51 protein-coding genes and 4 pseudogenes (1 of these 55 running past the window's edge) are annotated in these 57077 nt (G+C 62.0%); 22 read left to right on the top strand and 33 right to left on the bottom strand.

The genetic code is table 11. The features are described from left to right. Positions 1-15 precede the first annotated feature (15 nt). From AB7535_RS09285 to AB7535_RS09250, 8 genes are all read right to left on the bottom strand, one after another. Positions 16-492 (bottom strand): DUF992 domain-containing protein, encoded by a 477-nt coding sequence (locus AB7535_RS09285; protein ID WP_085402258.1) that lies wholly within the window; start codon positions 490-492, stop codon positions 16-18. Positions 493-519: 27 nt separating this feature from the next. Further along, the gene (locus AB7535_RS09280; protein WP_165123304.1) at positions 520-1236 is read right to left on the bottom strand and encodes an outer membrane protein; all 717 of its coding nucleotides are present in this window, start codon (positions 1234-1236) and stop codon (positions 520-522) included. Between the two features lie 80 nt (positions 1237-1316). Further along, positions 1317-2060: an outer membrane protein gene (locus AB7535_RS09275; RefSeq protein WP_439037286.1), complete on the bottom strand. Its 744-nt coding sequence runs from the start codon at positions 2058-2060 to the stop codon at positions 1317-1319. A gap of 357 nt (positions 2061-2417) precedes the next feature. Further along, complete coding sequence (locus AB7535_RS09270) at positions 2418-3776, bottom strand: helix-turn-helix domain-containing protein (RefSeq protein ID WP_441279789.1); 1359 nt, start codon at positions 3774-3776, stop codon at positions 2418-2420. Positions 3777-3895: 119 nt separating this feature from the next. Continuing rightward, entirely contained in the window at positions 3896-5326 is a 1431-nt protein-coding gene (locus tag AB7535_RS09265) for a DUF1254 domain-containing protein (RefSeq protein WP_439037374.1), read from the bottom strand. 227 nt (positions 5327-5553) lie between these two features. Continuing rightward, complete coding sequence (locus AB7535_RS09260; protein WP_439037284.1) at positions 5554-6237, bottom strand: hypothetical protein; 684 nt, start codon at positions 6235-6237, stop codon at positions 5554-5556. A gap of 257 nt (positions 6238-6494) precedes the next feature. Beyond that, entirely contained in the window at positions 6495-7604 is a 1110-nt protein-coding gene (locus tag AB7535_RS09255; protein ID WP_439037283.1) for an HlyD family secretion protein, read from the bottom strand. Positions 7605-7647: 43 nt separating this feature from the next. Then, complete coding sequence (locus tag AB7535_RS09250; protein ID WP_439037282.1) at positions 7648-8139, bottom strand: helix-turn-helix domain-containing protein; 492 nt, start codon at positions 8137-8139, stop codon at positions 7648-7650. A 297-nt stretch (positions 8140-8436) separates the two neighbouring features. Between AB7535_RS09250 and AB7535_RS09245 the strand changes: the two genes are divergently transcribed. The 4 genes and pseudogenes from AB7535_RS09245 to AB7535_RS09230 all read left to right on the top strand — a co-directional run. Beyond that, positions 8437-9435, top strand: a complete 999-nt coding sequence (locus AB7535_RS09245) for a helix-turn-helix domain-containing protein (protein ID WP_439037281.1) — start codon at positions 8437-8439, stop codon at positions 9433-9435. Between the two features lie 306 nt (positions 9436-9741). Beyond that, positions 9742-10203, top strand: a complete 462-nt coding sequence (locus tag AB7535_RS09240; RefSeq protein ID WP_439037280.1) for a hypothetical protein — start codon at positions 9742-9744, stop codon at positions 10201-10203. Between the two features lie 108 nt (positions 10204-10311). After that, a pseudogene (locus AB7535_RS09235) lies at positions 10312-10470 on the top strand (ornithine cyclodeaminase family protein); the annotation flags it as partial. 23 nt (positions 10471-10493) lie between these two features. Continuing rightward, positions 10494-10601: pseudogene (locus tag AB7535_RS09230) on the top strand (alpha/beta hydrolase); the annotation flags it as partial. Between the two features lie 574 nt (positions 10602-11175). On the opposite strand, the gene corA reads toward AB7535_RS09230, so the two are convergent. From corA to AB7535_RS09190, 8 genes are all read right to left on the bottom strand, one after another. Continuing rightward, on the bottom strand, positions 11176-12141 hold the full coding sequence (gene corA / locus AB7535_RS09225; protein ID WP_085404139.1) for a magnesium/cobalt transporter CorA: 966 nt from the start codon (positions 12139-12141) through the stop codon (positions 11176-11178). Positions 12142-12243: 102 nt separating this feature from the next. Next, positions 12244-13104 (bottom strand): DUF4118 domain-containing protein, encoded by an 861-nt coding sequence (locus AB7535_RS09220; protein WP_244623267.1) that lies wholly within the window; start codon positions 13102-13104, stop codon positions 12244-12246. A gap of 805 nt (positions 13105-13909) precedes the next feature. After that, the gene (locus AB7535_RS09215) at positions 13910-14167 is read right to left on the bottom strand and encodes a hypothetical protein (protein WP_085404141.1); all 258 of its coding nucleotides are present in this window, start codon (positions 14165-14167) and stop codon (positions 13910-13912) included. Between the two features lie 26 nt (positions 14168-14193). Beyond that, a complete protein-coding gene (locus AB7535_RS09210; protein WP_094184388.1) occupies positions 14194-15528 on the bottom strand; it encodes a TolC family outer membrane protein in 1335 nt (444 codons plus the stop codon). A gap of 83 nt (positions 15529-15611) precedes the next feature. Then, the gene (locus tag AB7535_RS09205; protein ID WP_085404143.1) at positions 15612-18770 is read right to left on the bottom strand and encodes an efflux RND transporter permease subunit; all 3159 of its coding nucleotides are present in this window, start codon (positions 18768-18770) and stop codon (positions 15612-15614) included. Positions 18771-18790: 20 nt separating this feature from the next. Beyond that, complete coding sequence (locus tag AB7535_RS09200; RefSeq protein WP_085404144.1) at positions 18791-20020, bottom strand: efflux RND transporter periplasmic adaptor subunit; 1230 nt, start codon at positions 20018-20020, stop codon at positions 18791-18793. Between the two features lie 518 nt (positions 20021-20538). Beyond that, positions 20539-21264, bottom strand: a complete 726-nt coding sequence (locus tag AB7535_RS09195; protein WP_071915194.1) for an outer membrane protein — start codon at positions 21262-21264, stop codon at positions 20539-20541. Positions 21265-21329: 65 nt separating this feature from the next. Further along, positions 21330-22952 carry an outer membrane beta-barrel protein gene (locus tag AB7535_RS09190; RefSeq protein ID WP_085404209.1) on the bottom strand — a complete coding sequence of 541 codons (1623 nt, stop codon included), beginning with the start codon at positions 22950-22952 and terminating at the stop codon, positions 21330-21332. Between the two features lie 442 nt (positions 22953-23394). On the opposite strand from AB7535_RS09190, the gene AB7535_RS09185 reads away from it, so the two are divergent. The 8 genes from AB7535_RS09185 (at position 23395) to AB7535_RS09150 (ending at position 29195) form a co-directional block, all read left to right on the top strand. Next, positions 23395-23970, top strand: a complete 576-nt coding sequence (locus tag AB7535_RS09185; RefSeq protein ID WP_085404145.1) for a hypothetical protein — start codon at positions 23395-23397, stop codon at positions 23968-23970. A 437-nt stretch (positions 23971-24407) separates the two neighbouring features. Further along, positions 24408-26009, top strand: coding sequence for a sensor histidine kinase (locus AB7535_RS09180; RefSeq protein ID WP_439037279.1), 1602 nt, complete (start codon positions 24408-24410; stop codon positions 26007-26009). Further along, on the top strand, positions 26002-26727 hold the full coding sequence (locus AB7535_RS09175) for a response regulator (protein WP_085404147.1): 726 nt from the start codon (positions 26002-26004) through the stop codon (positions 26725-26727). Before AB7535_RS09180 ends, AB7535_RS09175 begins: the two co-directional genes overlap by 8 nt. After that, entirely contained in the window at positions 26727-26954 is a 228-nt protein-coding gene (locus AB7535_RS09170) for a hypothetical protein (RefSeq protein ID WP_144030837.1), read from the top strand. Before AB7535_RS09175 ends, AB7535_RS09170 begins: the two co-directional genes overlap by 1 nt. A gap of 135 nt (positions 26955-27089) precedes the next feature. After that, the gene (locus AB7535_RS09165; RefSeq protein ID WP_256376419.1) at positions 27090-27212 is read left to right on the top strand and encodes a hypothetical protein; all 123 of its coding nucleotides are present in this window, start codon (positions 27090-27092) and stop codon (positions 27210-27212) included. Positions 27213-27504: 292 nt separating this feature from the next. Further along, positions 27505-28269, top strand: coding sequence for an outer membrane protein (locus AB7535_RS09160; protein ID WP_161495917.1), 765 nt, complete (start codon positions 27505-27507; stop codon positions 28267-28269). A gap of 129 nt (positions 28270-28398) precedes the next feature. Continuing rightward, on the top strand, positions 28399-28599 hold the full coding sequence (locus AB7535_RS09155; RefSeq protein WP_085404149.1) for a hypothetical protein: 201 nt from the start codon (positions 28399-28401) through the stop codon (positions 28597-28599). A 155-nt stretch (positions 28600-28754) separates the two neighbouring features. Then, a complete protein-coding gene (locus AB7535_RS09150) occupies positions 28755-29195 on the top strand; it encodes a hypothetical protein (protein WP_081369286.1) in 441 nt (146 codons plus the stop codon). A 252-nt stretch (positions 29196-29447) separates the two neighbouring features. Here the strand turns inward: AB7535_RS09150 and AB7535_RS09145 are convergent. From AB7535_RS09145 to AB7535_RS09115, 7 genes and pseudogenes are all read right to left on the bottom strand, one after another. Beyond that, positions 29448-29597, bottom strand: a pseudogene (locus AB7535_RS09145) (DUF3088 family protein); the annotation flags it as partial. A gap of 28 nt (positions 29598-29625) precedes the next feature. Next, positions 29626-29945: pseudogene (locus AB7535_RS09140) on the bottom strand (4Fe-4S binding protein). After that, positions 29942-31570 (bottom strand): FAD-dependent oxidoreductase, encoded by a 1629-nt coding sequence (locus AB7535_RS09135; RefSeq protein WP_135215576.1) that lies wholly within the window; start codon positions 31568-31570, stop codon positions 29942-29944. Before AB7535_RS09135 ends, AB7535_RS09140 begins: the two are co-directional and overlap by 4 nt. A 24-nt stretch (positions 31571-31594) precedes the next feature. Next, positions 31595-32377 (bottom strand): MetQ/NlpA family ABC transporter substrate-binding protein, encoded by a 783-nt coding sequence (locus tag AB7535_RS09130; RefSeq protein WP_085404151.1) that lies wholly within the window; start codon positions 32375-32377, stop codon positions 31595-31597. Between the two features lie 41 nt (positions 32378-32418). Beyond that, positions 32419-32664 carry a hypothetical protein gene (locus AB7535_RS09125; RefSeq protein WP_085404152.1) on the bottom strand — a complete coding sequence of 82 codons (246 nt, stop codon included), beginning with the start codon at positions 32662-32664 and terminating at the stop codon, positions 32419-32421. 29 nt (positions 32665-32693) lie between these two features. Further along, entirely contained in the window at positions 32694-33491 is a 798-nt protein-coding gene (locus AB7535_RS09120) for a MetQ/NlpA family ABC transporter substrate-binding protein (protein WP_085404210.1), read from the bottom strand. Positions 33492-33526: 35 nt separating this feature from the next. Beyond that, positions 33527-34846: an O-acetylhomoserine aminocarboxypropyltransferase/cysteine synthase family protein gene (locus AB7535_RS09115; protein ID WP_439037278.1), complete on the bottom strand. Its 1320-nt coding sequence runs from the start codon at positions 34844-34846 to the stop codon at positions 33527-33529. Positions 34847-35096: 250 nt separating this feature from the next. Between AB7535_RS09115 and AB7535_RS09110 the strand changes: the two genes are divergently transcribed. Beyond that, entirely contained in the window at positions 35097-36503 is a 1407-nt protein-coding gene (locus tag AB7535_RS09110) for an LLM class flavin-dependent oxidoreductase (RefSeq protein ID WP_085404154.1), read from the top strand. Between the two features lie 12 nt (positions 36504-36515). On the opposite strand, the gene AB7535_RS09105 is transcribed toward AB7535_RS09110, so the two are convergent. Next, complete coding sequence (locus AB7535_RS09105) at positions 36516-37370, bottom strand: LysR family transcriptional regulator (RefSeq protein WP_085404155.1); 855 nt, start codon at positions 37368-37370, stop codon at positions 36516-36518. 130 nt (positions 37371-37500) lie between these two features. Here AB7535_RS09105 and AB7535_RS09100 point away from each other — a divergent pair, with 130 nt between their 5' ends. Further along, entirely contained in the window at positions 37501-39174 is a 1674-nt protein-coding gene (locus tag AB7535_RS09100; protein WP_201266246.1) for an MFS transporter, read from the top strand. 159 nt (positions 39175-39333) lie between these two features. Next, a complete protein-coding gene (locus AB7535_RS09095; protein WP_193560906.1) occupies positions 39334-40299 on the top strand; it encodes an aliphatic sulfonate ABC transporter substrate-binding protein in 966 nt (321 codons plus the stop codon). 8 nt (positions 40300-40307) lie between these two features. Here AB7535_RS09095 and nikE read toward each other — a convergent pair whose 3' ends face one another. The 4 genes from nikE to AB7535_RS09075 are packed head-to-tail and all read right to left on the bottom strand — an operon-like array spanning position 40308 to position 45453. After that, entirely contained in the window at positions 40308-42017 is a 1710-nt protein-coding gene (nikE, locus tag AB7535_RS09090; RefSeq protein WP_439037277.1) for a nickel ABC transporter ATP-binding protein NikE, read from the bottom strand. Beyond that, positions 42014-42925 (bottom strand): ABC transporter permease, encoded by a 912-nt coding sequence (locus AB7535_RS09085; RefSeq protein WP_094184389.1) that lies wholly within the window; start codon positions 42923-42925, stop codon positions 42014-42016. The genes nikE and AB7535_RS09085 overlap by 4 nt, the downstream gene beginning before the upstream one ends. Further along, positions 42922-43839, bottom strand: coding sequence for an ABC transporter permease (locus AB7535_RS09080; RefSeq protein WP_094184390.1), 918 nt, complete (start codon positions 43837-43839; stop codon positions 42922-42924). The genes AB7535_RS09085 and AB7535_RS09080 overlap by 4 nt, the downstream gene beginning before the upstream one ends. Before the next feature lie 3 nt (positions 43840-43842). Beyond that, the gene (locus AB7535_RS09075; RefSeq protein WP_193560907.1) at positions 43843-45453 is read right to left on the bottom strand and encodes an ABC transporter substrate-binding protein; all 1611 of its coding nucleotides are present in this window, start codon (positions 45451-45453) and stop codon (positions 43843-43845) included. 322 nt (positions 45454-45775) lie between these two features. Between AB7535_RS09075 and AB7535_RS09070 the strand changes: the two genes are divergently transcribed. Continuing rightward, on the top strand, positions 45776-47116 hold the full coding sequence (locus tag AB7535_RS09070; RefSeq protein ID WP_085404158.1) for an LLM class flavin-dependent oxidoreductase: 1341 nt from the start codon (positions 45776-45778) through the stop codon (positions 47114-47116). Positions 47117-47129: 13 nt separating this feature from the next. Here AB7535_RS09070 and AB7535_RS09065 read toward each other — a convergent pair whose 3' ends face one another. Then, positions 47130-48221, bottom strand: coding sequence for an LLM class flavin-dependent oxidoreductase (locus AB7535_RS09065; RefSeq protein WP_085404159.1), 1092 nt, complete (start codon positions 48219-48221; stop codon positions 47130-47132). Between the two features lie 297 nt (positions 48222-48518). On the opposite strand from AB7535_RS09065, the gene AB7535_RS09060 reads away from it, so the two are divergent. Genes AB7535_RS09060 through epsC form a run of 6 tightly spaced genes read left to right on the top strand, consistent with a single transcriptional unit; the run spans position 48519 to position 53845 of the window. Continuing rightward, entirely contained in the window at positions 48519-49316 is a 798-nt protein-coding gene (locus AB7535_RS09060) for an ABC transporter permease subunit (protein ID WP_085404212.1), read from the top strand. Continuing rightward, positions 49313-50041, top strand: coding sequence for an ABC transporter ATP-binding protein (locus AB7535_RS09055; RefSeq protein WP_085404160.1), 729 nt, complete (start codon positions 49313-49315; stop codon positions 50039-50041). The genes AB7535_RS09060 and AB7535_RS09055 overlap by 4 nt, the downstream gene beginning before the upstream one ends. A gap of 18 nt (positions 50042-50059) precedes the next feature. Next, positions 50060-51064, top strand: coding sequence for an NrtA/SsuA/CpmA family ABC transporter substrate-binding protein (locus tag AB7535_RS09050; protein ID WP_085404161.1), 1005 nt, complete (start codon positions 50060-50062; stop codon positions 51062-51064). Positions 51065-51088: 24 nt separating this feature from the next. Then, the gene (locus AB7535_RS09045; RefSeq protein ID WP_085404162.1) at positions 51089-52321 is read left to right on the top strand and encodes an acyl-CoA dehydrogenase family protein; all 1233 of its coding nucleotides are present in this window, start codon (positions 51089-51091) and stop codon (positions 52319-52321) included. Positions 52322-52365: 44 nt separating this feature from the next. After that, positions 52366-52938: a flavin reductase family protein gene (locus AB7535_RS09040; RefSeq protein WP_085404163.1), complete on the top strand. Its 573-nt coding sequence runs from the start codon at positions 52366-52368 to the stop codon at positions 52936-52938. Beyond that, entirely contained in the window at positions 52928-53845 is a 918-nt protein-coding gene (gene epsC, locus AB7535_RS09035; RefSeq protein WP_085404164.1) for a serine O-acetyltransferase EpsC, read from the top strand. Before AB7535_RS09040 ends, epsC begins: the two co-directional genes overlap by 11 nt. Here the strand turns inward: epsC and AB7535_RS09030 are convergent. The 4 genes in view from AB7535_RS09030 to AB7535_RS09015 are tightly spaced (at most 22 nt apart) and all read right to left on the bottom strand, a layout consistent with a single transcriptional unit that may run on beyond the window. Next, on the bottom strand, positions 53842-54708 hold the full coding sequence (locus AB7535_RS09030; protein ID WP_085404165.1) for an ABC transporter permease: 867 nt from the start codon (positions 54706-54708) through the stop codon (positions 53842-53844). The genes epsC and AB7535_RS09030 overlap by 4 nt on opposite strands. Then, positions 54701-55558, bottom strand: a complete 858-nt coding sequence (locus AB7535_RS09025) for an ABC transporter ATP-binding protein (protein WP_085404166.1) — start codon at positions 55556-55558, stop codon at positions 54701-54703. The genes AB7535_RS09030 and AB7535_RS09025 overlap by 8 nt, the downstream gene beginning before the upstream one ends. Then, a complete protein-coding gene (locus AB7535_RS09020; RefSeq protein WP_193560908.1) occupies positions 55555-56613 on the bottom strand; it encodes an ABC transporter substrate-binding protein in 1059 nt (352 codons plus the stop codon). Before AB7535_RS09020 ends, AB7535_RS09025 begins: the two co-directional genes overlap by 4 nt. Before the next feature lie 22 nt (positions 56614-56635). Continuing rightward, positions 56636-57077, bottom strand: the 3' portion of a protein-coding gene (locus AB7535_RS09015; protein ID WP_085404214.1) for a TauD/TfdA dioxygenase family protein. The gene runs 485 nt beyond the window's last position; 442 of the gene's 927 nt are visible here — the last part of the coding sequence; its start codon lies beyond the right edge, outside the window — the gene reads right to left on this strand; its stop codon occupies positions 56636-56638.

Genomic DNA, 57077 nt, shown 5'->3' with positions numbered 1-57077 from the left:
GCAGGCGCGCTTTGCTCAAGGAACCGATCGCAGTTGAAGCGCTGACAGACCAAGTGTGACATCCAGCGCGACCGAGCCCTCGACCGACACCGGTTGCAGTGCGAAGCTTCTGTTGGATCCGCCGACCAGAACGTTTGCCCCAACACCAACGCCCAACGCCACATCACCGCTTGCACCAACATAGGTGCCAGCCAGAGCGCCGGCAGGAACGCCGGCGCTGGGCGCCAGAACGCCCCAAGCCAAAGCGCCGCCACCGATTATCCCAATATCAATTCCCACAGTGTTGAGGGCGCCCTCGTAAAGTTGTGGGGGACCGGGCATGGATGGCACGAAGCGGCACTCCATCGACTGGTGTCCGACGATAATGAAGCCAATGCTCGGGTTAAGCTTACAGCTAAGCATACCCGTCTGGGTCCATGTTGGCGTCTGGGCCGAAGCAGGACCGGCAAGTGCAACCAACGTTGCACAAAGAGCCAATGCCTTAGGACTCATAATAACGCCCTCCCCGCATCTTCCATTTCAAAATCGATAATTGATGCCGCCGCGGAAGGTGTTGAGCTTGTCCGTGCTTGCGCCCGTGCCGACCACCTGCGTGAAAAGATATTCACCCTTCAAGGACCAGTTAGGTGTGAAGCCATATTCGATGCCCAGGCCTGCAACGATGCCAGGGCGCCAGGCGGAGGCCGCGCAATTCGGGAGCACACCAAGCGTACCGCAAGGCAAGCCCGCAATTGAGGTGCCATTGGCGCTCGATTTCACAAATGCCGCACCGCCGGTTACGTAGAGCAGCGAGTTATTCAAAGCGACGCCAACGCGTGCTCTTGCCGTTCCAATGGCGCTGACCTTGGACGCGATATCGAGCGCAATACCCTGCCCAATGCCAGCAATAGCCGGATTTGAGATGCCGTTGCCCTTGATGTTCGCCCAATCAAGATCACCCTCGAGGCCGATCACCACATACCCCTGCTGGATCTGGGCGCCCATGGTGCCGCCGAGCATCCCGCCACTGATATTGAAGCTTGTACGGTCGAACCTGTTAGAGACAAGCGTCAGCGGATCTTGCGAGCCCCAGCCGTAACCTCCGTTCACGCCGACATAGAGGCCGGTCCAGTTATAGACCTGGGCCACCACGGGCGCGCTCTTATAGGCCTGCACAGGAAGGTCTGCCGCAAAGGCGCTGGTAGAACTGACTGCAGCAAATGCTGCTCCAATAATAAACTTCTTCATGTCGTTCATCACGAAAACTCCGCTCCAAAAGGACCAAGAGGCCGACGAGGGCCGGCTGCCAAGCCGGCCTTTGCGTTAGCCAGCAAAGATCAGTATGCCGCAACGACGGGTCCACCGAATTTGTAGTTCACGCGCACTGTGATCAGATCCACATCTTGGCTGATCTGATTGACCACAGCAGCAGCGCCTGCCGGTACCGAGAAGGAATTGTTGGCATTCCCCATGATCAAGCGATCGTATTCAATGGCTGCCGACCAGTTCGGCGTGAAGCCGTATTCGAACCCAACGCCGATGGCGCCGCCCCAACGGGTTGAGGTCGCATAGTTCAGGCCAACGCCTCCAAACGTGGTCGCTTGAAGAAGGTTGTTGTTCGTCACCGCCGCGCCGCCTTTCAAGTACAGCAACGCTGCGTTCCAGGCGTAGCCAACCTGGCCGGTGAAAAGGCCCAAGCTAGTAACCTTGGAAGAATCGGTAAGAAGCGGATTAACAACACTCACGTGTGAACTGCGCATGCTTGCCCAGTCGCCCTGGCCTTCCAGACCGAACACAAACTGACCAGCCTGCCAACGGTAACCGACCTGTCCACCGATGACGCCTCCCGACTGACTGTGGCAACCGTCGGGAATGACCGCGCCACCTGCCGGTACGACGCTCCAGCAATTACGGCTCGTTCCATATCCGCCGTTACCGCCGATGTAGAAGCCGGTCCAGTCGTAGACTGCAGCCATCAAGGGGGCTTTGACCGGGGCGTAAGTTCGCTGCGGCAGGTCGGCAGCGAACGCAGGGGCTGCGAATGCAGCGAACGCAGCAGCCGCGAGTACGATCTTTTTCATTTTTGAATCCTTTGGAAACACATCAGCCGCAAGTTCGAGGGCCTGTACCGAAAATATTTGGGTCAACTACCGGTCGCTATGTAAAATCGGACAACCGAAGAAAGAAGTTGGCCCGTTGCAAATTCGGTACACTGCAGTGCGACGCTTCCGTTTCGGCAGCATCAACCGACCTCAAGGCCAGTCTTGAAGCCAAATGCTTCGTCGGAAACCGGTCACTGAACAAGGCGGCCTACCACGTGTCGAATGCCATTTCGCAGGCGGTTGCGTCCGCGCTTCTTTTAGGCGCGCTCGGAGGCGCGAATTGCACTTAGTGAATTTGCGCGCTGCGGCCGATGACGCCGGCTCAAGCGCATCGCGTCATCCCGCTCTTTGTACCCGCGACCTCGCCACCGTCTCTGATGGGCGCTCGCCAAAAAGGGCCTTGTATTCCGAGGCAAAACGACCGAATTCAGTAACGCCGTGTTCGCTCATGATGTTTGTGACTTTACTTGACGGCACACATTTTCCGCGGAGTGCACGGCGGACCATGTTGAGTTGACGTAGCTTAAGATAGCTTGCCGGCCCGACGCCCAGCTGCTGCCGGAACGTCCTCAACAGTGTCCGGCTTGTTACGTCAGCAGCGAGGGCCAGGTCAGCAACCTGAAGCCCTCCCCATTTCTGACCACGGGCATACTTCAAAGCTTTTGCCACGGTGTCGCTGGGCAATCGGGACTTTTCTGTTGGGGGACGCATTTCGCTATCCAAATCCGCAATTGCGGTGATCAATGCATTTAAACTGGCGACACCAAATCCATGGAGCGTCGACGTTTGCTTCTCGCGCATAAGCACGGCGGTGCTCGCGGCTGCCGCAGTCAAACATTCGAACAATTGTTCCGGGGGCGAAATGACGCGCTTTTCCTTCTCGAGCCATGCGAGACGTTTTCTGCCGGTCTTAATAGACAATGTTTCAAACAACCCAACACGCATCGAAATCGACATCCAACGATGGATGCCGCACGACGCGAACGTAAAATCGCTCCCAGGCGGAAGCACCACAAAGTCCCGAGGCTGAAGGACTTGACCGTCAAAAATCAGACGATCGGCAATTTGCTCGCCCTGGAAAATAAAGCTCAAAGTATCCGGATGCGAAACGCCGTGCAAAATCTTGGAGCCTCCCTCCACGCCAAATTGCAAGACGATCGAACCCAATTTGCAATGACCAACCGACCAAGGGGCTTGACTGGGACCAGTCAGCAGGAAATCCACCGTCGCCCCAATAACCATGTCAGAATATTGGTCAAAGCTAAGGCTGAGCAATGGTACGTCGCTAACAGCCGCCAACGGAAAACTCCTCCCACTCGGCTTTCTATCGGCTCGCGGTGTCATCTTGATACCAAGCATCGCGCGCATATCCTTGAACACGACAGCAATCGCTTCGACGACCGGCTTGCTGGGTTTGGCCTTGCAGTACGGTATGACCTCGTGCTCCGCTTCTTTCGCTCTCCTGACGTTGAGACGATGCATACGGGCGAGACCGTCGTACCAACCACTTGGGAACATATCCGCGTCTTCCTGCCAGGTGCCCGCAAGTTGAGCGCAGGTCAGCGCCTGAATGTCGACATGTCCTTCGCTATCTACGCAGGCGCTCAGGTTGGTCTGAGCGCGCGCCGATTGTATTGCCGCCAGGCGGAGTATTGCAGCGAGAGGATCAGTGCTCTGTGTGCAATTGCTCAACATTTTCCGATTGCTGCTTTGGAACCTGTGAGTCACGCTCGAACTCGCGCCCGCCAAAAAAGGCCGGCACGAGTTCGCGCGCTCAAGTCATTTTCCGCGCAGCATGATTGGTCCAAGTGCCGTCAAGTCCGCTTGATGCCAGGCGGCTGCCACGTCCCTTTGCCGACCGGAAGAATCGAAGGCGCTTCTGTTTTCGGCCAGTAGAGCCGCATCGCCGTATAAATCGGGCCGTTCGGCGCCGGCAGCCAGTTCGATTCCTTGTCCGCACCCGGCGACTTGTGCTGGATGTAAAGCGTCAGCGACCCGTCGGCGTTCTTCTTCAAGGTCGGCAGCATCGGCGAATTGATCAGATAGCGGTCGATCGGATTTTCGATCAGCAACTGGGTCTTGCCATCGTACATTGTCACCGACCAGAAGGCGTTGACCGGCGGCAATTGACCGGCCGGGAAAGTCAGCGTGTAGTTATGCTGGCTGCCGTCGAGCGGCCAGTCTTCCGAATCGAATTTTCCGAGCGGATAGGTCGCTTCCACCGCATCGTTTCCATAGATGCCCGCCTTGGCGCCTGCGGCGCGTTTCAGCCAGTCGCGATTGAAGAATGCGGCGTCGCCAAAGAGGGAGCTGAGCCGCCATCCGTCGACCGACACGCCGGCCTTGTCGATGGCCTCGTCGATTTTTCGTTCTCCTTGCTTCATTCCAATGAGAATCTCGGCTTTGTGCTCAAGCGGGAGATCCCTGAAGCTGAAGGTCTTTCCGCTCCCGACACCGATGCGCGCGAGCTTCGCCCGGATATCTTTCTCGTTCTCGAGCGCCGGCGCGAACTGCAAGCAGAAATCGAGATACTCGAAGAAGTTCGTCTTCACGAGTTCCTTGTCGATCTTCGGAAAACTCACGGCCGGCGAAGCGGGCGGCGCCGGCTGCTTCAGATAGGCGGAAAGCGGCTGCGCCTTGTAACCGGCTTGCACCTTCGTCACGTTGTCGATGTCGCCCGGATCAAGAAGCTGGGTGCGGTACAGGGCGAGCGAGAACAGCGTGCCCGACTGGAACACCTTCTTGATTCCGGCGGGAGTTGTCCCCTTCCACTCCGGTCCGACGACCATGTAGTCGCCAGCATCGCTTCCAGTGGCGCGGCTGCCGACATAACCGTAATTGAAGGTATTGCCGTCGATAAGCTGGACAGAGTAGTAGCGCTTTGGATCCACCGCCGGGACCGAAAGCACCATCGGCTCCGCCCTCAGGTCCATCCACACAACCGAATAGGGCGTGTCGCTGTTCGGTGAAATGACGGCGGTATCTTTATAAGTAAAGACGTGGGATTCGTTCTTGATCTGATTGAACGGCGCCTTGAACTGTCCCGAGTTGCGGTCGATGGCGTATTCGTACATGATGCCGTAGTTCATCACGATCGGCAGGCCGTAGATGAATCCGGCTTCGGCGATGTCCTTGGCCTCGATAATGCCAGGGTAGCTCTGTGCCATCACGCCGCTTGGCCTCGCAATCGCGGCGCCGGCGGCGATCACCGCGGTGGAGCGAAGTAAATCTCGCTTCGTCAACATTTGCCGTACTCCATTAATTGTTCGATTGAGTTGTCGAATCGATCTGCATTCGGACATCAGAACATCCATTGCAGTTTATTGGTTGATATGCCGACCGACATATCGACCACCGCCTCCGCGCTTGCGAACGGCGCGACTGCGACCAACCTGCAAGCTTACCACATACTCATGATCGCGACGCCCGGCCTGCTCTTGCCATAACGTCGTTCGGACTGTCGCGCGGCTCCCTAGTAGCAAGGCGGATAGGGGTAATAGCCACAGCGCGGCGGCGCATAATAATAAGGATAGGCAGCCACAGCAGCCGCTCCGGCAGCCGCGGCCCCGGCAACAGCAGCGCCGCGATAGTAAGCGCCGCGCCAGGCCGTTCTGCGGGCGACACCAGCAAACGACAGCGGCGTCAGCGGCCGGCCAATGATGTCGATGAAGATCGATGCCGGTCCATCGGCTCCTGCCAGATCACCTTCGAGCACATCGACGTCGAAAGTCAGCTTGTCGCCTTCGAGCTTCGGCGACTTCAGCACAACCACCGCGTCGAAGACAGCCGATCCGTCCTTCTTGAATCCGGACACCGTAGCGTTCGGCGGATCCTTTGCGAAATTGTCACTGCCGCTGCCCCAATCCTCGACGATCCGCGTCGTCAGATCATGCCCGGCAGACCGCACAGGGCGATCCGCAAATACGATGGCATTCGGAGAAACTCCGGCGAGGACGAGCTTTCCGTCCTTCAGGCTGGCGCCCTTGGAGTTGAGAACAAACAACGACGGAACGACTTCCGGCTTCGACTGTCCGATGGATTTCTCCAACGGCATGTGCGGCTTCGGCTCGGCTGCCGATTGAGCGGAAAGGATCGTCGGCACACACACCATGCCGGCAGCGGCAATGGCGAGAAGAGCGGCACGCAGTATTGTCATTGGTTCACCTTTCTATATCCTGTCCGCACGGCGGCAGGCCGAAGTCGTGCCCTCAAACGGGGCACCTCGGCTGCCAGATCCCTGTGTCCCGTGTCATGCTCTCCGCCCCAACTCAGACCATCGTTGCTGGCATCCGGTGAGCACCGGGAGGTGGTTTTCCCGCCGCTATTTCGCGGCAACCGGGGACGATATCTTGCCATTTCACGCCAATGGCTGCGGCCTTCGCTAATTCTTGCTGCCGGATCGCTATCGAATTCTTACAGATAAGCCGCATAGGACTGGACCCAGAGCACGATACGGGCGATGAGCCCGATGGGACCCGCATTTTCGGCGAACACCGTTGCCGTGCCCGACGTACCGAGGCGCAAGATGGAGCGGTCGGCATTCGCTGGAAGCGAAACCACCGCGGGATAGGCGCTCGTACCGCCGATTGATCCGACACGAGCGAGCGTCCCTGATACCGCAATCTGCCCCTGCCCGACGCCCTCCGGAATCTCCGTGATCGTGGCCTCGTAGATGCGTCCGGGGTCATTGTCGAAAACGAGTCTCACCCGCGCGCCGGGCTTAATGGTGCGAAAGCCATTCTGCGAAAACACACCGACAATGGAAATGTCGGACTCTACGACAAAGGACATCGCCGCACGCGCCTGCAGGGCGCGCGCACCGACCGCGAGTGCCAGGACGCTGGCGTAGCCGTCCGAGGGCGCCTTGACCGTCGTCTGCTCAAGCTCCCATTTTGCGTCATCGAGTTGCGCATGAGTCTGCGCCACGGTGGTGTTGACACCGCCGATCGACGATTCGAACGAGGCCTTCGCGCTCCGCTGACGCGCCTTTGCGGACTGCAACTGGGCAATCGCAATATCGAGTTGCTCGCGCGTATCCTGTTCACGAAACGAGGTAGCGGCTCCGCTGTTCGTCAGGGAGGCGATATCGTTCAACCTCTTTTCATGAAAGGCGACCTGCTTTTCAAGACCCGCCACGTCGGCATTGGCCTGATCGTAATTCGCCTTCAGCACCTCGGCCTGATGCTGAGCGGCGATTAGTGCAGCTTCGAGCTGACGGACCTTGTATCGAAACGGCGTCGGGTCAATTTCGAACAAGACCGCGTCGGCCTTTACCGGCACGTTTGGTTTGACGGGGATTGCAATCACCTCACCACTGACGTTGGGCGTCACTTCCACGACGCGTGATACGACCACGACGCGCCCGTTGGGGGTGAGATAATTCAGCATCGCCATGAAGACGGCGAGAATGGCAATGCCTGCAAGGGCAGCGACGGTTCCAGACGACCAAGTCAGTCGTATCAGCTTGAACTTTGAAAATGCCAGCCAGATCAGGATAAGGTAGCTGACGAGAATGATGAACATCGTTTGTCCTGTCGCAGCGGTGGCAGGCTGACGCTAACGTTCTTCAGTCAGTGCCGTTAGAACGCTTTTTCCCTCGTCTAGGGCGCGCGACGTTACTCCGGCTTGGCAAGGAAGATGTCTTGCCATTTCGCGCCAATCGCGACGGATTCTGCTGATTGCCCGCATGCGGCTCCTTTCCGAGTCGGGACTTGCCATTTCTTTGAACAGCTCGCTGCCGCCGATAGATGACAGGCTGTATCTTTGTCAAACGCATGAAGACACGGCTGAAGCTGCTCGTTCCCGCATAGCCGAGGCGCAAGGCGATGTCCGATATACGCTCGTTGGATTCTAGAAGCAGGTAGCAGGCTGTATCGAGGCGCACTTCCGCAACCATGTCACTGTAGCTGGTGCCCATTCCGGCGAGATGACGCTGCAACGAGCGCGGGCTCAACCCCAGCTGGAGTGCTGTGTGTAGAAGGGCTGCGTCACCGTGACACAGTGAGGCAGCAATCGCTGCCCGCACCGAGTATCGGGAAGGTATTTGAACTGGCTTCATGGGACCGAAGACATCTGGTGAAGAGCAGCGCCGTGACGCCTCGTCTAGCCTTCTTCTTGCTGGAGCATGAGTGGGGAATCGTGAGCGGTCTTGCCATAAGCCGCCAAGCCGAAACCGAACAGCGCGCCTGCTCCCAGCGGGTCAACCCTGACCCTCCCCCCTTCCGCCTCCAAATGCATCGGGCAACATTTTGCAATACGCGCCAACCGAGAGCTGTTAGGCTTTCGACAGTTCAGCCAAGCCGCATCTCGAAACGGGAGAGGCCGCCGAAACTCAAATTCTGCACGAGACAGAAAAATGACCATTCCTTTGACCCGTTGCCAATTCATTATTCCTTTTGCTGCCATTTGTGATGCGATTGGTGCTCCAACGGAGGCGTTGCTGACCAAGTTTCGCCTTCCGGCTTCTTTAGAGGAAAAGCCTGAGCACTATATTCCAATCCTGCTGGCCATACGTTTCGCGGAAGCCGCACAGCGGTCGCAAGGCATCACAGACATTGGATTTCAAGCTGCTCGCCAACTGCATTTCGGCCACCTGAGCAAGAAGATACGCGCCATCATCCGCTTCTCCCCGACGCTGTTCATTGCCTTGCAGCAATTGTGCAAATGGGCGTCGATTGAAGACACGACCGTGAGTGTGTGGCTGGAGCGCGACGACAATCACGTGAGAATTTGCAGCAAGCTCGCGGACACGTCTGGGGTGCCGCATCTTGAGCATTCGCAGTGGCTTCAGAACGTTTATGTGATGCATATCGTAAGGCATTTTTCCGGCCCCCACTGGGTTCCGGCGACGATGGCCTTCGAGGCCCGCTATGAACCGAGCCTTGAGACTCGGTCGTTCTGGCAAAATACCCGCTTTATGTCGGATCAGAATTCCTCGTGGATCGATATTCCCGTATCATTCCTGGATCTCCCCAATCTCGCAGTCGAGACGCCGGCGCCTTCGCATAGCGACGACCTTGGGCCGTCCGGCCACGAAATCGTCTCAGCAGTTAAATTGATGCTGCCATCCTACCTAGACGATAGAATTCCAACTATCGCAGAAATCGCAGAGATGGCTGGCATCAGCATCAGAAGCTTTCAGCGCAAACTTTCAAGCGCGGGTGTTTCATATTCTGATCTCCTTGACGGGGCCCGCTTTGAAAACGCCGCTAAACTTCTTCGCGACACCGATGCCAAGATTATCGATGTTGCATTTTCCTCGGGCTACTCCGACCCCGCGCACTTCACTCGCGCTTTCCGACGATTTTCCGGAATTACACCGAGAGAGTTTCGCGGCAAATGGAAGCCGCAATAAGTGTCGGTCTCGTGATATGAGCTTCTAACGCGAAGCTCGGCTTTCGATTGGCGTATATTGGTAATTTTCGGCAGCATATGTCCGCTGCTGAGCGTGGGCCTCGGTTTGTCGCCGCATGCAGAACCGAAAATTTTACAGTTGCGAACCGACGGCTTGGTGGACGGCCACCGGCAATATCAAGTGGGGCTCAACGTTCCCGTAAGACCTCGAGTGGTGGGACCATTTGGTCGCGTCGATGGAGGTCAACCCACTTCGACGGGCGCACGAATTCGCGGCAGAGGGATATCTATCATCCTGCAGGAGCCAATGACGTCGCGGCGCTGCGCGGTCATCGCCTTCGGTAGTGACGACCTGCGCAAGCGGTTTCACAACCGTATCCCGCTCCGGTTGACAGGTCAGGCCAATGTCATCGGCGCCGACGCAACGGTGGCCGCATGGACGGAAGGCCAGCCCTGGCTCGATGCCGTGATGGACCACCTTCACAAGGCCCGGAACAGCGTCGTATATGTGCTCGCGGCGGAAGTGCCGGAGATCCGCTTCCATGCTCCGGAAGCCACTTACCTAGCCTGGCTCGACTGCCGCGAACTCCGTCTGTCGGCGGCGGCATTCCAGTTCTTCCTGAGCAAAGCCCGGCTCGGCTTCAGTGCCGGCGCGACCTTTGACCCCGGTTGCTCGCAGTTTGTCAGGCTCAACTTCGCAACATCGTTGCCGATCCTCGACCAGATTCTGGATCGTATCATCGTCGCAGCGCGGCAGAACGACCGGTGATGCCCGTTGAACTGGCCGCAGCTCGAGAAGACCGGAGTTGCCGTGAACTGACAACATCGGCAAATTTGAGCTAGCTGAACTCACAATTTCGGAGGCCCTATTCTCTCTATCGGCACGATGAGCGCGGTCGACCTGTCGCTGACGGATAGAATGACAAAATTGGTTGCCGACGATTGGGGCCAGTGCGACTGCGGCAGGTTCTGCAGTCTGCGAGCCCATGTCGAGGCGGGGAAACTGTCCGAGGCGACGTTGCATGCGCAGCTCGGGACGAAAAGCAAGATCGCCCCTAGCCAGCCGCCAAGTGTGATGCACCCTGCCCGGTCTCCCTGCACGGCGGCTACTGGCAGCGCAATTCGCGCGAGCTGCTCGTCATGCTTGCCGAAGGCGTGGCCGCGCATGAGGGTCTGCTCATACTGGCTGTCGCAAGATTTTTCTTGATCTCTCGGTGCACACGTCGCGCACACGCCGCCTTCGAACCACTTGAAAAACCTGAACTCTCGCTCCAATCCATCATGGGTGCCACGGAAAATTTCCAACGCAAGTCATTCATTTTATTGAACTATTTTATCTAGGATCGACCCCGTATGTGACTGGATCGACTGAGAAATTTGGCACGACGAGGCTTTCGCAGATTGCTCCTTCTAGGCTCATCCATGTCCGAATTGGAAGCGAAAATCTGGCCTTCGGATTCTCACCACGCACACGAAAACCCCATGTACACGTCACTCGCGCAGCGCTCGCCCTTTACGCGGGTCACATTGAAGGCGAATTCGCGCAAACCGGGTCGACATTTGGCCGGCACGTTTTGCGGGAGATCACAAGTGGGAAGAGGTGGTACGCAGCGCTCACGGCGATCTTGTGTTGGTGGCAGATGTCTACGAGTCGCGAGCTCTCCGAATTTCCACAACTGAGCTTTGCCGCGGTGCGATCTATGAAATGGCCCAACTCGGCAAATGCGACGAGCCACTAGCGTCAAAGCCATCGAGCGCGCTTGAAACGCAGGTAAAGCACACCGCACAATACGACGATAATGCCAACGACGACAAAGTAGCCGTATTGCGTCTTCAGCTCGGGCATGTTTTCAAAGTTCATGCCGTAAATTCCGGCAATCGCGGTCGGTACGGCCAGTATGGCGGCCCAGGCGGCCAACTGCCGCGTGATCACGCCCTGACGCTGCTGCTCCAACAGATTGCTCACCTCAAAAACCGAAGTCAGAACATCTCGCAGGGAGTTCACCATCGCTTCGACGCGCCGCACATGGTCCAGGACGTCTTGAAAATAAGGCCGAGCGTTGGCGTCAAGACACGGCGTCTCGAGGTGAACGAGCCGGCCGCAGACCTCCGTCATCGGGCCGATAATTCGCTGGAAGCGGATCAGTTCTTGGCGAAGCCCGAAGAGCCGCTTGACGTCCGCGCGGCTAAGAAAGCTGTCGAGAGCGCTTTGCTCCATGGTGAGAACGCGTTCCTCGATCGTCTCGACCACCGGAAGATAGCCGTCGACGATAAAGTCGAGGATGGCATGGAGAACGTAGTCGGGGCCATAGCCCAGCAGGCTGGGGGCTGCTTCGAGCTGGGCGCGGAGATTGCTATGCGCGCGCGCCGAGCCATGGCGAACCGTGATGATGAAATTCTTCCCGACGAAAATTGCGGTTTCACCATAGGCGATGCGGTCGTGCTCGAGATGGGCGGTGCGCGTCATCACGAACAGCTGGTCGCCATAAACGTCGACCTTCGGCAATTGGTTCGCTTTCAGCGCATCTTCAATCGCAAGAGGATGAAGCCCATAGTTCTTCTCGAGCTGTTCAAGCTCTCGTTCCGGAGGCTCGAATAACCCGATCCAGACAAACTCGGATTTGCCCTTGCAATCGATAGGCTCGTCCAATGAAACGGCTTTTGCCTTCTTGCCATGACGATACAAATGGGCTGCTACGACGCTCACAACGAGCTTCCTCCAAACCTGTCGAGCGGTGTGCACCACCCCGTTACCTTAAATCGCCTGCCTTCATTTTGTTGCAGGCTTGGAGCGCGGGATGGTTCGGATTCAATCTGACGGTCGGGCATCGCGTTTGACCCGCGCATGTTGACGGTCAAGCACCAAGGCTAGGATGCGCACGACGACGTCGATCTGCGCATCCGGTGAGGAAGGGCGTTCATCAGGGTCGAATGCGAGTCCAACCACGGCATTCCGGCCTTCGTCGGTCTCCACGGGCCAGAAATCAAAGCGGGAGGCCAGATTGGGATAGATGCCACTGCGTATGACAGTTCCAGTCGCCAGGGACGATCGTGCCGCCTCCAACTCGGCCTCCTGCGGCTCCACGTCTCCGACTTGCTCGAGGGAAACCACCCTGCCCTCCGTAACGAGCATCACGATGACGGGAACCTGGAAGAGCGTTGCCAGTGCCCGGGACGTAACCGAGACGATCGCCTTCGTATTGTCGGCCGCGACGACATCACGGCAATAGCCTTGCAGCAAGGTCGCGCGCCTTCTTGACAGCCTCGCTTCGGTCGCCCTCTGCCGGGAGGTGAAGGCAACTGCACTCACGATGACCCCGACCACGAACAGCAGTCCAATCGCCCAGATGTTCGCGGGGTCATCGACCGCCAATGAGTAGCGTGGCTCGGTCAGGAAGAAATTGAATGCCAGAGCACCTGATATCGCCGAACAGAGTGACGGACCGAGGCCGAGACTCACCCCTGCGATGATCACTGGAAGCACGAAAATAAGCGACAGGTTGGGGATAGTGACGCTGCTGTCAATACCGACAGCGACGACCGTCGCGGCGGCGGTCATGGCGATTGAAGCAACGTAGCGCGCCAGTTCCGATGCTACCGGACCCAGAAGGGGCTCGGCATCAGGCGCCGGCGCGATGTCCTGCGGCAGCTTCGATTCAACATCCGTCACCACTTGAACTCCCGCCTGGCAGGCGACACACGTCGGCCGAAAAGCAAGCCCGTCAGCGTGTGCTTGCGGCGCTGATAGCTAACCGAGCATACAACAACTCCATCCACATGTGAGCCGCATCAAAGGCAAATTCAACGTCGCGCGAAGCGCGCCGTCGCCCGGACTGTCAGGTATTTGATCTTCCGGCTGGCTGAGGCAGCGCCGCGGGTCAGCCATGAGCGCGCGATCATTCCTGTCGAGGACGCGAAGAGGTGATCGACCGCGTGGGGGGAGAGACAGACTCGGCCAGATATTTCGCACGCCATTTCGGCCCTGGGCCGCGCATGTAATGATTTTCCGGCCGGTATCTGGCGGACGGTCCGTACCAGGCCGGGAACAGGAACGTCATCAGCACCTCAAGGGCGCGATAAGTGAGGAGCATCAGCCTAGCGAACGATTCCCTTGCCATATTGCCCCCGAAGCCAGACGCCGCCGATACCCGCGTTCGCACTCTTGGTTCGCACTCTTGGGAGTGAGATCGCGGTCAATCCGGAATGAATTGGTTCGATCCTCGAGGGCAAACCGGCTGCGATGTGATCGCCGCCTAGGCACCCTGGCCTCCACGAACGGATATCGCATGGAAGCATGATGTGGGTGATCGGATAGGAAATCGAGATAGCCCGGCGTCCGCTCATATAGGCGCCGCATAGTGGGCACGACTGCCCGAGAACCGAAGTTCATCAGTCGCCGTCGCGAGCAACGGCAGACATTTGGCGGCCATGACGGTCGTCGCAATGCTGGCGAACGGTCGTCGGCCGGCGGTGCGCTAGTTCTTCTTCTTGGACGCCTTTGCCGCATCAGTGGCGCGGGCGCCACCCCAGGGATCGTACTTCTCGTCAGGCACCGGAATCCTGTCCAGCGCGGCCTTGTAAGCCTTCTCGTCGACCTTTGGCCGGCTTTCGACGGGCGGACCTGAGTTGCCGCGGCCTCGGCCAAAACCCTGTGCGTTGGCTACGAAAGTGGAGGCCAGCACGGCCGCGACGGCAACAACGAGAGCCGGGAGTGCGCGCCTTCCGCCGATCATGCTCATTCCTCCTGCGGCGCGAACGCCTATTGTCCGGATGGTGTGCGTACGCCGTGCCAAGCGTCGCGCACCTGGTGATAGTGGGCCTCCGGCAGATAATCCGGCGTATCGAGATTGAGCGTGCGGACATCCAGCCGGCCGACGGCGCTGAGCAGCGTGTAGGAAGCGATCACCCGGTCGCGCTGCGCCTGGATCTGACGCGAACGGGCCGCGGTGAGGTCCTGCTGGGCGTTGAGCACGTCGATCGTGGTGCGCTGGCCACCGGCCGCCTCGCGGCGGACGCCCTGCAATGCGACGTCTGCCGCCTTCGCCTCCGACTCGGCCGCTGTCAGTGCGACCTTGGTGCCCTCATTGGACACCCACGCGCCGACAACCGCCGTCCGCGACTGGCTCCTGACCTGCTCAAGCACCAGACGGCTTTGCGAGGCGAGTTCCTTGGCCTGGCGCGTCTGGGAGGCCGCGGTACCGCCGTCATAGATTGGTACGTTGATCTGGCCGAGGATCGAGGCCTGATTGGTCGCAAACGTGCTCAGCGTGGAATCCGAATCCTTGGAGCGGCTGGCGTTCGCCTGTACGGCAACCGTCGGGAGCAGACTGCCTTCTGCGACCTCGATCGTGGTCTGCGCGACGTCGACATCGTAGCCCGCACCGAGCACCGCCGGATGCTCGTGATTGGCGGTCTCGATCGATGCCGGCATCGTCACTGGCGATAACCGATCGACCGGCGTGGCCGGCGTCAACTGACCGGGCGGCCCGCCGATCACCTGGACGTAGGTCGCTTTGCTGATGGCAAGCGTCACCTCAGCGGCATTGAGATCGGCAAGGCCCCGACTGAGGCGCGCCTCGGCCTGGGCCGTATCGGTCGGCGTCACATCGCCCGCATCGAGACGCTTCTTCGTCGTCGCCTGGATCTCACGCAGCACTGCGACGTTGGTGCGCTGCGCCTCAACCAGGGCCTGATTGGCCAATACGTTCATATAGGCCGTGACGGCGTCGAGCAGCACGCCCTGCCCGGTGTTACGCAGCGCCTCGCGCCCCGACAGAACCTGATACTCGGCGACGCGCACGCTGTTGGCGGTCTTGAAGCCGTTGAACAGAACCTGGCTGACGGTCACGCCAATCGTCCACGGACGCAGCGTCGCGCCCTGGATCGTATTGTCGGGCAGCGTATTCCTGACCGCCTGCAAACCCGCGCTGAGGCTCGCGACCACCTGCGGCCGGTAGCCGGCGAGCGCCTGCGGCACGTTCTCGTCCGTGCCGCGCTGCCGGGCACGATCGGCGTTGAGCTGCGGGCTCGACTGATAGGCCCGGACCAACGCCTCGGACAGCGTTTCCGCGCGCGATGGCACGCAAACCGTCATCGCCGCCCCGGCAAGGAAAAGTACCAGTGTCCGGCCGGACGCTCGCACAGCCCCCCTGACGATCTTGTTACGCACGCCCCACCTCATTCTGCCGGCGCCAACTGAGGCTGCGCCGCCAGGCCCGGCCGGGTCCGCCGCGAGAACATCGAGATCAGTGCTGGCAGCGTGACCAGAATGACGATCGGCGCCAGCATCATTCCGGCGACAACCACGACCGCAAGCGGCTTCTGCACCTGCGAGCCGATGCCGCTGGAGAGCGCCGCGGGCAAGAGCCCAATGCCCGCGACCACGCAGGTCATCAGCACCGGACGAAGCTGAAGCTCGCCGGTGCGGAGGATCGCGGCACCGCGTTCCATACCCTCGTCGATCAGCGCGTTGTACTGGGACAGGATGATGATTCCGTCCATCACCGAGATGCCGAACAGTGCAATGAAGCCGATTGCCGCCGAGACGCTGAAGGGAATGCCGGTCACGAGCAGGCCCAGGATGCCGCCGAGCACGGCCATCGGGATCACACTCATGGTCAGGACGGTGTCGATGATCGAGCCGAAATTGAACCAGATCAGCATGGCGATCAGCGCGAGGCTGATCGGCACCACGATCGACAGCCGCCGGATCGCATCCTGTAAATTGCCGAATTCGCCGACCCATTCGAGATGCGAGCCCGCCGGCAATTGCACGTTGGCCGCGACCTTCTCCTGCGCCTCCTGGATGGCGCTGCCGAGATCGCGCTCGCGCACCGAGAATTTGATCGGCAGATAGCGTTCCTGCTGCTCACGATAGATATAGGCGGCGCCGGACAGGACCTTGACTGTCGCGACTTCGCTCAGCGGCACCTGCGTGACGCCGTTCGGCCCCTGCGCCCCAATTCGCAAATTCTGGATTGCCTCGGCGCTCTTTCGGAACTGTGGTGCAAGGCGGACGATGATCGGGAAATGCCGGTCGGAGCCCGGCTCGTAGAGGTCCCCGGCGCTGTCGCCACCGATCGCGGTCTTGATCGTCGCATTGATATCGCCCGGCGACAGCCCGTACCGCGCGGCGCGGGCACGGTCGACATCGATCTGGATGGTCGGTTGGCCGAGCGAGGTGAAGACCGCAAGGTCAGTGATCCCCTGAACGGTGGCGAGCTGCGCCTTGATCTTGTTTGCGGTGTCCGTCAACGCCTGGAGGTCACTGCCATACAGCTTGATCGAGTTTTCGCCCTTCACGCCCGACACGGCCTCCGAGACATTGTCCTGGAGATATTGCGAGAAGTTGAACTCGACGCCCGGAAACTTTTCCTGAAGCTGCCCCAGCAGCATGGCGGTCAGCGCGTCCTTGTCCTCGCCCTCAGGCCATTCCTTGGCGGGCTTGAGCGGCGCAAAGAATTCTGCGTTGAAGAAGCCGGCGGCGTCGGTACCGTCGTCTGGCCGGCCATGTTGCGATACCACCGACTCGACCTCTGGCCGGGCAGCGATCACCTTGCGCATCTGGTTGACGTAGGAGTTACCCTCCTGGAGCGAGATGGTCGGCGGCAAGGTTGCGCGGATCCAGAGATTGCCCTCCTCCAGCTTGGGCAGAAACTCGAGCCCGAGCAATCGCACGGCGACGACCGTGATCAGGACCAGGACGGCGCCGCCCGCCAGCACGACGCGGCGATGTGCGAGCGATCGCGCCAGCACTGGCATATAGAGCCGATGCACCCAACGCATCAGAAACGTCTCGGTCTCCTCGACATGGGCCGGAAGGATAATGGCGCTCAGCGCCGGCGTGACCGTGAAGGTTGCAAGCAGGCCGCCTGCAAGGGCATAAGCATAAGTCCGTGCCATCGGACCAAAAATATTGCCTTCGACGCCGCTCAAGGTGAACAGCGGCAAAAAGGCCGCGATTATGATGGCTGCGGCGAAGAAGATCGAGCGCGACACGTCGGAGCCAGCCGTCAGGATGGCATGATGCTTCATGTCCATGACGGTGCGCGACGAGATCGTCGCCCGCTCGCCCGGCGTCAGCCGCTCGGTATGCGACAGGCGCCGGAAGATCGCCTCCACCATGATCACGGTCGCATCCACGATCAGCCCGAAATCGATCGCCCCGACCGATAGCAGATTGGCGGATTCGCCTCGCAGCACGAGGATGGTGACCGCGAAAAACAATGCAAACGGAATCGTTGCGCCGACGATCATCGCGCTGCGCAGGTCCCCAAGGAAGATCCACTGCAACAGCACGATCAGGCCGATTCCGACCACCATGTTCTCCAGCACGGTGTGGGTCGTGGTCTGGATCAGGTCCTTGCGGTCATAGATGCGCTCGATGCGCACGCCAGGGGGCAGGATCGACGAATTGTTGATGCTGGCGACGAGCTCTTCGACGCGCGAAATGGTCGGCGAGCTCTGCTCTCCGCGGCGCATCAGGACGATGCCCTGAACGATGTCGTCGTCCTGATCCTGGCCGGCGATCCCGAGCCGCGGTTGCTCGCCGACGGTGACAGTCGCGACGTCGCGGACCAGCACCGGCGTGCCGCCATTGGAGGCCACCATCGTATTTTCGAGCGCGTGGATCGAACGGATCAGGCCGACGCCGCGAACAACGGCGGATTGCGGGCCGATATTGACGGTGTTGCCGCCAACGTTGACGTTGGCGTTGTTGATGGCCTGTTGAAGTTGCGGGAGCGTCAAGCCGTTCGCCACGAGCTTGTTGAAATCAGCCTCAACCTCGTAGGTTTTGGTCTTGCCACCCCAGCCAGTTACATCGATCACGCCCGGGACGGTGCGGAAACGCCGTTGCAGGACCCAATCCTGCAACGTCTTCAGATCGAGCACGGAGTAGTTGGGCGGCCCCACCAGCCGGTAGCGATAGATTTCTCCGATCGGACTCAGCGGCGAGATCTGCGGCTGCGCATTGTTCGGCAACGGCGGTAATTGCGAGAGGCGGTTCAGAACCTGCTGGAGGGCCTGCTCGTAGGTGTAGTCGAATGAGAACTGCAGCTTGACGTCGGACAAGCCGTACAACGAGATGGTCCGGATCACCTTCATGTTCTTGATGCCGGCAACCTGAGTCTCCAGCGGGATCGTGATGTAGCGCTCGATCTCCTCGGCCGACAGCCCCGGACTTTGCGTCACGATGTCGACCATCGGCGGCGTCGGATCGGGATACGCTTCGATGTTGAGCTGCTGAAACGCGATCAGGCCGCCGGCCAGCATGGCGGCGAACAGGCCGACCATGAGGAAGCGGCGACTGACTGCGAAGGCGACGAGACGTTCCATGTGAACCGGCTTGCCTTGAGTTAGCTGCCGGAAGCGGCACGGTCGATGAACAGGCTTCCGCGCGTGACGATCTTTTCGCCGGCCTTCAGGTTGCCGCGCACCTCAACGAGGTCGCCATTGGTCAACCCGATCTGGATTTCGCGCAGCTCGACGGAACCGTCGTCGCGCGAAACCCAAACCCGGACACGATCGCCCTCGAAGATTAGAGCCTGCTTCGGCACGCCGACTGAGGGACGGTTTTCGCCGGCATAGACCGTAACGTTGGCGAACATTTCCGGCTTGAGCGATCCGTCTCTGTTGTCGATGGTGGCGCGGACCATGAGACGCCGCGTTGACGGATCGATCGCGGCGGCGACGTAATCCACACGCGCCTTGAACTCGCGACCGGGAAGCGCCAGCACCGTAAAGGCGATATCCTGTCCGATGGCGATGTCCGCAGCCTCGCTCTCGCGCACGAAGGCCGTGAGCCAGACCGTCGAGAGGTCCCCGATCACGAACACCGGATCGCTGGCACTGCTGCTGATGAACTGGCCGGGACCGATCTTGCGCTGCACGACCGTCCCGCCGATTGGCGAAGTGATCGGCGTCTCGGCGCTGATCTGGCGCGTCTCCTGGAATTTGATGATCTGATCCTCGGACCGCCCCAGGATGCGCAGCCGATTGTGCGCCGCCTCGAGTGCGGTCTCCGCCGAGCGCATGTCATTCTGCGCTGTGATGAGATCGGCCTGCGCCTGCTGCCAGTCCTTGAGAGGCACCGCTTTGCCGGCATAGAGATCGTTGGCGCGCTTCTCGACGATCTGCGCGAGGTTGAGCTTGGAGCGCGCAGTATTGAGGCTACCGAGCGCCGTCACGAAATCGTTCAGGCCCTGCACGGTGTCGGTGGCTTCGACCACGAACAGCGGCTGCCCGCGCTCGACGACATCGCTGGGCTTCACCAGAAGTTTCACGACACGGCCCGCATAGGGCGAGAAGATCGGCGTGGACCTGTCTTCGTTAACGGCGATCTTGCCCTCCGTGACGTGCTCCGCACGAAACACCCGCTCCGTCACCGGCGCAATCGAGAGCGTGGCCAGCTCGGATGCGGTCGGAACGTAGCGCGGCGGCTTTACCTTGGCCTGGCTCGACATCTCCATGGATTTGCCATGTGACGCGAGCAACCGCGTCGCGCCGACGGCCCCAATGGCAAGCGCGATCGCCGCAGCCGCAAGCGTAACGACTCTTTTCCGGCTAAGGCTCGAACCGGCGTTCATGATGCAAACGTGCGCATTGACTCATGCACTCCCGTGCCTCCTGCGAGGCCTTGGCTTACTTGCCCAAACGGGGCTCAATTCTGAACGCGGCCGCGCCACATTGGAGATCTCGACCCGCGGTCGTACCGCATCGGACCGTGATTGCCGGACATGCCGTCGGCGATCCGCCGTGATGCTCCCAGGCTGTCAAGGCGTCGGCAGCGCGTAGCATGGTTCGCTTGCACAGAACTGACAGCACGTCCTCTCAGCATCACGCTCGCGGCAACAGAGATCACGATCCGCACGGCGCGTCCGCTCACAGGGCACGCCGTGCCGATCGATCTCATTGGCTCGGCCACATCGGATATTTGGGCCCGCCATAGTAGCGCATCTGGTGAGTACCCGGCGCATCTGTTGCAGTGGCACCGAGATCGCTCACGCATCCGGCAAGGCAAGCGCCAAGCCCAACGAGAGCGATCATCGCCGCAACTTTCAGTCTTCGTCTCGAGCCGATCATGCAGTCCCCCTGCCTCCTGGCGTCAATACTTCGCGACCACCGCGTTGCCGCCGAACTTGAAGTCGAGCCCGACCATCACGGTCGAATAGGTGTTCGCCACCGTGTACGGCAGCACACCGTTGGTCGGCGCATCGCGATGGAACGTGCCGTAGTCGAAATAGCGATACTCGAACTTTCCGATCAGATTGTTGGTGAACGCATAAGCGATGCCACCGCCGGCGGTCAGGCCGCTCCGTGTGGCCTTGAACGTGTCCACGCCGACGCCGGGATTGGTGTTGGTGTGCGTCAGCTCGCCATAAGCCCAACCGCCCGTGAAGAACAGCAACAGGCGGTCGACCGCGATGCCGCCGCGCCCCCGGAGCGTGGCACCCCAGCCCAGCTTTGTCGCGTCATTCCAGCCGAGCGCGAAATTGTCGTTGCCCTTGATGTCAGCGCCAAAGCCGTCTGCTTCGATACCGACGACGATGTTGCCGCTCTGCCAGTTGGCGCCGATCTCGCCGCCGCCGAAGCCACCCGTCGATTCGTAGTTCGCCGTGAAGTTGGCGAAGCCCACCGGTCCGGTGGCGTTGTTCACGTTGTGATTGCCGAGCCCCCAGCCGCCGAAGACGCCGACATAGAAGCCGGACCAGTCATAGGCCGGCGCGGCGACTGGCGGAGCCTTGCCGTAGATCGGGAGATCGGCGCCAAACGCCGGCGACATCGCCGTCAATGCGCCCAATGCAACCGTTGTGAGAAGAATCTTTTTCATTGTTAGCCCCTGTCGAATGTCTCTTCCGAAGTGGGTGGCGCTCGCGGCGCCACCCGTCCGCAGAATCAGAAGTGGATGATGATGTCCGCCGAACCGATGACGGCCGTCTTCTTGTTCGGGGGAATGCCGAAGTTGGCGTTACCGTTGAACGCCGGCGCGTCCAGCGCGTGATACACCGACACTTCGGGCCGGATCTCGATCTGCGGCGAGAACCAGTGCTGCCAGCCGATCCCGGTCTCGACGTAGCGCGTCTTCACGCCGGTACGCTGTCCCTGCTTGTCGTCGAACCACTCGAGACGATAGGAGATGTTGTCCATCTTCGTCGGGCTGTAGTTCACGTAGGTCAGGAAGGTCTGGACCGACGCCGTGCACGAGAGCTGGGTTGCGTTGCCGCAATGCGCGCCGAATGGTGCGTTCCAGGGCATGACGTCGAGCGAGAACGGTGTACCGCTGGCCACGAGCGCGACCGAGGCCGGATTGTCGAGGTTGAGCACGTTGTTCTGGTGCTCGTTGTAGGTCTCGAACGAGATGTGCCACTGATCGTTGAACTTGTGATAATAGGTCAACCCGTACCACTGGAGATTGTTGTAGCCCCAGGTGCCGTTGTTGATGCCGTTGGCGATCACGTAGACGCCGTCATTGCCGCTATCGGTGACGTAGCGGACGGCCGCGCTGAAGGTGGGCTGCGCGCCGGGATCTTTCAGCATGGTGCTGTCCGGGAACAGCGGATTTGGATTCGCGTTGGCGATCTTGGCGCCGACATGCCAGGGCATCGCTTCGGTGCCGACTGAGAATCCTCCCTGGATCATCCAGTTCTTGTTCAGCGCGAGCGAGGCGTTAATTCCGGTGTTCGTATAGTTGTCGAACGTGTACGTCATCGAATGCGTATACATGTAGTTGTTCGGCGCGAGCTGCGCCTCGATGTCCGGGATCGAGATGTAGCGGCCGAACCTCAGCAGAAGGCCGTCGGCTAGATAGGGAATGAAGACCTCGCCATAGGCCATCGGCATGTCATAGCCGTAGTTCCTGTTCTGCTGGAGGAGCTGATTGCTCCACAAGCCGTAAGCCGTGGTGTAGCGATAGTTCTCGCCATAGATCGGCGCGATGCGGAAGCCCCAGTCGATGTGGTCCTTCTGGACTGTGTCGGGCAGTCGCTCGATATAGACCACGGCCTGATCGAGCTGAACCGTGTTCGGATTGTAGTCGTATGCTGCCGGCGAATTGCCGCCGCGGACGGTGTTGTTGCTGAGGTTGCCGCCGGCGTTGACCCAGCCATAGACCTGAATGTGCGCGTCGTTCATCCACTGCCCGACCGCCGTGTTGCTCATCGCGTTCATCAGCGGGCTGTCGACCGAGTTCGGACGCGTGACGCCGATTGCAGTCGCACCGCCATAGGGCCATTCGGTGAACGGCATCGGCGGAATGCTCTGCGGTGTCGCAGGCCATCCGTCGCGGCGCGACGCCGCCGCCTTCGGATCGGACGGCGCGGCCTCATGGCCCCATTCGAGCCGATAGTAGTTGATGAAGCGGGTCATGAAGTCCTGACCCAGATAGGAATCCATGCACGCATAGTTCTTGTAGGGATCGCAGAACGTCTTCCCCACGGGCGGAAGCGTGTCCGCTGCATTGGCAGCGCCGCCAATCCCCATCGCGACCAGCGATACGCCCGCCAAAAGATAGTTTCTCATCATATTGCCCCAAGCTGTTGGACCGACGCCTTCCAGGCGCTCTTTCGGTTTGGTTAAGCTTCAGGTGCAATCTTTCGTGAGGCAGGCAAAAAAAAGCGATGCGGTTTCCGGCGCGCGTTCGTTAAAATAAAATAGCGCGAGACGCCTCGCGGGCGTCATTTGCATTCGTAAGCATCAGATGCTCACCGCGTTTGCTCAAATCGTCAGCGAAAAAGTGGTCTTTTGCCGTTAGAACGATGATGCAGCGCAAACGTTCACTTCGCGCTGTGTCATTTTCGTCATAGTGCGCGACGCGCTGTGCTCGACTTACTCGCAACCAAGCGCCGTTTGCTTGCCACAGCTATTATTTTGCTACGTATGTGCGCCAGATTGTCGATCGAAGATATATGCCTGGACTCGCTAAGCTCGCCACGTAGGCAAATTTGCTTCGCGAGGTTTGATCATGGAAGCCGTGACTTGTGCAGCGCGCGCCAGCGACAACACAACGGCGGACGGTGTCGCGTTCGACCTCGGCTTCCTGCCGAAGGACCTGACGCGGCAATGTTGCAGCTTGATCGAATCGTATCACGAGGTTCACGGCTTCGCCTCGTTGCCCAATATGCTTTGGCACTTTCGCTTGGGCCCGCTGATCGAACGGCACACTGAGCTTCGCCGAATCCTGCGCCGAGCCTCGACGACCCGCAGCTCGAAGAAGGCCAATGACGGCTTCGTGCAGATCGCGACCACGATTCTCTCCCTGGAGATTCTGGCGAGCAGCTTCGCCGGATGGAGCGCGATCTATCCGGTCGCCGGCGAGACCGCGCGTGACGTCCTGAAACAGAGTGCGCACGGGCCGCATATGCCGCTGATGGACTTCTATCTCTATCCGCCCAAGCAGATCAGCGCCGCGGCGGTCGCGGCCCTTGCGCTGCCTCAGACCCGCTCGGCCGACGAAGCCGGCCTTTACCGGGCATCTAGGCCGGAGCTTCTCGGCGAGAAGCGCGCCCTGCAATATGCGAGCTTGGTCCGGCAGGCATAAGACGCCTCACCGCCACGAATCGCGGCGTTGCCCTGAGGCCCGGTACGATCGTTGAGGGAATCAGAACCCGACTTCGCCTGACGCGGAGTCTGGAGCGAACCTTTTCCGTAGAACTACGGAGGCTGCGGCTATTTCTTTTTTATGTTGAACCACTCCCAACATCATAGATTTTCTACGTCGATCTGGAACATCGTTCCTTCGCCGGGTAGTTGACGACATCGAAGAGTCTGCATCACGACATTGAACGGGTTCTGGTGCGCGCCGTTGGTCGACGCATGCCGATAACCATCGAATTTCCGAACATTGTCCGATCGGGTCTTGTTTGACCATTGATCCGTTGCGGCCGACGCGGCCGGAGCCGGATCTTTCGATGTCGCCGTCGGCAAGGGCATGTACGTACTTTGATTCTTCATCCACCTCTGGGCCGCATGTTTTCGATGACGAGCGTGCGGCAGACCGATTCCAAATTGCCATCCTCGGGGATACCGGCCCTGGATGAGGTCGCGTCGCTGCGTGTCGTCGTGTGGCGCAACGTGATCCCGGTGTTGCTGTCGGTTCTGAGCATCGGACTGGTCACCACCGCGCTGTTCGCACTCAGCACGACCTTGGCGTCAAGCCTGGTCCCGATCGCCTACCTCGTTCCAGTCATGTATGCTGCGACTCGATGGGGCGTCTGGCCGGCAATGACGGCATCGATCACGGGCACGGCAGCCGCGGATTTCTTCTTCTTCGAACCTCTTTACAGCTTTCGCGTCGACAACCCGCAGGAGGCGGTCGATCTCCTGCTGTTCCTGATCGTTGCGCTGGTCAGCAGCAATCTGGCCTCGCGGCTGCGCAAGGAAACGGACACGTTGCGACAGCGCGAGAAGGAGATGCATGCGCTCTATGACTTCTCGCGTCGTCTCGCCTCCTGTTTTACGGTCGCGGACTTGATTTCCGCCATCCGTCAACATTTCGAGGTCGCCTTCGGTCACGCGGCAACTCTGTTCGTGACGACCGCGGACGGGCATTTCGAACCGCCTGAGTCCCGCTTCGCGCCACTTTCAGTGCAGGCAACTGCGGCAGCGATGAATTCCGGAGCGGGTCCAGGGTTGCGGACCATCGTCGACGAGCAGCGCGGCGAGATCTGGCTGCTCAGGGCGATCTCGTCAGATTCCGCTATTCACGGCGTGATCGCGGTCAATATCGGTCTGGGTTCCCAGCCAGCGATTGAACGGCGGACTCGACGGATCCAATCAATCCTCGACGAGACCGCGCTGACGCTGCAGCGCCTCGACATCGGCAAGGTGATGGAGAGCGCGCGATTGCGCCTGCAGGCGCAAATGTTACGCGACGCCTTCCATGGAACACTGTCGCACGAGCTTTGCACGCCGCTCGCGGCGATCCAGGGTTCGGCGAGCGTGCTGGAGACCATTCCAGCCATATGTGGGGACGCGCGCATACAAGCGCTGGTCGAGGCGATCTCTGACGAGGCGAGCCATCTCGACGGCTATATCAGCAACCTGCTCAGCGCGACTCGCGTCGCCGCGGGCGGACTGAGTCCGCGCCGCGAATGGGCGGACCCGAGGGATATCGTCCACGGCGCCATCACGCGCCGCGCGCGACGGCTTTCGGCGCATCGGATAGAGGCAACTTTCGCAGATGATCTTCCGCTGCTCCACGTCGACTCGGGCCTGGTGGAGGAGGCTTGCGGGCAGATCCTGGAGAACGCCGCGAAATACTCGCCGTCCGGTTCGACGATCACCGTGGACGTGCGTTGCGAGCCCCATCGCGTGCACGTCGTCGTGTCCGATCAGGGCGTTGGTATCACCGCCGATGAACAGCAAAAGCTTGGGCAGCGATCCTTTCGAAGCGCGCGACATCAGGCGTCGGTGCCGGGGTCGGGCCTCGGCTTCTGGATCGCCTCGACCTTCATCCAGGCCAATGAGGGCATGATCACGGTTCATAGCCGCGGCCAAGGACAGGGAACAACAGTATCGATCTCCCTGCCCGCGCTCGAGCCATCCACCTCCGAACCGATCACGCTGACAGATGAGTAAGCCCGCAAACGTCGTTCTCCTGATCGACGACGAACCGAAGATCAGGCGCTTCCTCCGCGCCGGCTTCGAGCTCAACAGCTTCGCCGTGCTCGAGGCCGAAAACGCCACCGAGGCGTTGAAGCTCGCGACCTTCAGTTCACCTGACCTCATCGTTCTCGATCTGGCGCTACCCGATCTTCACGGCGCGGAGGTGCTGGAGCGGATCCGCGCGTGGTCCAACGTGCCGATCATCATCCTTTCCGTCGCTGCCGGCGAGGACGAGAAGGTACGTCTGCTCCAGGCCGGCGCCGACGATTACGTCGTCAAGCCGTTCGGCATGGCCGAACTGCTGGCGCGAAGCGAGGCCGCCTTGCGGCGGTACTTCAAGTCGGCGACGGAAAATCCGGTCGTGGTCGCAGGCCCGCTGTCTGTCGATCTCGTGACCCGTACGGTCTCGCTGAACAACAACCTGGTTCGCCTGACGCGCAAGGAATATCGGCTGCTGCACGTTCTCGCCATGCATGTCGGCCTCGTCGTCACCCACGATCAGCTCCTGAAGGATATCTGGAACGGCAATCAGCGCGACAACATCCAGTACCTTCGGATCCTCGTGCGCAAGCTTCGCCAGAAGATCGAGGCCGACCCCAACCAGCCACGTCTCCTGGTGACCGAGTCGGGTGTCGGCTATCGCCTTCAGAACCGTCTGGACGCCGCGCCGGTGGCGGCACGGGTGAGTTGATGCTTCGCCCTTCTCCAAGACGATCCTTTTACGTCGTCGTGTCCTGGTCCGGCGATGCATGTAAGGATTGGTCCTGGGAAATCCGGCGCAAGCGCAAGCCGATGGGCATCAGGCTTCGTGAAGCCGGGTTTCGCTCGCACCGGGCCGCACACGAGGCCGGACGCATCGCGCTCGAAGATTTCCTCAACGGACTGGTCATCGAGCGCGCCTCGCGATCCGCGCTCTGACCAGGGCTGACCCATACCTTGCGCCGTCCGCGAGTGCTGGCATGCCTGCGCACGACGCGCAGAACACCCATCGTATAAAAATAATATATTTCCATCCCCGAACCGCGTAGCTTGCCCAACAAAAGGGCGAGTGCCGTGGACTTCCTCATTCAAACATTTAGCGTTTTTGGCATTGACGCCCAGTACTGGATGCTTGCGGGCGCGGCCGTTGTCGCAATCTTCATCATCTTCGCCTGGCGAACGCGCGACAGGGATTGACGGGATTGCGCACCGGACCACCGGCACAAACACAGTGATACAATCTCAGGCGACCTTCGACGTATCGCGCGGCCATGTCCGGCGTCTCAATTTACCGAAACCACTCCGCGAGTCCGGAAGCTATTTTTCCTTAATTCTTTTCGGCATTTTGCGATGTCGCGAGCGTACAACGCGCGCGCAAAAAGCGACCTCCGCGCGCTCAAGCAGCCCTTTCGGCATCGCGGAATCCGTGCGCTGTCCCTAACATCATCTCCGAAGGTGAATTGGCCTCATGGCCATGCAGGGGGCTCGAATGTACGGACGATTGAAATCTCTTGTTGTCGCAAGTGTGCTGATCGGGCTCGGCGCGGCGAGCGCCGCAGTCGCTGCCGATCTGCCGTTGAAGGCGCGGCCAATGGCTGCCGCTCCGCTCTACAACTGGACCGGCTGCTACCTCGGCGCCAATGTCGGTGGCGGCTGGACACGGCTGAATACGGCCCGCGCGCTCGACGTCGGCGGCGTGGCTGCACCGAACGACTACGGCCGCGAGAAGGACAGCGGCGTGATCGGCGGCGGCCAGGTCGGTTGCGATTTCCAGACCGGCAATCTGGTGTTCGGCGTCGGCGGCAGCTTCGATTTCGGCAATATCAAGGGCAGCCACGCCTTGACCGACTTCCCCGCCTTCTCCGAAGCGAACAACCTGAAAGAGATCTACACCGCGACCGGCCGCATCGGCTATCTCTGGACGCCGCAATTCCTCGGCTATCTCAAGGGCGGTGCGGCCTTCATTCGGGAACGCAACCAGGTCTTTGCGCCTGGCGGCGCGCTGATCGAGTCCGCAAGCTTCATGCAGCCCGGCATGACCATCGGTATCGGCGCCGAATGGATGTTCGCGCCGAACTGGTCGGTCTTCGCCGAGTATAACTACATGTGGTTCCTCGACGACAGCGCGCGGGCGTTCACACTGGCCGGCGGCGGCGCGGGTGAAGTCATCAACGTCCAGCAGCGTGCCTCGACCGCGCTGGTCGGCCTAAACTACAAATTCCATTGGGATGCCCCTGTCGTCGCCAAATACTGAAGTCTCTCGGCAAACCTCCAACCCCTTGAGCCCCGATACGTCCGGGGCTCCTTTTTTGAGCGAGGCTCCGGTTCAGGCCAGCCCTCCATTGTCCGATCTGTGCAACGCCACCAGGGATGGGGAAGTCTCATGGATTTGCGCTCTTGGCTTCTCATCCTGGTGACGGCCGCCGTCGCGCACGTCATTCTTCATGCCTTGGATCGCCAGATCGACGCCGGCATCCATCGCCTGTCGGAGGCAACGATCAACCATCCTGGTGCAGGCAGCAGGGCGGAGCCCGACATGAGATCGGTGACGGCACGAAGCGCCTACATGCGCAACGAACGTTGAACGCACCTCAACCTCGTCCCGATCCTATGCCGTTCCTATGAGATAAGCCTGCCTGTCCCCTCGAAATCATACTGGCCGCGAACGATATTGGTCGCGCCATTCAGGGCAAACTCTCGTTCCAGTGCGCCCGCGCACCTACTGTAAGGAGTATCTTCGTGCTCCACCCCGCTCCCTTCACCGATCGCGACCAGGTGGTCGAGACCATGATCTCGCTCACCCATCTGTCGAATCTCAATCGCGCGATCGTCGCGGGCCGTGGTAGCGCCGAACTCTATCAGGCGCTGCGCCAGCGCGGCTTCACCCGAATTGGACTGCCCTCCATCTTCTTGCGCAAGCCGGCCTTTTCCGTCGGCCTCATCACCGTGCAAGACATGTTCAGTGAGTTCGAGATGGCGCTGTCCCAGATCGCACCATCTCTCGGCACGACCGCTGCAATCGCGGTGCTGATCAAGTCGAACGAGGCGGGCTTCGCGCTCAAGGTCCGCAAGAAGCTCGAACAGCTCGGCTTCCGAATCGAGGCCGGGGTCAGATGCCGTCAGGGCTTCGTGATGTCCGCCTACCGGCAGGATTCTGCCCAGATGAAACGGGCGGCCTGAAACGCGGAGCTGCGGCTGATTCCGTCTATATGAGTTTCCTATGCGGCGGCGCCGCAGGCGCTCTCGCTTTCCTACGTCCCGCACGTCATCATGCCGCTGCAGGCACGTTGCGGCGAACGATCGCGATGTTTTGGGAGCTTCATGACGTCGCCCTACTACCTCGCCATGGCCGCCTTGTTGGGCCTGGTGACAACGTCCTCCTCCCTGATCGGCGCCGCGATCGGACTTCACGCCCCCTTTTCAAAGCGTCCCCAGGCGCCGCACCTCAATCTGTATTGCCAGCCCTGGAAACGACGCCAGCAACCCCTCAATCGCATTGCAGTGCGAGCAGACGAAGAAGCGGCCCGGCTGCTCCGGATCCTCAAATCCGGGCTTCAACAGGAACAGGCGATCTCCAGTCATGTCCTATCTCCCGAAGTCGATGTAAGCTTCAATGGCCGAACAGCCGGTAGCTCCGATCCGCATCGCGCAAGTGCCGGCTCTCATTGGTCCAGCCTACTGCACGCCGATAGCTGCCGAGCACTGCGGCTTCCTTCAACGCGGCGACGTCGACCTGTTGCGGCGCGTCGGCGAATGGCGAGACGAACAGCGCATCCTCGGGGCAGTAGAGCTCGCACAGGAAGCAGGTTTGGCAATCGCTCTGCGCGCGATCCTAGGGATGTCGTCGGTCTTGTCGAAGACATTGGTGGGGCACACGTTGACGCAGATGTCGCACGCCGTGCAGCGCTCGACATCGATGACCTCGATCATTCCGCGGCCTCCGCGTACTGAGAGGAACGCAGCGGGCGCGCCGAGGTCCAGACGTCGTCGAGCCCTCCGGTCGTCACGTAGTGGCGATAGCGGTCGTCCTGCTCGGGATAGTCGTCGCGGCGATGCATACCCCGGCTCTCCTGACGCGCCAGCGCGCTCCGATACATCCAGCGCGCCGTTGCGAGCATGGCCGTGGCCTCACGTGCGCGAAGCAGATCCTGCTCGTCTGACGCGCCGGCATTCGATGCCTCAGACCAGAAGCCGTCCAGACGCCATAACGCCTCGCTGAGGCGCCCGGCTTCGCGGAAATAGTTCAGCTCGTACGGAAACACCTCGTTCTGAACGTTCCGGGCGAGCTTGTCAGCCTGAAGCGGTCGCCCGCTGCCGGAGCGAAGCGCAACGCTGCCGCGCCGAAATGCCTGACGCCCGCTTGTGCTGCCCAGTTGATGCGCGAATTCGGCGGCGCCCTGACCGGCCCAATACCCCGACGACATTGCCCAGGCCGCATTGTGGCTACCGCCCCCGGTGAAACCACCGCAGATCAGCTCGCGGGTTGCCGCGTCGCCCGCAGCGTAGAGACCTGGAACGGTAGTCGCGCAGCTGTCGTCAACGATCCGCAGGCCCCCCGTGCCGCGGACGGTCCCCTCGAGGCGAAGCGTGATCGGAAAACGCTGCGTGAACGGATCGAGGCCGGTCCGGTCGAACGGCAGGAAGAAGTTCGGCTGAGATACCCTCATATGCCGCTGGGTCTCGGCGTCGGCCTCGTCGAGCCGGGCGTACACCGGGCCCTTGCGCAACGCCCGAGCAATAATCGACCGGCCGCCCTTGGATGACGCCCCCGGGATCACACTGCCTTCCTCGTCGGTGAAGTTTGCCCAGCTGTAGAACAGGGTCTTGGTCACGGAGCCGAATGCCGGCGAGATAGCATAGGCGTTGGAGAACTCCATGCTGGTGAATTCCGCGCCGGCCTCGGCCGCCAGGAGATAGCCATCGCCGGTCAGAACGTTCGAGCCCAACGTCTTGCTAAGGAACGCGCATCCGCCGGTGGCGATCACCACAGCCTTCGCATTGACCACCCAACGGTCGCCTTTCTGCCGTCGCAGGCCTGCGGTGCCGGCCACCACGCCGTTCTCGTCCACCAAAAGCTCGAGCGCTGGCGAGTGATCCAGAATGGTGACGCCGGCTTGCTTCGTTCGCTTGCGCATCAGCCGCATGTATTCCGGACCCTGGAGCGAATTCCGCTGCGGCTTGCCGTCGTCGTCCGAAGGATAAGGATAGCCCCAGTCGGCGAGCTGGTTGCTCTGGGCGTAGGTCCGGTCCAGCACGCGCGCCATCCAGCGACGGTCCTGGAGGTGGCCACCGAGTTTCTCACGGCTGGCCATCGCGGCCTCGCGGCGTTCCGGAGCGGGGTCGACGTACCAGACACCGGTGCCGGCCGCCGCGGTCGCGCCTGAGGTGCCGCAAAACCCCTTATCCGTCAGCACGACGCGCGCACCACGCTCGGCGGCGCTTATTGCGGCCCATGTGCCCGCGGGACCGCCACCGAGCACCAGCACATCCGCATCGAACACGACGGATCCTGCCGAACTCGATAGCTTCTCGGCACGGCCAGGTGGGTTTGTCATCGCTCGTCTCCGGATTGAATCTGTTCAGAACGCGGGTATCTGACCCGGCAGTTTGTCCTTGATGGTCTGGCGGACCGTATCGTTCTGATAGGCACGCACCAGCTTCGCGACCCAGGGCGCATCCTTGTCCTTCTCGCGAACGGCGATGAAGTTGTTGTAGGGATTGTTGACCGAGGATTCGATTGCGATGGAGTCCTTGCCGGGAATGAGGCCGGCGGGGACGGCGTAATTGGTGTTGATGACCGCAGCATCGACGTCGTCCAGGCTGCGCGGCAGTTGGGCGGCGTCGATTTCACGGATCCTGAGCTTCTTTGGATTTGCGGCCACATCGAGCGCGGTCGGCAGGATCCCCACGCCGTCCTTGAGCTCGATCAGCTTTTCGGCCTGAAGTAGCCGCAGGGCCCGGCCACCGTTCGACGGATCGTTGGGGATGCCGATCGACGCCCCCTCCTTGATCTCGGCAACCGACTTCGCCTTGCGGGAATAGAGCCCGATCGGTGCGACGATCGTCTCTCCGACGGCGACGATCTTGTATCCCCTGGTCTTGATCTGGTTGTCGAGGAACGGCTTGTGCTGGAAGGCATTCGCATCGAGATCGCCGACATCCAGCACGGCATTGGGCAACAGATAATCGTTGAAGACGACGACCTGCACATCGAGGCCGTCCTTGGCCGCGATCTCCTTCACCTTCGCCCAGATGATTTCGGCATCGCCGCCCGATATCCCGACCTTGATCTTCTGATCCGCGGAGGCCGGCGCGGTGAATAGTGCAAAGGCGGCCATCACGAGCAACAAGCGACGTCTCATGGTCTACGATCTCCTTATCGAGCGATAATCTGTTCCGACGTCTAGCCGACGCGGGCAACCAGGACGTCCGCCGTGGCATCCGCGAACTCAGACGACATGTCGTTGAAGAGAGCAAGCTCCTGAACCGTCGCAGCACGCGGACGATGGCTCGAACCGTTGGAGCCTTGAAGGAAGAAACGATCCAGAGCCTGCACAAACCCCGGCGAGCCTGCAATCTCCGATGCGTGCCTCTCGCTTCCCGCCACGAAGGCAAAGCTCATCTGATTGACGTCGACGACATAGATCATGGTGCAGTTTCCCAACGGACGGCGCCCTCCTAGCTGCTGAACCCCGCCGGGATGAAGGCCGGGATCTTCTCTTCGATGAACTGCTTCACTTCCGGCGAGTTGAACACCTGGATAAATGCCTTCAGGCGCGGATCGTCCTTCTTGTCGGGCCGGGCCGTGAAGCGCAGCACGAGCCCGTCATCAACGGTGCGGTCGATGATGAGCGCAGATTTGGGATCCCCGCCGGCCGGAATGAGGTAGGTGATGTTGACGAGCGCCAATGTTACGTCGTCGAGCGACCGATAGGTTTGGGCGGGGTCGAGCTCGACGATCTTGAGGTTCTTTGGATTCTCGATGATGTCGAACTTGCTGACCGAGAAGCCCTTACCGGGCGCCAGCTTGATCAGCTCGGCCCGCTCGAGCAGGATCAGCCCGCGTGCGCCGTTGAGCGGCTCGTTCGGAATGGCGACGCTGTCGCCGGACTTGATGTCGTCGAGCTTCTTGATCTTCTTCGAGAACAGGCCGACCGGCGCAATGACGCCGACCTTGTCGACCTGCACAAGGTTGAAGCCGCGTTGCCTATTCTGAAGCGCGAGATAGGTTGCATGCTGGAACAGATTGGCGTCGACATCGCCGCTGTTCACGACCTCGTTCAATGCCACCCAGTCCGACAGCTCGACGATCTTGACGTCCTGCCCTTTCTCCTTGGCCAGCTTGGCGGCAAAGGACGCCAATTGCCCAACCGGGCCGGCGCTGGTCGCGATCTTCAGCGGCTCGCCGGCGAAGGCGGCCGCCGTGAGAGCAAGCCAGAGACCTGCGGCCTGGGCGGTGCGACGAAGAATTTTCATGATCTCAAGTCCCATTACGATTCAGATGATGTGCCTTACGCAGCCTTGCGCGCCCCAACGTCGGCCTGTGCGAGCGCCTGACCGAGATCCGCCAAGATGTCGTCGGGATGCTCGATCCCCACCGACAGGCGTACGTAGCCGGGCGTGACCCCGGCGGCGAGCTGCTCGGCTGCGGTCAGTTGCTGATGCGTCGTCGATGCAGGATGAATGGCTAACGACCTGGCATCGCCGATATTGGCGACGTGATAGAACAGCTTGAGCGCGTCGACGAAGCGACGGCCGGCCTCGACGCCCCCTTTCAGCTCGAAGCCGACCAGCCCGCCATAGCCGCCCTTCAGATAGGCGTCCGCCCTGCGCCGGTTCTCTCCGTTTTGCAGACCGGGGAAGATCACGTTCGAGACCGAGGCGTGCTTGGCGAGGAAGTTCGCGACCTTCACCGCATTCTCGTTGTGCTGGCGGATGCGCAGCGGCAGGGTTTCGAGGCCCTGGATGAACTGGAAGGCATTCTGCGGCGCGATCGATGCGCCGAGGTCGCGCAGCAGCTTGACGCGGGCTCGCAAGATGTAGGCGATCGGGCCAAGCGGCTTCGCGGCCTCAGTCCAGATCGCGCCGTGGTAGGCCTCGTCGGGCGTGTTCAGAAGCGGAAAGCGATCGGCATGCGCGGCCCAGTCGAAGTTGCCGCCGTCGACGATGGCGCCACCGATCGCGGTGCCGTGGCCTCCGATATACTTCGTGGTCGAATAGACCACCACCGCAGCGCCATGCTCAAACGGGCGTGCGATCAGCGGCGACGCCGTGTTGTCGAGGATCAGCGGCACGCCAAGCGAGCGGCCAATGTCCGCGACCTCCTTGATCGGGAATACGTGCAGCTTGGGATTCGGAAGCGTCTCGCCGAAATAGACGCGCGTCTTGGCGTCGGTCGCGCGACGGAAGTTTTCGGGATCGGCGGGATCGACAAAGCGCACTTCGATGCCGAACTGCTTCAGGGTCCGCGATAGCAGTGTCCAGGTGCCGCCGTAGAGATCGGTCGAGGACACGATATTGTCGCCGGCCTGGGCAATGTTGAAGATCGCGAAGGCGGAAGCCGTCTGTCCAGAGGCAACTGCGAGGGCGGCCGCCCCGCCCTCGAGTGCAGCAAGCCGATCCTCAAAGGCCTGCTGGGTAGGATTGCCGATACGGGTGTAGATCGGTCCGAGCTGCTCGAGTGCGAACAGGCGCGAGGCGTGATCGGCGTTCTCGAACTGGAACGACGTGGTCTGATAGATCGGAACCGCGACCGCGCCGGTGGCGGGGTCGGAGCGGTAGGATCCGCCATGCAACGCCAGCGTCTCGAAGTTCCGGGTCTCCAAGGTCATCTGCAATTCCCTTTCGATCTCGAGAGCGCGCCATGCGCGGCAAGCCGTGCTTGTCGACGAAAATGATGCGGTCGGATTCTGCTGCTGTCGAGCGTGTCTGAAAAATAGCGATGCGCGTGCTGCGTCATTGCAGCTTCGCAACGCGTTTGTTCCCGGTCTTTCGCTGAATTGGAAACAAACTCGCTCGCGCAAAATGTTAAAAATGCTCACGCGAAGAGATGTTCTTTGCAATTGGCGATTGGGCCCGACCATGACGAGACCGCGCGAGCTGCGCTTTAACGCTTTCAACATGACTGCGCCCAGCCACAATTGGGCGGGCCTGTGGTCTCATCCGCGCGATGCGTCCATCGACTACAACACGCTCGATTATTGGGTCGACTACGCCAGGACCGCGGAACGCGGACTGCTCGATGGCATCTTCCTGGCAGATGTGTTCGGCGTTTACGACGTCTATGGCGGCACGGCCGATACCGCCGCCCTGCATGCGGTGCAGCTTCCGAACGCGGATCCGACGCTGCTCGTATCCGCCATGGCGCTCGTCACCAGCCATCTCGGCTTCGGCATCACATCGAACCTGACCTTCGAGCATCCCTATCAACTCGCACGTACGTTTTCGACGCTCGACCATCTCACCAAGGGCAGGATCGGTTGGAACATCGTCACGGGTTATCTCGACAGCGGCGCGCGTGGGATGGGCCTTCCGGCTGGCCGCGCCCATGACGAGCGCTATGACGCGGCCGAGGACTTTCTGACCGCGGCTTACAAGCTATGGGAGGGAAGCTGGGAGGACGATGCGGTTCGCCGCGACCGCGGCAGCCGCGTCTTCACGGATCCCGCTAAGCTCCACCGGGTTCTGCATGATGGTCGCTACTTCAAGGTTGACGGCATCCATCTCGCCGAGCCCTCGCCGCAGCGAACGCCGTTGCTGTATCAGGCCGGCACCTCGAAGCGCGGCCGCGCCTTCGCCGCCCGGCACTCGGAAGCGATCTTTCTCAACGGTCAGACCAAGCCAATCCTCGCACGCGCTGTCCGCGAGATTCGAGAAGCGGCCAAGACCTATGGCCGCGATCCCTACGACATCCGCCTGTTTGCCGGCGCGACCGTGATCGTGGCGCCGACGCGGTCCGAGGCGAATGATCTGCTCGAGGACTACGCACGGCATGTCGATCAAACCGGCCAGCTCGCCTTGTTGTCGGGCTGGACCGGCATCGACTTCTCGACCTACCGGCCCGACCAGCCGATCGAATATGTCGAGAGCAACGCCATCCAGTCGATGGTCGAGAATTTCACGGTCCGGAGCGACCGGCCGGTCAATGTCGGCGACCTCGCCAGATTGAGCCGCGCCGGCGCCCGCTCGCCCTTCGTGGTCGGCTCGCCGCAGGACGTCGCCGACGAGCTGATCGCTTGGGCTGACGAGACCGACGTCGACGGGTTCAACCTGTTCCGCCTGGTCGCGCCGGAGTCGCTGAACGCCTTCGTCGACCTCGTGGTGCCGGAGCTGCAATCGCGCGGCGTCTACAAGACCGCATATCGCGACGGCGCGCTACGCGAAAAGCTGTTCCCGGGACGCGGCCCGCGGTTGCACACGACACATCCCGGCGCGAGCTTCCGGCGCGCGCCTTCGACGACTGCGCTCCAATCCGACGCCGCCGAATAGCAAGGACGGAGCTCACGCCTGCGTGCGATGCTCGCGGAACGCGGCTGCCAGCGCCCCCAAGGCGGCCCGTGACCGCCGATCGGTCAAGGACGAATGAAGCACGATCTCGGACGGCGGCAGCTTGGGAAGCCCAAGCTTCTCGCCGATGTCGATCGTGCCACTCGGCGCGATCCGATACGACAGCGGCGCGATGGCGAGCCCCGCCACGACGGCGGCGTGAACCGCCGAAGAGCCGCCTCCCAGGAACACCTCGATCCATTTGATGCCGACCGCATCCAGCGCCTGCGTGGCTACGTTGCGCACGCCGCAGGTCGGAGCCAGCGCAGCCAGACGTAAGGGCTCTCCCGGCCTGTGCTCGAACCCCTGCGCCGCAAACCAGCCGAAGCGCTCACGCGCCAGCGTCTCGCCATCACGACGATCGTCCTCGCGCTGGACGATGGCCGCATCGAGCCGTCCCTGGTCGAACAGGTCGAGGAGGTTGCGCGAATTGTCGAGCTGGACCTCGATGGTCAAATTTGGATCGTGCGCGTGGAGACGTGACAGCAGGGCTGGGACTTCCGGCCCGGCGACATGCGCAGCGATACCAAGTCCGAAGTGACGCGGAGACGCATTGAGCCCCGCGATCGCGCGTTCGTGAGCAACGATCAGCTCCCGCGCGCCCTGCAGAAAGGCCGTCCCTTGCGCAGACAGCCGGACCGATCGCGGTGTCCGCTCGAGCAACCGATGCCCGATGCGATCCTCGAGCCGCTTCAGCTTGACGCTGATCGCGCCCTGCGTCGTCCCCAAAGCCTTGGCGGCACGCGTGAAGCTGTGAAGGTCGGCCACCATCACAAAGGCTCTGACGGCATCGACATCGAGCGAGAGCATTCCATCATCCGGCTTTGTTGTCTCTGAAATCTATATCGATCGGATTTTGTTGTGGTCAAGGGCCCCCTATGTTCGCTCAGCCTGAAGCGGGCCTAAGCGCACGGGACACCAATCCCTCCCGGAGCGAGCGATGGCGCATGCGTGCTGGCAATCGACACCATGTTTGGAGGTCACGGCCTTGACGGTCTTATCATCACGACGAAACACGATCGCCCTTGCCGCAGCCTGCCTCGCGTCCCTCATGTTCGGCCTGGAGATATCCAGCGTACCGACGATCCTGCCGACGCTCGAGACGGTGCTGCACGCCAGCTTCCAGCAGCTGCAATGGATCATGAATGCCTACACGATCGCGGTCACGACGGTGCTGATGGCAACCGGCACGCTGGCAGATCGCTATGGCAGAAAGCTTGTATTCGTGGTCAGCATCGCCGTGTTCGGCCTCGCCTCCCTGATCTGCGGTCTGGCGGAAGACGCGCTCCTCCTCATCGTCAGCCGCTTCCTCCAGGGCATGAGCGGTGGTGCGATGCTGATCTGTCAGGTCGCGGTTCTCTCCCATCAATTCCGGGAAGGCCCCGAGCGCGCCCGCGCCTTCGCCGCCTGGGGGATCATCTTCGGCATCGGTCTTGGTTTCGGACCGATCATCGGCGCGACGATCGTCGCGGTCTCCGGCTGGCAGTGGGTGTTCCTGATCCACGCATTCATCGCAATCGTCACGATCGCGCTCGCCGTGACCGGCGTGCGGGAGTCGCGCGATCCCGAGGCAAAGCACCTCGACATCGCAGGCATTGCGACGCTCTCGACGTCGGTGTTCTGCGTCGCCTTCTATATCACGGAAGGCCCCGACTTCGGCTTCACTGGCCCAACCGGCCTTACGGTCGCCGCGACGGCCGTTCTGAGCTTCATCGCCTTCGTGTTGGCGGAGTTGCATAGCGCCCGCCCGATGTTCGACTTCTCCGTGTTCCGGATACGCGCCTTTTCGGGCGCGCTGCTCGGATCGGCCGGCATGAATTTCAGCTTCTGGCCCTTCATGATCTACCTACCGATCTTCTATCGCAGCGCCCTTGGTTACGACAACGTCGCAGCTGGCCTTGCGCTTCTCACCTACACGCTTCCGACGCTTGTGATTCCGCCGCTCGGCGAACGGATATTGCTGAGGTTCGGCGGCGGCATCGCCATTCCGGTCGGCCTGTTCGTCATCGGACTTGGCTTCATGCTGATGTGGGCCGGTAGCGGCGTTGAGCATGTTACCTGGTTGACACTGGCACCAGGATGTCTGCTTGCGGGCGCTGGCCTTGCCCTCACCAACACACCGGTGACCAACGTCACGACGGGAGCGGTGTCGAGCACGCGAGCCGGCATGGCATCGGGCATCGACATGAGCGCCCGCATGATCGCGCTCGCCATCAACATCGCCTTGATGGGCTTCATCCTGATCGCCGGCATTTCCTCCCGGCTGAGCAGCGCGCTTCCCGGTGCGCTCGATGCCAGCCATCTGCAACACCTTGCGGAGCGGATCGCCGGCGGCACCGCAGGCATGTCCGACTTCCCCGAGCTGAGCCTCCTGCCGGCAGCGGAAACTGCCGTGCAAGATGCGCTGATCCACGGCTTCAGGCTGATGATGCTCTATGGCGGACTGTCCGTCTGGATCATGGCGCTGGTAAGCTTCGCGATTTCCGGCGAGAGCTATGCCGCACGGAAGCGCTCCGCGCAGAACAGCGATGAGCCAAGCTGTGTTCCCCGCTCATCGCCCTGCTCGGATGCGTCCAGGCAGTGCGCTACGACAACATCCTTTCCGCGCCGATAACTCCATTCTCAATTCCGAACGCACGAGAGAATGTTCGTTCCCTTCTGCGCCCGACTGCGAAATTGCCACGCGGACCCGTTTGCCGGCAAAGTGAGCCGTCCAGTCTCCCCAAACAGAGGTCGAGACGGCAAGGCAGTTTCGTTGAACAGGATACCCGAAATGCATCATCTCACGTTCCGCCTGCGAGCCCTTGCCGCGGTTGCGCTCGGCTTCTTGGCCGTGGCGTCCGTTCAGCCCGCGAGATCCGATGAGATCCGCATCGGCTATCAAAAGTCCTCGACACTAACGGCGATCCTGAAGACCAACGGGGGGCTGGAGAAGGCGCTGGCTCCGCTCGGCGTCACCATCTCCTGGCACGAATTCACCAGCGGCCTGCCGCTGCTGGAAGCCATCAACATCGGCAGCATCGACTTCGGCGCCGACGTCGCCGACACCGTGCCGATCTTCGCGCAAGCCGCGGGCGCCAAGCTCGCCTATGTCGCGGAGGAAGCAGCCTCGCCGGCGGCGCAGGCGATCGTCGTTCCACAGTCTTCAACTATCAAGACCATTGCTGAGCTCAAGGGCAAGAAGATCGCCGTCACCAAGGGTGCCGGCAGCCACTATCTGCTGCTTGCGGCGCTGGCGAAATCCGGGCTCAACTTCAAGGACATCACGCCCGCTTATCTGACACCCGCCGACGGCCGCGCTGCGTTCGTTAGCAACAACGTCGATGCCTGGGTGGCCTGGGATCCGTTCCTGACCAGCGCCTTGCACCAGACGAAGGGCAGCATCCTGACGGACGGTAGCAACGGTCTCGCGAGCTACAAGCGCTACTATCTCGCCTCGGCCGCTTATGCGGACAAGCATGCCGAAGTCCTCGACGTGATCTTCGCCAAGCTCTCGGTGACCGGCAAATGGGTGAAGGCGCAGCCGAAAGACGCGGCCACGTTGCTGGCGGGCCTCTGGGGGATTGACGCGGCGACCGTCGAAGAGGCCAACAGCCACCGCTCCTATCAGGTGGGCGCGGTGACCGGCCCGGGCCTGTCCGAGCAGCAGCGCATTGCGGACGCGTTCCACGCCGAGGGCCTGATCCCCGTGAAGATCGATACCACGGCGATCAAGATCTGGGCGCCGAAGGGGTCCTGACTTCCGGCTTAGGCCGCGCTCAAGCCACGCTGGATGTCCGGCACGGATGCCAGCAGGCTCTTTGTGTAGGCGTGCTGCGGTTGCCTGAGCACGGCCTCGGCGCCACCCTGCTCGACGATGCGGCCGTTCTGGAAGACGAGCACGCGGTCGCACAGATGCTCGATGACGCCGAGATCATGCGAGATGAACAGCAGCGCCGTTCCGAGCCGCGACTGCAGCTCGGCCAGGAGGTCAAGCACTTGGGCCTGGATGCAGATGTCGAGCGCCGAGACCGGCTCGTCGCAGACGATGATGGCGGGTTCAGCCGCTAGCGCCCGCGCGATCGACACCCGCTGACGCTGGCCGCCGGACAATGATCGCGGCACCCGATCGAGATGATCGACACTCAGGCCGACCAGTTCGAGCAGCGACACGATCCGGTCCAGGCGCGCGATGCGGCCATCGGCGCCCGGAAGATTTTCCGCAATGATGTCCCTGACGCGGTAGCGCGGATCGAAGCTGCTAAGTGCGTCCTGCGGGATGTATTGCAGCTTGCGACGAAGCCGGCGGCGCCCGGCTTCCGCGACCGAGGACCAGGGCTCTCCGAGCAATGTTACCTCACCGTCATCCGGGTGAAGCAGCCCGAGCACGATCTTGGCACAGGTGGATTTTCCCGAGCCGGATTCGCCGACGATGCCGACGACCTCGGCGGCCCTGACATCGAAGCTGATGTCCTGCAGGACCACCGACTTCGCCCGCCCGGCGGCTTTCGGCGCAATGAAATTCTTCGAGATCTCCTTGACTTCGAGCACGACCTCGCCTGCCGCCTGTCGCTGCGGCAAGGGCTCCCGCACGATGGAGACCGCCGTCGCGTCGCTCGCACCGGGCTCGAACCTCGCCGACGCGAGCCTGGACCCGCGCGACCGCCCCGACGGAATCGCCGCGATCAACTGCCGCGTATAGGGATGGCGCGGATGGGTAAGGACATCGCGAGTCGACCCACTGTCGACCACCCGGCCGTCGCGCATCACGATGACACGGTCGGCGATGCCGGCGACCACCGCGAGATCGTGACTGATGAGCAGGAGACCCGCCCCCTCCCGGATTCGCTCCGCCAAGACCTGGAGCACCTGCGCCTGGACGGTGACGTCGAGCGAGGTCGTCGGCTCGTCCGCGATAATGAGATCGGGATCAGCCGCGATCGCCGACGCGATCAGCGCGCGCTGGCGCAGGCCACCGGACAATTGATGCGCATATTGCAGAGCACGATCAGCGGGGTTGGGAATGCCGACCTTGCCGAGCGTCTGCAGCGTCCGATCCCGGATAGCGCCTGCATCGGTCAGAATGCGATGGCTCGAAATGACCTCGGCAACCTCCTGGCCGATCGTGCGCAAGGGATCGAGCGAGACCAGGGCATCCTGCATGACGAGCCCGGTCACGGTCCCGCGCAGCTTGCGCCAGTCGGCTTCGCCGAAGCTGCGAGCGTCACGTCCCTTGATCTCGAACCGGTGCGCGGCGGTCCTCGCACCGTCGCCGGCGAGATTGAGCAGGCTTCGCGCGGTGATGCTCTTGCCCGAGCCGGATTCACCGACCAGGGCAACGCATTCGCCGGGCCTGATCGTCAGATCGAAATCAACAACGATCGGCTTGCCACCATTGGCGCCGGCAAAGCCGATGCTCAGTCCCTGCACCTCGACGACCGGCGCTGCCCGATCTATCTGCGAACCTACGCTGCTCATGCAAGCCGCCCTTCAAATCTCTGCTGTAGGTGATTGCCGATCACGCTGAAGGCGATCACCGTCGCGGTGATGGCGAGGCCCGGGAAGACTCCAGGCCACCAGGCGACGCGCAGCACATCCCGGCTCTCCGCCAGCATCACGCCCCATTCCGGCGTCGGCGGCTGCGGTCCGAGCCCGAGGAAGCTCAGGCCGGATACGATCAGGATCGTCGAGCCGATATAGACGGTGGCGATGATCGGGATGGCAACAAGGACGTTGGGCAGGACGTGCCGGATGAACACTTGCCAGCGGCTCAACCCGTAGATCGCGGCCTGCGTCACGTAATCGGCATCACGTATCAGCTGAGTCTGCGCCCGCACCACGCGACCAAATTTCGGGATGCCGGCGATGCCGACCGCGATGGCGATGTTGAGCATGCCTTGGCCGAGGAAGGTCACGATCAGCATGGCGAGCAGCACGCCGGGAAATGACGACAGCATATCGAACAGGCGCGACACGGCCTCATCCAGAATGCGATTGCGCTGGCCCGCGATGATGCCGAGGACAATGCCTGCTCCGAGTCCGACCGCAACACCGCCGAACCCGATCAGGAGCGAGTAGCGCGTGCCGAAGACGGTCCGCGCGAAGACGTCGCGGCCGAGCCGATCGGTCCCGAACAGATGCGCCCAGCCCGGCGGCTTCAGGCCCTCGCTGAAATCGCCGACGAGCGGATCGAAGTGCGTGAACAGCGAAGGCGCGATCGACGCCGCGATCAGGAGCGCGACGAAGACGAAGGACAGGACGAGCCCGAACGGCAGACGGCGCCGAACAGCGATTGCAGCCAGATGTGACGCCTCGAAGCCAACGAGGTCTTGCGGGGCCTCGAGCGGTACGGCCGTGTCGAAGGAGCGATGCGACGGCGCGGTCATTGGGCCCTCAATCTCGGGTCGATCAGCACATAGAGGATGTCGAGCAGCGTGGACGCGGCAACGTGGATGAAGGCTGCGAGCAGCACGACGGTGAGCACGACCGGTACGTCGTGGGTCAGCACCGCGCCCAACGTTACCGTGCCGAGGCCTGGCCGGCCGAACACCTTCTCGGTGATGACCGCACCGCCGAGCAGACCGCCGATCAGCCAACCGCCTAGCGTCACCGCCGGCAAAAGAGCGTGCCGCAACACGTGACGCCAGCGAATGACGAGTTCGCCGACGCCGCGCGACCGCACGGTCGTCACGAAGGGCTGGTCGAGCGTCTTCTCCATGGCTTCACGCAGAACCTGCGTCAGCAGGCCGGCGGTCGGCAATGCCAGGGTGATCGCCGGCAGCACGAGGGAATTCCACCCCTCCGCGCCCGATACTGGAAACCAGCGCAGATTGAACGAGAATGCCATCAGCAGGAGGATGCCGAGCCAGAAGACGGGCGTCGAGGCGAACACCAGTTCGACGAACGAGGCCAGCTCGCGCGAGAACCGCCCTCGCCCCGCAGTCAGCAGCGCGATGAAGCCGGCAATCAAGATCGCAAGCACGCCGGCCGTGAGCGCAAGCTCGACGGTCGGCAGAAGCTGCGATCCGACGACCTCGATCACCGGCTGGCGCAGCACATAGGACGTGCCGAAATCGCCGCGGAGGATGCGCGACAAGAACTCGACGTATTGCTCGGGCAACGAGCGATCGAGGCCCCATTCGGCTGCGATCGCCTCACGGAGGCCGGGATATTCGACGTCACCGGCGAGGATGTCCTGAATGCGGCCGGGCAGCGCATGCAACGCGAGAAACGTTGCTGTCACGCTCGCCCAGGCCACCACCAGGCTGGTGAACAGCCTGGAGACGATGCGGGACCACATGGCCTACTTCTTCGCGATCCAGAAATCGTAGGCGCTGGACGGCGAGTCGAGGCCGGCCTCGAAGCCCAGACCGTTGACGTTGCTCTTCGCCGCCAGGAACCAGCTCGGCGCGAACAACGGCACGATGAAGGCCTGGTCCACACCCCGCTTCTGAATCGCGTCGGTGAGCTGCCGCTTGCGGACAGGATCGGTCGTCCGCAACGACTCGTCGATCTGGCTCGTGATCTCCTGGTCTGGATTGGGAATGTTGGAATAGAGGAAGCCCTTCGATCCCAGCATGTCCCAGAGCTCGCGGGCAGGATCGGACGGATTGTCCGTATTGGGATAGATCACCCAGGTGCCGTTGGCGTTGTTCTTGGCGTATTCGCCCGCCGTGATCAGGCGCAGGTTGAGATCGAGGCCGACATTCTTGCGCAACGCCGCCTGGACGCCCTGGATAAGGATGTCGCGATTGTCGCGCACATAGGGCTGCGGATAGCCGACCTCGATCGAGAGGCGCTTGCCGTCCTTGGTGCGGAAGCCTTCGGAATCGCGGCCAGTCCAGCCGGCTTCGTCGAGCAGCTTGTTGGCGCCAGCAATGTCGTTGCCCCAGGAACCGACCAGTGCCTTGTTATAGGCGGGATTGGCCGGGCCGATGATCGACCAGGCGCGCGGCACGGTGCCGAGATAGACCTGCTTCACGATCGGCTCCAGATCGAAACCGTCGCGCAGCGCGCGGCGCACGCGAACATCGTCCGCCGGCGGGCGCGTGTAGTTGATGTTGAAGGTGAAGGACGTGCTGGCGCCGGACGGGCCGGTCAGCAGCTTGAAGCCCGGCTGCTCCGCGAACAGCGGCGCATCGGTCGGCTGCACGCCCTCGATCAGATCCACCTGCCCCGAGGTCAATGCGCCCGTGCGAACGGCATATTCGGGGAGGAAGCGGAAAGTGACGCGGTCCAGATGAGCAGGTCCGTTATGCGCGGCATTGCCAGGCGCCCAGTTATAGGCCGCGTTGCGCGCGAACACCGCGGACTGGCCGCGCGTGTAGCTCTCGAACACGAACGGTCCCGTGCCGGCCAACCCGCGTCCACCTCCGCAGAGATCACCCTTCGCCAGCGATTTCGGCGAGATCAGGCCGAGCTTCACATTCGAGGTCGACTCCAGGAAACTCGAATCCGGCGTCGACAACACCAGTTTGACCACATAGGGCGAGACCACTTCGGCACGATCGTAGGCCTGGAGCAGCGAGACCGCGGTGACCGCGTTCTCGGGCTTCTTGACGAAATCGTAGTTGGCCTTGACCGCTGCAGCGTCGAACTTCTCCCCGTCGTGGAAGACGACGTCTTCCCTCAGTCTGTATGTGTATTCCTTGCCGTCGGTCGAAATCGACCACTCGGTCGCAAGCCAGGGTGCGAACGTGCCATCCGCCTTCTTCGCGATCAGCGAGTCGATGTAATTGCGGGCCACGAAGAACGCGGCCTGCTGTGACGAATAATGCGGATCGAAGCATGATGGCTCGGTCGTCACGCCCCACCGCAACGCGCCTCCGGAAACCGGCTTGTCTTCGGCATACGCTACATTCGACGCAAGCAAGGCAATCGCCACGCCGCTCACCAGCAAATTATTCTTCTTCATCCGCGTCACTCGCAATCGTTTCTGCTGCTGCCCCTGCAATCGGCGCATCGAACATCATCAATTGAAGGATGACGTTCGTTTACGCTTCATCCGATCTGCACGAGGCGTTATCTCTTGTTGCATCGCGATGTAATTCGTCGTCGCGCGCAAACGCAACATGCAAACGGTCGCGACCGCGGCTGCACATGAAGTTTGAAAAATTATTCGAGCACTCACGCCGACGGTGGATGAAATCGACGACGTCGAACGCCAATCCGACAATTCGATGCTGCGCGATCGTTGCGTATCGTGACCCGACAACCAGCTGACCTTTGGAATCCCCATGTCGCCACGCCAATTGCACCTGAACGTCAACCTGCTTCACTCCGGCGTATATCCGTCAGCCTGGCGACTGCCCGACAGCGATCCACGCGCCTTCTTCGATCTCGGTCATTATGTGCGCGTGGCTCAGATTGCCGAGCGCGGCAAGTTTGACGCAATCTTTCTGGCGGACTCGCCAGCCGTGAACGACCGCATCGACTGCCGGTCGTTCACGTCGATGGAGCCAACCATCGTGCTGGCAACAGTTGCCGCAACGACCAGGCACGTCGGTCTGATTGGAACGGTGTCGACGACCTACAACGAGCCCTACAACATCGCACGCCGTTTCGTGACGCTCGATCACGCCAGCGGCGGCCGCTCGGGATGGAACGCGGTCACCACGGCAGATGCCGCTTCAGGCCGCAATTTCGGTCTGTCGTCGGTGACGGAACACAAGGCCCGCTACGAGCGCGCCAAGGAGTTCACGGAAGTCGTCCACGCATTGTTCGACAGCTGGGAGGACGACGCCTTTGTGGGCGACAAGGCGAGCGCGCGATTTGTTGATACGTCGAAAGTGCACCCGATCGCGCACCGCGGCCCGCATTACTCGGTGGCCGGACCTCTGAACGTCCCACGCTCGCCGCAGGGGCGACCGGTCACGGTGCAGGCGGGTGGCTCGAATGACGGGCGCGATTTCGCGGCAGCTTATGCAGAAGCCGTATTCACGCTGGCGCAAAGCATCGAGGAAGGCGTCGCGTATGCGCGCGATCTGCGCGCACGCGCCGCGTCCTATCGTCGTTCCGGCGATTCCATCGTCATTCTGCCCGGGCTCGCCACCGTCATCGGCAGCACCGAGGCCGAAGCCAAGCGGCGACAGGACGAGCTCTGGGAACTGGTGCCGATCGAATACAGCCTGGCGCGGTTGGCCGGCACGCTTCAGATCGACCCTACCCTCCTCGAGCTCGACAAGCCCCTGCCGGATCCCCTGCCGCTTCCGGTCAATGCCAACCACACCATGTTCCAAGGCACCGTGAATATCGCACGGCGTGGCAATCTCACAGTCCGACAGCTGATCCGCGCGCTCGGAGGCGGCGTCGGACATCGCATCATCGTCGGCACGCCGGAGCAGATCGCCGACGACATCGAGGCTTGGTTCAAGGCGGGTGCCGCCGACGGTTTCAACCTCATGCCAGACGTACTGCCGTCCGGTCTGGAGACCTTCGTCGATACCGTCGTGCCCATCCTACAGAGTCGCGGGCTGTTCCGCACCGAGTACGCCGGCTCGACGCTGCGCGATCATTTTGGCCTGCAGCGACCAGTGAGCCGATATGCGAAGCGGTCGCCGGAGGTCGCATCAGCCTAGCTGTCCCGACTATCTATCCCAGAGATCGAGCCCGCCCGTCGGCGGGCTTGGCCGATCGCCTGGCCCGCACGCGCGGAATTACCTCGAGTGCAAATCGCCGCATCTCGGCCTCGAACGGCTGGAATTGCAGCATGAAGAGCTCGATGCCGGCCGCATGGAACGCCTCGATGCGCTCCGCCACCTCGTCATAGCTCCCGACCAGCCCCGCGGCAGTACCGCCATTGCTGCCAACGCGCGGGGTCTTCTGCATGGTCTGCATCATCACGACCTTGGGGTCGGTGTTCTGCTTCAGGATCGCCTTCATCGGCGCGTCCTTCGCGGCGAGGCTCAGCAACCGCTCATGGGCGGCTTGCGCCTGCTCCCTGGTTTCGCGGGCGACGACGAAGGCCGACAGACCAAAACGCAGCGGCGGCGTGTCACCGCGCGGACGTGCCGCGACATCGGCGATCAGGCCGGCGACATCCTCCAGCGGTTGGCCATTGATGAACCAGACGTCGCCATGGCCGGCGACCAGATCGCGCGCCGGCTCCGACTCGCCGCCGACATAAATGGCCGGCCGCTTGCGGTACAAGCTGGTCGGACGCAGCGCATAGTCGGTGACGTTGAAATGCTCGCCCGCATAATTGAGGCGCTCGCCTTCCATGAGGCGCGAGACGACCGATATCCACTCGCGGCCGTAGGCGTAGCGTGCATCGTGTTCCGGGAAGCCGATCCCCGCCTTCTCCAGTTCCGGGCGGTTCCAGGCATTGACGAGATTGAGCGCGAACCGGCCACGGCTGATGTTCTCGATCCCCAGCGCCAGCTTCGCTAGCACCACGGGGTGATAGAGATAGGGCTTGATCGCGGCGATGATCTCGATGCGCTTAGTCAGCGCCGCGATCGCTGCCGCGGCGCTCCAGGCCTCGAGCTGATCGAGGTCCTCCTGATGCGGATTGATCGTGTGCTGCGCGATCAGCGTGGAATCGTAGCCGAGCTCTTCGGCTGCGAGAATGAGATCGCGATTGCGCTCCCAGGATGCATCATAGGGCTCTTCCGGATCCTGATGCGCCGCGCGCGGCCCGTGCACCAGGGCCCAGATGCCGAAGCGAAGAGGTGCAGTCGCCATCGTGCTCTCCTGTGACTTTCTCTCGTCAAGTTCTCGATCGTCGCCTGTTCTCGCCAAGGCCTGACGCAAGATCAAGCACATCCGCCTCAAAAGATTTTCTTTGTCGCGCAGCGGCACCGTGGCGACAGCAGATCACTCCGGAGCGAACGACAATTGAAATAGCGCTCTATTTCTGTCGGCACGATTTCATGGGACATTTTGCGCTGAACAAGGTTTCACGTCTTGAGCAATATCGAACTGAGCCAAATCGACCGCACGACAATCGTCGCTGACAACGCGCCGTCATCGCAAGGCAGCATGAAATCGCCTGCGGCGGCAAGCAAGCTTGGCGCTCGCGGCCTCCAGCTCCTGTCCTGGGTTGCACCCCTGCTGCTCGTTGTCGTTTGGGAGGCACTTGCACAGGCGGGATGGCTTTCGCCGCAGGTGCTGCCTGCACCAAGCAAGGTGATCCGAACGGCGTACAAGCTCGTAACCACCGGGACCCTGTTGAACGATCTCGGCGTCAGCCTGCTGCGTGCCGCGGCGGGCTTTGCGATCGGGTCTGCGGTCGGCGCCACGCTTGGCATCCTTGTCGGCTTCTCGCGGGTAGCGGAAGCCGCGATCGACCGCAGCGTGCAGATGATCAGGGCCATCCCTTTCCTCGCCGCGCTCCCCCTCGTCATCGTCTGGCTGGGCGTCGGCGAAGCGGAAAAGATCTTCCTTGTCGCACTTGGCGTCACGTTCCCGATCTACATCAATACGGTGCTCGGTATCCGCCAGGTCGATCCCAAGCTGCTCGAGTTGGGGCGCGTCCAGGGCCTGAGGTCGCTTCAACTGATCCGCCGGATCATCCTTCCCGGCGCGCTGCCGTCGATCCTGACCGGTGTTCGTTACGCTCTCGCCACGGCGTGGCTCGCGCTGGTCGTGGCTGAAACCATCGGCGCGCAGTCGGGGATCGGCTTTCTCGCGATGGATGCGCGCGAATTCCTGCGCACCGATGTGATCGTCCTGACGATCGTGATCTACGCGCTGATCGGCGTCGCGGCCGACGCCATGGCGCGCTTTCTCGAACAGCGTCTCCTCGCCTGGCATCCGAATTACGGAGCAGCGAGATGAACGTGCACGTCGCTCCGCAGCCCTCCGCGCCGTTCGAATCCGGACCGGCCGTCGTTGTCAGCAACCTCGTCCGCAGCTACGGCAGCCGCGTCGTGATCGAGAAGCTGAACCTACGCATCGATCGTGGCGAATTCGTCGCCCTGCTCGGCGAGAGCGGGTGCGGCAAGACAACATTGTTGCGGGCGCTGGCCGGGCTCGACCCCATCCAGGGGGGCCGTATCGTGGCGCCCCGCCGGCCGGCCGTGGTGTTTCAGGAGCATCGGCTGCTGCCCTGGGACAATCTCTGGCGCAATGTGGCGCTCGGCTTGCAGGTTCCGGATCCTCGCGAACGCGCCGCCGAAGCGCTCACCGAGGTCGGCCTCGGCGACAGGCTCGACGACTGGCCGCGCAATCTTTCAGGCGGACAAGCCCAGCGCGTTGCCCTCGCCCGCGCGCTGGTGCAGCAGCCCGAGCTTCTGCTGCTCGACGAGCCGTTTGCCGCGCTCGATGCGCTCACCCGTATCCGCATGCACGAGCTGGTCCGCGAGCTGGTGGCCAATCATCAGCCCGGCGTCCTGCTCGTCACCCACGATGTCGACGAAGCCATCGCGCTGGCCGATCGCATCCTCGTGATGCGCAACGGCGCAATCGCCTACGAGCATCGCGCCGGGCGTGGAAGCTCGGCATCCATCTCGCGCGCCGAACTCCTTAGCGAGCTTGGCGTGGTCTCCCATTCTCCCAGCTAGGTCATCCGGAAGGCAAAAATGTCCGACTCATCGATCGCCAAACCATCCCGGCGCAGCTTCCTCGGCTCCGCAGCCTTTGGCATTGGCGCGCTCGCCGGCATGAATATCAGCGAATTCGCCCAGGCCGCGCCTGGCCGTACCACCGACACGGTCCGCCTGACCTGGGGCCTGAGCGGCCTCAATCTGATCGCCAAGGAGCGCGGCGAGTTCGAGAAGGTGCTGGCCAAGGATGGCATCAAGGTCGAGTGGCTCGGCCCCTTCCCGAATCATGCGCCGACCTTGCAGGCGGTGACGGGCGGCAGCGCGGATTTCAGCTTTGGCGGCAGCACCACGCCTGCGCTCGCCGCTATCATCGCCGGCTCGCCGCTGGTGTTCACCCAGTTCGTGGTCTACGAGCCCCGCACCACGGCGATCATCGCCAAAGACGGCTCCGGCATCGACAAGGTCGAAGACCTCGTCGGCAAGTCGGTCGCGGTCAATCGCTCAGGCCTCGGCGAGTTCCTGCTGGTCGCGGCGCTCGAGAAACACAAGGTCGACCGCTCCGCGGTGAAGTTCGTCTATCTCAATCCTCCTGATGCGGCGCCGGCGCTCGCCTCCGGCAAGGTCGACGCCTGGTCGATGTGGAGCCCTGGCGTCGACATCGCCCGGCTCGAATACAAGGCGCACGACATCTTTCTGGAAGGCCGCGATCTCGAATTCCAGATCGACTACACGTCCTATCTGACCACCCGCAAGTTCGCGACCGACAATCCCGCGCTCGTCCGCGCCGTGAATGACGCGTTCCGCGCCGAGGGCAAGTGGATCTCGGAGAACTGCAAGGATGCCGAGTACATCGCGCAGAAGGCCGGGAAATACAGCGATCAGGTCCGCGACCAGTTCATCGCGATGAACCGCAAATACCGCTACTTCGCGGTCAACGACGAGCGCTTCATCAGCGAGCTGCAAAAGGCCGCCGACTGGCTCGTGGCCCGCAAGGTTCTGCCGGAGCCGGTCAAGGTGACCGATCATCTCGCCCAGCTCTGAAAACGCTACCAACAGGCCAAGACAATGAACAAGACTGTATCCGCCCCCTCTCTCGGCACATCCGAGCCGATCAAGGCTGGCTCGCCGGAGCTGGAGGCTCTGCTCAACCAGATCGCCGAGGGGGCCAGCGACCGCGAGCGCGACCGCGTCCTGCCCTTCGAGGTTATCGATCTCATCCGGCGGGCACGCCTTGGCGCGTTGCGGCTGCCGTTGGACGCCGGTGGCGCCGGCAGCACGATCCGCGATCTCTTCGCCTTCGTCATTCGCCTCGGCGAGGCCGACGCCAATGTCGCGCATATCCTGCGCAACCATTTCAGCGTGGTCGAGCGCCTGGTGCGTTCCCCCAAGGACGAGCAGAGCCGGCAATGGCAGAAGGCGGTCGCCGAGGGCGCCATCATCGGACTTGCGACGACCGAGCTTGAAAGCCCGCGCGTCGGCAATGTCACGCCCGGGACGACGTTCACGCCCGACGGGAACGGCGATTATCTGCTGAACGGCACCAAATACTACAGCACAGGCACGTTGTACTCGGATTATGTGCTGGTGCGCGCGGCCGATCCGTCCGGAGCGACGGGCGCCACGATCGTGCCGATCAAGCGCGAGGGAATCGAGCTGGTCGACGACTGGGACGGGCTCGGGCAGCGACTTACCGCAACCGGCACGACGCACTTCCGTAACGTCAAGGTCAGGCGCGAGGAAGTGGTGTTCGATACGCCGGACGGCGGTTATGGCGTGCCCTATTCCAACACGTTTGCACAGCTCTTCCTGACGGCGGTCGTTGCCGGCATTGCACGCGCGACGCTGCGCGATGCGACAGCCCTGGTCCGCTCGCGCAAGCGTACGTTTTACTACGCGCCCACCGAGATCCCGACCGACGATCCGCTCCTGCAACAGACGGTCGGCCAGATCGCCAGCGGCGCTTTTGCGGCCGAGACGGTGGTGCTGGCGGCCGCCGAGGCGCTCGACATTGCAACCGATGCGTTCGACGCCGGCGCGGCGAACGCTACAGAGGCGGCGCACACCGCCGCGCTGCTCTCGGCAAAGGCCAAGATCATCACCGATGATTTCGCCATCCGAGGTGGCAGCCTGCTGTTCGATGTCGGCGGCGCATCGGCGACCAAGAAGGTCACCAACTTCGACCGTCACTGGCGCAATGCGCGCACGCTCTCTTCGCACAATCCGACCACCTACAAGGCGCGTTCGATCGGTGAACACGAGATCAACGGCACGCCGTTGCCCGCGAAGGGCTTTTTCTGAGAGCGAACAGGCCGATCCACGGCGTCCGATGCGAGGAGCGACAGATGGGAAAGTCCGACATTCATCTGGTCAGCGGCGATGACGAGGTCGAGCATCAGTTTCGAGCCGTGATGCGGCGCCTGGCCGGCGGCGTCACCATCATCACGGCCGGCCGCGACGAGGACATCACCGGCATGACGGTGACGTCCCTGACATCGCTCAGCGCCAGTCCGCCCCGGCTACTAGTCAGCGTCAACCGGCAGGCCTCGTCCTTTGCTCGAATCGCGCGCTACGGCGTATTCGGCGTCAACATTCTGGGATCGGATCAGCAGGCCCTCGCCGGGCGCTTCAGCGACGGAAGCTTGAAGGGCCACGAGCGCTTCGACGGGATCAGATGGTCCGCGGGGGCGGCCGGCGTGCCGCTGCTTGGCGACACTCTCGCAACCATCGAATGCAAGGTCGAGGAAATCATCGAACGGCACTCGCATGGCATCATCATCGGCAGCCTGTTGAGCTTCGAGCTGTCCCGCGAACTGTCGGGCCTGGTGTACTGGAACGGCCAGTACATCAGGATCACCCATGACTTCGACCTCGACCTCCTCGCCGAGATCAGCATTCCGTTGGCCCATGTCAGATAACCCGCCGGAATCGCCCAGCGGCGGGCGCTGGCAGCTTGACAGGATTGTCGCCGAGCTTCGCCTCTCGCGCGAAGAAACACACAGCATAAGGCGCGACGGAGAGGCGCGACGCGCTCCCTCGCGCGAGGCGCTTCAGGCCATTCTGGATGGCCTCACCGAGGCGCTGTTTCCGAGGCATTACGGTCAGTTCGACCTCGACGGCGAGAATATCGACTATTTCGTCGGCAATCGCCTGAGCATCGCCCTCGACGGCCTTTGCGACCAGATCCACCGCGGCGCACGATTCGTCGGTGACGAGCTGATCCCGGGCTACCGGCGTGAGGACGCGGTCGAGCTGACGCGGCAGTTCGGCGAGCGCCTGCCGGTGGTGCGTGGACTCCTGATCTCCGATCTGAGAGCCGCCTTCGTCGGCGATCCCGCAGCCAGGAACTTTCCGGAGATCCTGATCGGATATCCGGGCATGACGGCGATCATCCATCACCGGCTGGCACATATCCTTGATGGGCTCAATGCGCGCTTGATCGCCCGACTTGTCGCGGAGATCGCTCATACGAGAACCGGGATCGACATTCACCCCGGCGCCAGCATCGGATCCGGCTTCTTCATTGATCACGGGACCGGTGTGGTCATCGGGGAGACCGCAATCATCGGCGACAATGTCCGGATCTATCAGGCCGTGACGCTCGGCGCGCGCCATTTTCCAACCGACGACGATGGCCATTTGATCAAGGGCGATGCACGGCATCCGATCGTCGAGGACGACGTCGTGATTTATGCCGGCGCAACCATCTTCGGTCGGATCACGATCGGCCGGGGCGCGACGATCGGCGGCAACGTCTGGGTCACCCAGGACGTGCCGCCGAACAGCATCGTGACGCAGGCCACCGCCCGCAACAAGCAGGGTTAGGCGGCCGGCGCCTTCCAGCGCATCAGGCGGCGCTCCAGCGTCTCGAGGATCGCGTTGAAGACGAGGCCGATCACGGTAATGCCCAGGATGCCAAAATACATCTGGGGGATCAGGAAGCTGTATTGGCTGTTGATGATGAGATAGCCGAGCCCCGATTTCGCGCCGACCATTTCTGACGCCACCAGGACCAGCATCGCGGATGCGCTCGCTAGACGGATGCCGACGAAGATTGTCGGCAATGATGCCGGCAGGATCACCTTCCGGAACAACTGGCTCGGTGTCGCGCCCATCGTCCGCGCTGACTTGACCAGCAGCGGATCGACCTGGCGTACGGCCGCGATCGTATTGAGCAGCAGCGGCCAGGCGCAGCTATAAACCACCATGGTGACCTTCGAGAGCTCTCCGATCCCGAGGAGCAGGATAAACACCGGCAGCAGAGCCAGCGGCGCCGTGTTACGGGCGATCTCGATGATCTGGTTCAGGAAGTCGCCCAGCCGGGCGTACCATCCCGTCAGCACACCCAACGGCACGAACAGGACAATGGCGATCAGGAAGCCGCTCAGGGCTCGCAGCAGGCTTGCACCGACGTCGTCATAGAGTTCACCGCTCTGCGCGAGCTGCCAGCCCGCGGCGATCACCTCGGAGAACGGCGGCAGGAACGTCACGTCGATCAACCCGAGGCGCGGCGTCGTCTCCCAGACAGCCAGGAACACCAGCAGCAGCAGGGATCGTTGCCCGATGATGCCGAACCATCGCACCAGGCTGCCCGTCGCGGCGGCAACCGCGCCGGCGCGTGGTCTGGCCCGATCCTTCGGACTCCCCTCGGCGAGTTCCAGCAGCGTCAGGATCTCCAGATTAGACATGGGCCAACTCCTTCTTTCCTGCACGCTCGCCGTCCGGCGCGGGCACCTGGGAGCCCCGCGCCTTCAACACTTCGTCGCGCAGCAAGGACCACACCTCGTGCCTGACCTGCCCGAACTGGGGCAGCGAGCGGACGTCCTCGGTCTCGCTGTGCAGCTCGGCGGGAATATCGACAATCTGCTTGATCCGGCCGGGGCGCGAGGTCATCACGGCCACGCGCTGGCCGAGCACGACGGCCTCGTCGATGCCGTGCGTGATGAACAGGATGGTTTTCCCGGTCCTGCGCCAGATCCGCAGCAGCTCGCCTTGCAGCGTCTCACGCGTCTGTGCGTCGAGCGCGGCAAAGGGCTCGTCCATCAGCAGCACCTCCGGATCGTAGGCAAGGCTTCGCGCGATCGCGACGCGCTGCTTCATACCGCCGGAGAGTTCGTGCGGATAGCGATCGGCAAAGCCGGACAGTCCGACTAAATCGAGATAATGCAGAGCCCGCTCGCGCCGCTCCCTGGCTTTGAGACCCGCAATATCGAGCCCGAACTCGACGTTCTGCGCGGCTGTACGCCAGGGGAACAGCGCGTACTGCTGGAACACAATGCCGCGGTCGCGCGCCGGGCCCTCGATGACCTTGCCATCGAGCAGGATGCGTCCGCTGCTCGGCGCCGTCAGTCCGCCGAGCAGATCCAGCAAGGTCGACTTGCCGCAGCCGCTCGGCCCGACCAGCGCCAGGAATTCGCCGGCACGAACATCCAGCGTGATATCATCGAGCGCGGTGAAGCTCTGCGCCGGCCCGCCATCCTTGCCGCGGACCAGGAACTCCTTGCGGACGTGCTCGAAGCGGATCTTGGCCATGGTCATTTGGCCTCCGCGGTCTTGCCGGGGCGGAAATGGTTGAACTCGTTGGTATAGATGTCCGATGGCTTGAGCTGGTCCTGCTTCAACAGACCGTCCTTGACCAGCCAGTCGATCCACACCTGGAGCTCAGCATCGCCGATCACCCCGCCCCTGGTCGCGACACCCGTGCTCTTCCAGTATTTGATGGGTGTTGCGTCCTCGTTGCGCTTGCGATCGGCAATGATGCGTTCGAAGCGGGCGCGGACCTCCTCGGGCGGCGTTGTCTGCGCCCAGGCGATGGCACGGGACACGCCCTCGATCAGCTTGCGGGACGCGTTGGGATTGTCCTTGATGAACTTGTCTCGCAAGACATAGGAGCCGCCAGTGAAGTTTCCGAAGATGTCAGAGTCCGCGAACAGCCTGCGGATGCCGCCGCGCTCCAGCGCCTTGTCGCGCAGCACGCCGTTCAGCGTGCTGACCTCGACCTGCCCCTGCCGCAGAGCCTGCTCACCGGTGACCGGCGGGATCGCAACCAGCGCCACTTGCTTCGCCTCCGCCGGCGTCAGGCCATTGCGGGCCAGATACTCGCGCAGCACGAATTCGAGATGCGCCCCCAGCGTGTTCACCGCGACCTTCTTGCCGATCAGGTCGCGCGCGGACTTGATCGGACTGTCCTCCTTCACGTAGTAGCCGTTGTAGGTGTTGTCGTCCGAGCCGTAATAGCCGACAACAGCCTTGATCGGCGCCCTGGCTGCGATCAGCTTGATGATCGCGCCATAGAACGCGCCGCCGATATCGATGTCGCCGGTGACGACGGTCTGGATGTCCTGCGGACCGCTGATGGTGTTGCCGACCCATTTGAGCTTGAGCGGCGCGAGATAGCCGAGATCGTCGGCCAGTTCGATGAACGTCACCTGCCCGGCCCAGCCCTGGTAACGAATCTCGGTCTTTTCGAGCTGCGCCTCGGCCATGGCACTGCTGGCGAGAGCCGTCAGGCCGAGGCCGGCCAGACCTAGTTGCCGCCCTCTTGCCCGCAGGCCGGCAACCAGACGACGCAACGCAGAGATAGCGATCTTCATTGTGTTCACTCCATTGCTCGGTTCAGGCGGCCTTCGCCTGGGGCTTCGCCGCCTTGACGCGGGTCACGCTGCTGCGGCCGTCGATGCTGACCGGCACCTCGCCATCGATGGTGGCACGCCGGACCACGCGGTGCTGGTCGCCATAATCGTTGACCGCGTAGTGCTGGGTCGCGCGATTGTCCCAGATCACCACGTCACCTTGCCGCCAGCTCCAGCGCACGGTGTTCTCGGGTGCGGTGATGTGCGACTGGAACAGGTCGAACAGTTTCTGGCTGTCGTAATTCGAAAGGCCGACAAAGCGCTGGACGAAATTGCCGAGCACCAGCGTCCGTTCCCCGGTTTCGGGATGGACGCGAACGACGGGATGCTCGGTCTCGTAGACGGTCGCCGTGAAGACCTCCTCGAATTGCTTCCGGTCAGCCTCGCTCGCACGGGTCTTGACTGCGTAGTCGTAGGCATTGCTG

This window comes from Bradyrhizobium sp. 956_D2_N1_4, assembly GCF_052076025.1.
Taxonomy (GTDB): Bacteria; Pseudomonadota; Alphaproteobacteria; order Rhizobiales; family Xanthobacteraceae; genus Bradyrhizobium; species Bradyrhizobium barranii.
This window is presented reverse-complemented; position numbering and strand designations above follow the sequence as displayed.

Bases quoted from the DNA above. Each gene is read 5' to 3' on its own strand.
- AB7535_RS09285 (WP_085402258.1), bottom strand. From the start codon at position 492: ATGAGTCCTAAGGCATTGGCTCTTTGTGCAACGTTGGTTGCACTTGCC.
- AB7535_RS09280 (WP_165123304.1), bottom strand. From the start codon at position 1,236: ATGAACGACATGAAGAAGTTTATTATTGGAGCAGCATTTGCTGCAGTC.
- AB7535_RS09275 (WP_439037286.1), bottom strand. From the start codon at position 2,060: ATGAAAAAGATCGTACTCGCGGCTGCTGCGTTCGCTGCATTCGCAGCC.
- AB7535_RS09270 (WP_441279789.1), bottom strand. From the start codon at position 3,776: ATGTTGAGCAATTGCACACAGAGCACTGATCCTCTCGCTGCAATACTC.
- AB7535_RS09265 (WP_439037374.1), bottom strand. From the start codon at position 5,326: ATGTTGACGAAGCGAGATTTACTTCGCTCCACCGCGGTGATCGCCGCC.
- AB7535_RS09260 (WP_439037284.1), bottom strand. From the start codon at position 6,237: ATGACAATACTGCGTGCCGCTCTTCTCGCCATTGCCGCTGCCGGCATG.
- AB7535_RS09255 (WP_439037283.1), bottom strand. From the start codon at position 7,604: ATGTTCATCATTCTCGTCAGCTACCTTATCCTGATCTGGCTGGCATTT.
- AB7535_RS09250 (WP_439037282.1), bottom strand. From the start codon at position 8,139: ATGAAGCCAGTTCAAATACCTTCCCGATACTCGGTGCGGGCAGCGATT.
- AB7535_RS09245 (WP_439037281.1), top strand. From the start codon at position 8,437: ATGACCATTCCTTTGACCCGTTGCCAATTCATTATTCCTTTTGCTGCC.
- AB7535_RS09240 (WP_439037280.1), top strand. From the start codon at position 9,742: ATGACGTCGCGGCGCTGCGCGGTCATCGCCTTCGGTAGTGACGACCTG.
- AB7535_RS09215 (WP_085404141.1), bottom strand. From the start codon at position 14,167: ATGATCGGCGGAAGGCGCGCACTCCCGGCTCTCGTTGTTGCCGTCGCG.
- AB7535_RS09210 (WP_094184388.1), bottom strand. From the start codon at position 15,528: ATGACGGTTTGCGTGCCATCGCGCGCGGAAACGCTGTCCGAGGCGTTG.
- AB7535_RS09205 (WP_085404143.1), bottom strand. From the start codon at position 18,770: ATGGAACGTCTCGTCGCCTTCGCAGTCAGTCGCCGCTTCCTCATGGTC.
- AB7535_RS09200 (WP_085404144.1), bottom strand. From the start codon at position 20,020: ATGAACGCCGGTTCGAGCCTTAGCCGGAAAAGAGTCGTTACGCTTGCG.
- AB7535_RS09195 (WP_071915194.1), bottom strand. From the start codon at position 21,264: ATGAAAAAGATTCTTCTCACAACGGTTGCATTGGGCGCATTGACGGCG.
- AB7535_RS09190 (WP_085404209.1), bottom strand. From the start codon at position 22,952: ATGAGAAACTATCTTTTGGCGGGCGTATCGCTGGTCGCGATGGGGATT.
- AB7535_RS09185 (WP_085404145.1), top strand. From the start codon at position 23,395: ATGGAAGCCGTGACTTGTGCAGCGCGCGCCAGCGACAACACAACGGCG.
- AB7535_RS09180 (WP_439037279.1), top strand. From the start codon at position 24,408: ATGACGAGCGTGCGGCAGACCGATTCCAAATTGCCATCCTCGGGGATA.
- AB7535_RS09175 (WP_085404147.1), top strand. From the start codon at position 26,002: ATGAGTAAGCCCGCAAACGTCGTTCTCCTGATCGACGACGAACCGAAG.
- AB7535_RS09170 (WP_144030837.1), top strand. From the start codon at position 26,727: ATGCTTCGCCCTTCTCCAAGACGATCCTTTTACGTCGTCGTGTCCTGG.
- AB7535_RS09160 (WP_161495917.1), top strand. From the start codon at position 27,505: ATGTACGGACGATTGAAATCTCTTGTTGTCGCAAGTGTGCTGATCGGG.
- AB7535_RS09155 (WP_085404149.1), top strand. From the start codon at position 28,399: ATGGATTTGCGCTCTTGGCTTCTCATCCTGGTGACGGCCGCCGTCGCG.
- AB7535_RS09135 (WP_135215576.1), bottom strand. From the start codon at position 31,570: ATGACAAACCCACCTGGCCGTGCCGAGAAGCTATCGAGTTCGGCAGGA.
- AB7535_RS09130 (WP_085404151.1), bottom strand. From the start codon at position 32,377: ATGAGACGTCGCTTGTTGCTCGTGATGGCCGCCTTTGCACTATTCACC.
- AB7535_RS09125 (WP_085404152.1), bottom strand. From the start codon at position 32,664: ATGATCTATGTCGTCGACGTCAATCAGATGAGCTTTGCCTTCGTGGCG.
- AB7535_RS09120 (WP_085404210.1), bottom strand. From the start codon at position 33,491: ATGAAAATTCTTCGTCGCACCGCCCAGGCCGCAGGTCTCTGGCTTGCT.
- AB7535_RS09115 (WP_439037278.1), bottom strand. From the start codon at position 34,846: ATGACCTTGGAGACCCGGAACTTCGAGACGCTGGCGTTGCATGGCGGA.
- AB7535_RS09110 (WP_085404154.1), top strand. From the start codon at position 35,097: ATGACGAGACCGCGCGAGCTGCGCTTTAACGCTTTCAACATGACTGCG.
- AB7535_RS09105 (WP_085404155.1), bottom strand. From the start codon at position 37,370: ATGCTCTCGCTCGATGTCGATGCCGTCAGAGCCTTTGTGATGGTGGCC.
- AB7535_RS09100 (WP_201266246.1), top strand. From the start codon at position 37,501: ATGGCGCATGCGTGCTGGCAATCGACACCATGTTTGGAGGTCACGGCC.
- AB7535_RS09095 (WP_193560906.1), top strand. From the start codon at position 39,334: ATGCATCATCTCACGTTCCGCCTGCGAGCCCTTGCCGCGGTTGCGCTC.
- nikE (WP_439037277.1), bottom strand. From the start codon at position 42,017: ATGAGCAGCGTAGGTTCGCAGATAGATCGGGCAGCGCCGGTCGTCGAG.
- AB7535_RS09085 (WP_094184389.1), bottom strand. From the start codon at position 42,925: ATGACCGCGCCGTCGCATCGCTCCTTCGACACGGCCGTACCGCTCGAG.
- AB7535_RS09080 (WP_094184390.1), bottom strand. From the start codon at position 43,839: ATGTGGTCCCGCATCGTCTCCAGGCTGTTCACCAGCCTGGTGGTGGCC.
- AB7535_RS09075 (WP_193560907.1), bottom strand. From the start codon at position 45,453: ATGAAGAAGAATAATTTGCTGGTGAGCGGCGTGGCGATTGCCTTGCTT.
- AB7535_RS09070 (WP_085404158.1), top strand. From the start codon at position 45,776: ATGTCGCCACGCCAATTGCACCTGAACGTCAACCTGCTTCACTCCGGC.
- AB7535_RS09065 (WP_085404159.1), bottom strand. From the start codon at position 48,221: ATGGCGACTGCACCTCTTCGCTTCGGCATCTGGGCCCTGGTGCACGGG.
- AB7535_RS09060 (WP_085404212.1), top strand. From the start codon at position 48,519: ATGAAATCGCCTGCGGCGGCAAGCAAGCTTGGCGCTCGCGGCCTCCAG.
- AB7535_RS09055 (WP_085404160.1), top strand. From the start codon at position 49,313: ATGAACGTGCACGTCGCTCCGCAGCCCTCCGCGCCGTTCGAATCCGGA.
- AB7535_RS09050 (WP_085404161.1), top strand. From the start codon at position 50,060: ATGTCCGACTCATCGATCGCCAAACCATCCCGGCGCAGCTTCCTCGGC.
- AB7535_RS09045 (WP_085404162.1), top strand. From the start codon at position 51,089: ATGAACAAGACTGTATCCGCCCCCTCTCTCGGCACATCCGAGCCGATC.
- AB7535_RS09040 (WP_085404163.1), top strand. From the start codon at position 52,366: ATGGGAAAGTCCGACATTCATCTGGTCAGCGGCGATGACGAGGTCGAG.
- epsC (WP_085404164.1), top strand. From the start codon at position 52,928: ATGTCAGATAACCCGCCGGAATCGCCCAGCGGCGGGCGCTGGCAGCTT.
- AB7535_RS09030 (WP_085404165.1), bottom strand. From the start codon at position 54,708: ATGTCTAATCTGGAGATCCTGACGCTGCTGGAACTCGCCGAGGGGAGT.
- AB7535_RS09025 (WP_085404166.1), bottom strand. From the start codon at position 55,558: ATGACCATGGCCAAGATCCGCTTCGAGCACGTCCGCAAGGAGTTCCTG.
- AB7535_RS09020 (WP_193560908.1), bottom strand. From the start codon at position 56,613: ATGAAGATCGCTATCTCTGCGTTGCGTCGTCTGGTTGCCGGCCTGCGG.